The sequence below is a fragment of the Candidatus Rickettsia mendelii genome (genome assembly GCF_057543435.1).
Genome location: NZ_BTGX01000014.1, coordinates 1 through 57,671 on the forward strand (window position 1 = coordinate 1; position 57,671 = coordinate 57,671).

Below are 57,671 nucleotides of genomic sequence, written 5' to 3' on the forward strand. Positions count from 1 at the left end.
GTAATACCAAATGCTATTAATATTGCTTTAAGTTGCTTTCGTGAATCTTCAGCTTTTAGCCTTTTTTCTTCTTCATATTCGTCAATTTTAAATTCAGATATTGTTATTTGTTTTTCTTGTGTATTTTCCATGTTGTAACTCATAATATCATTAGTTTTTAGTAACATAGAAATCAATTTTATTATCAACTAAAAAGCACTTCTTGATTACTAAGTTGCTGCTATAACCTACATATTTTAAAAGTTTATAAGATTAGCTCTATTTTAATGATGGAGTTTAGCATCATTCTTGAGTGGAAATAGGATATATAGGATATATAAGTAATAACAGCGAGTCAATAACTTTGAATATTAGTTGTAAATTAGAGTCTTATATAACTGGTGATTTTATTTGTACTGCGAGCTTAAACTCAACATACATACATTATGTATGCTGCGGTTCAGTTCACAGTTAAGTGTTAATGAAAGGATCCATCTTTATTAGCTGGTTGTTTGCAAGAGGTCTATTATATCATAAGTTTGTTGAAGCAAAATATGCAGAATCATCTCCTAATACTAGGCTTTCTTAAGATAGCACAATTCAAGGAAATAAAAAAATTCTTGCCTATATTATTTTTAATAATTGTTTTATCTTGACTGTAATCTTTTACTGTTGGTACCTTCTACAATAATCCGCTTTATTTTTATATAGTTTAAAACTAGTAATTTAAACAATAAGGAATTATAAATAGCTTTCAAAAATATGTTAAGCCTTTTGACAAGTTTTACAATAAAAAGTACTTCGTCCTGAATGCCTTGTCTTAAGGATAGTATTAGGGCAGCTTAAACATTTTTGTCCTTCTCTGCCGTAAACCATAAGTTGTTGAGTAAAATAACCTGGCCTACTATCGCTGCTTACAAAATCTTTAAGAGTAGTACCACCAGCGATTATTGCTTTAGATAAAACATTCTGAATAGCTATAATTAAGCGTCTTATTTCATGATCATTTAAATCGCTACCTAATTTATCAGGATAAATTTTAGCTAAATGAAGGCTTTCAGAAGCATAAATATTGCCAACTCCTACTACAATTTTATTATCAATAAGTAAGTTTTTTATCGGTACTTTTCTAATAATTAATTTGCTTTTTAAATATTCAGGTGTTAATAAATCTGATAAAGGCTCTGGTGCTAGATTATAAAAAAGTTCTTTTTCTAAGTTATTAGTCTTGAAGCTATAAATCATACCAAATCGTCTTGTGTCATTAAAAACTAATTTTTCACCAGTACTTAAATTAAAAACCACATGATCATGTTTTTGAGTGTTATAATTAGCAAGTTGTAAAGTAAATCTACCACTCATGCCTAAATGAATGACTAAAGAATGATCATTACTAAAATCGATAATTAAATATTTTGCACGACGCCTAACGTTCAGTATATTTACATTTAAGATGTCTATAGCTAAATACGGAGATAATTTATAACGTAAATTATCTCTTTTTAATTCTACATTTTCTATAATAAGCCCAATTAGTTTATCTTTAAGAGAGTTTTTAAGTGTTTCTATTTCAGGAAGTTCTGGCATTTTATAGTTTTTACTATTATTTTAAGACATATTATACTTTAATAAACTTATGAAACAAACAAATTTTGGCTTTAAAAAAGTACACTATACTGAAAAACAATGGTTAGTAAATAATGTTTTTTCTCGAGTAGCAGATAAGTATGATTTAATGAACGACTTAATGAGTTTTGGAATACATCGTTTATGGAAAGAAGAATTTATACGGCAAATTCCAAATCTTAGTTCAAATATATTAGATGTTGCAAGTGGTAGCGGTGATATTGCTTTACGACTTGCTAAAAAAGCACGAGAGAGAAATAATAATATTTCTTTAACTTTATGTGATGTTAATGAAGCAATGCTAAAGCAAGCTAAGAAGAAAGCAATTAATCTTAATTTATTTCAGAATTTTCAATTTACCATAGCAAATGCTGAAGAATTACCGTTTTTAGATAATAGTTTTAATTATTATACTATAGCTTTTGGTATTAGAAATGTACCTAATATTAATAAAGCATTAAAAGAAGCTTACCGAGTTCTAAAACCGATGGGTAAGTTTATATGTCTTGAGTTCTCAAAAGTAAAAGAAAATTGCTTAAAAGATTTTTATAAATTTTATTCATTTAATGTTATCCCTAAAATCGGTCAAGTAATTACTAATAATAAAGAAGCATATGAGTATTTAGCGCAAAGTATTGAGCTATTTCCTTCACAAGATGATTTTAGAATAATGATCAAAGATGTTGGTTTTGAAGAAGTTAGTTATAAAAATTTAAGTAGCGGAATTGTTGCTATTCATAGTGCATATAAGTTATGATGAATAATTTTTTAAATTTAATACGTATTTTCCGTATTATTAGTAAAAAACGAATTTTAATTGATGTTAGAGTCCCAAAATATTTTAGGTTTATTGGTTATGTATTAGCGTTATTTTTTGCTCCATTGTCGTTAATAAAAAAATCACCTGAAGAGTATGGCAGACGCTTAATAGCTTGTTTAACAAGACTTGGACCTATTTATATAAAATTTGGACAAACACTTTCTACAAGACCAGATTTAGTAGGAACAAAAATAACAGATCATCTAAAATTATTACAAGATAAACTACCACCATTTGATAGTAAAATAGCTAAGGAAATAATAGAGAAAGAATTTAACAAAGAATGTCGTTCTTGCATTTTATGTCATTCCCATGAACATAAGAAGCCAGAACAAAAATTATTGGATTCTTGCTTACACAGTAATGACATAGGAGAAAGTGAGAATAATATAGAAAGTAGAAATGCAAATACTCTCTTCTCATATTTTGAAGCTACTCCTATAGCAGCTGCTTCGATTTCACAAGTGCATAAAGCACGCCTAATAACAGGTGAATATGTAGCAGTAAAAATTCTACGTCCAGATATTCATAAAAAATATAATCGAGATATTAAACTACTATATTTTATTGCAAAAATCGTCTCAAACTTTTCTAAAGTGAAGAGATTAAAGCCTATAAGTATAGTTGATAAGTTTCATGAAACTATGAAGTTTGAACTTGATTTGCGATTAGAAGCAGCAGCAGCTTCTGAGCTTACAGATAATATGCATCATGATCACAATGTAATAATTCCTAAAATATATTGGTGTTTAACCTCTGAAAATATATTAACTACAGAGTGGCTAGATGGAGTCTCTATATATAATACTTTATTATTAAGGAAAATGGGGTTAGATTTCTCAAAAATAGCTCAAAATTTTGCTGTAGTGTTCTTTAACCAAGCTTATAGAGATGGCTTTTTTCATGCTGATCTACATGCAGGAAATATTTTGGTAAATAAGCAAGGTAAAATAATTCTGCTTGATTTCGGTATTATGGGAAGGTTGAAAGAAAAAGATCGACTAGCAGTTGCTGAAAGCTTATTTGGCTTTTTAAAACGTGATTATAAATTAGTTGCAAAAATACATTTAAAAGCAGGTTATATTCCATCAAACACTGATTTAGATTTGTTTGCTCAGAGCTGTAGAGCATTTACTGAACCTGTTGTAGGTATACCGACTAAAAATATTTCAATAGGCAAGTTACTTGCACATTTATTTAAAATAACTAAAGATTTTGGTATGGAAGTACAACCTGAATTATTGTTATTACAAAAAACTTTAATAATGGTTGAAGGAATAGGTAGACAATTAGACGAGAACATTAACATGTGGCAGCTTGCTGAACCATGGATTAAAAAATGGGCAGTAAAAAATCTAAGCCCAGAAGCTAAATTATTACGATTAATAAAACATTATTTAAATAAATTAGATCAAAAATTTGATATATAGAAATAAATTTAGTAATTTATACATATTTATACATATGGATTTTTAGTTCTTGCATAAATAAATCTTATAGGAACACCTGGCATATCAAAAGCTTCACGCAAGTTGTTTACTAAATATCTTGTATAATTATGAGTAATTTTTTCTGGATTATTAGAAAATAGCTTAAAAGTAGGTGGGCGAGTTTTAGTCTGAGTCATATATTTTATACGTACCCTCTTACCGCCTTTTTGTAGCGGTAGAGGATGTGCTTCTGTAGTAAATCTAAGCCATTCATTTAATTTACTTGTTGTTATTTTCTTATTCCAAATTTTATAAATTTTAAGACTAGCATCTACTACATTTTTTATTTGTTGTTTATTTAATGCCGAAATAAATATTACTGGTGCGTTCTTAATTTGAGGTAAGTGAGTATTGATTTGATAATAAAACTCTTCTTGGAATGCTTCTTTTTCTGATTCTTGAACTAAATCCCATTTATTAACTACTATAACAATACTTCTGCCTTCATTTGCTACATGGCTTGCAATATTTAAATCCTGCTGTTTTAAAGGAGATAAAGCATCGATCATTAAAATTACGGTGTTAGCAAATTTGATACTATTAATAGCGTCTAATGCTGATAATTTTTCGAGTGATTCAGTAATAGTAGATTTCTTACGAAGTCCTGCTGTATCTATTAATTTAATATGATTACCTTTATATTGCCAATCAATTTCAATTGATTCACGAGTAATGCCAGCTTCAGGCCCAGTTAATAACCTTTCATCATTAATAAGAGCATTTATAAAGGTAGATTTTCCAGCATTAGGTCTACCACTAACTACTATTTGTAGACAATTTCCTTTAATTGGATCACTTATGTTTGCTTCTGTAGAATCTTCCTCAGGTAACTTAGCAATAATCTCATTATATAAATCAATTAGTCCTGTGCCATGTTCAGCAGAAATAGCCACCATACTATCAAACCCTAATTGGTAGTATTCTTTTGCAAAATCAAAAGCTTTTTCACATTTATTAATTACCAATATGGTAGGTTTATTATATTTTCTAACAAAGCTACTGAGTAATTTATCATCAGATAATATTCCGCTTCTGCTATCAACTATGAGGCAAATGCAATCTGCCTCAATAATTGCTTTAGTAGTTTGCTCCATCAAACGCTGTCCCATGCTATCATGGTTTTCTTCAAGTCCTGGGGTGTCAATCAGCAAAAATTCAAAAGAACCAATCCTTCCATCAGTATACTTTCTATCTCTAGTAACACCTGGTAGGTCATGAACGATAGCTTTTTTACGTATGCTTAAGCGATTAAAAAGTGTTGATTTACCAACATTTGGGCGCCCTACCAAGGCAATGATTTTTTTAGTCATTATATGTTATTTTAATATATTGTAATAGTTATAAGGACAAGTAATGCACTGATAAAACCTACTATATTTGCTATTATGATAGGTATATTTTTTAGCAAAATACTATATAATAGCCAACTACAAAGAGCAATAGCACTTATAGTAAAAGCAAGCAATGAAACGGATGTGGAAGATTTATAGGTGAAAATATTATAGACTTGTACATAAAACATGAAATTACCGATTACGCCAACAACTGCCATATATTTTTCGTAAAACTTTATGAATTTTGAGGACATATTTTTATTTTTTGAATAAGATTCTGTATTATAGCTTTTGTGCAAAAAATTTCTATATTGTTGCTTGTGGGATAACAAAAAAGAGCCACTAAAAAAAATGCAGGTTGTGTTTAGCTATTCTCTAAAACTAGCAATTACAGGTATATGATCTGAAGGTTTTTCCTTGCTTCTCAAATTATAATCCATATAGCATTTTTCTAAATAGTCAATACTGTTATTACAACCCATTATCATATCAATACGCATACCCTTATTTTGTTCAAAACATCCTGCTCTATAATCCCACCATGAAAATTCTTGCTTGTCAGGATGCATCAATCTGTATAAATCCTCAAAGCCAGAATTTAAAATAGTTCGTAATTTCTTTTGTTCAACATCTGAAAAACAAATAGTGTTAGCAAGTTCTTTAGGTGAATATACATCAATATCAAACGGTGCAATATTAAAATCACCGCCAACAATAGTTTTTTCATCAAAAGATTTTTTAGTTGCTAAGTAATTAATAAGACTATCATAAAATGCTAATTTTGCTGCAAATTTATCACTACCGACAGATGAACCATTAGGAGCATAGAGAGAGATTACATTACAGAACCCAATAGGTAACGATACTTTTATTTCTAAGAATCTAGCTTGGGCAGAACAATGATTATTAGGAAAGTCTTTAATTATTTCATCTGCAGGAAATTTTGAAATAACAGCAATACCATTATATGATTTTTGTCCATGAACATAAAAATTATATGGTAAATCAGATAACTCATTGAAAGGAAACTTATCGGTTTCACACTTTATTTCTTGTAATAATAAAATATCAGGATTTTCATTAGATAAAAAATCACGCAGTAAATTAAGTCGCATTTTTATAGAGTTTATATTCCAAGTAGCTATCTTCATTTTTATTGTGCCATTTCATTTATTACTTTATTATAACGAAATAACCACTCAAGAAAACCAAAATAATCAGTTAAGAGATTAGTAATAAATATTATGAAAATTATTATATACAAATTGCACAATCTGACAAAACACCTGCTTAATTACGAACTACTTTAATTTCTCCATCAAAAAATTTAATATTGAAAATTTTTTCATTTGTAGCAGTAATTTTAGAAGATAAAAAATTGCCTGCTTCTCCTTTAACTATAGCAAAACCACGTTTTAATACATTATGATAATCAAGACTTGTGAGTAAAGTACTACTTAATTCTAGTTTATACTCAAAATTTTTTAAAGTGTTATTTGTCAATTTTGCTAGGTAAGCAGTTTTGTGTGTTAACTCCAATGTTTTATAGATAATTATTTTATTAGGGTTAATTCTTTCTTTAGAAAAAGATTTAAGTTTTGTTTCTTGTAGGTTAATAAAACATGGTAAAGCATCTAGTAGATTAAATCCTATTTCATCAAGTAATTGCTGTTTATGATTTATATAATGAGTAAGATATTTATGTATTTTATCATAGTTTGTAATATTTTGTTCATAACTCTTAATTGATTGTCTTATGTTATTTAATAATACTTTTTCATAAGATTGCAAAGTATCATTTAAAATAGATCTCAGTGGTACAGCGAATTCAGCAGCAGCGGTTGGAGTTGGTGCCCTTTTATCAGCTGCTAAATCTATTAAAGTATAATCTACTTCGTGACCTACTGCTGAAATAATAGGAATTTTTGAATTATAAGTAGCACGTACTAATATTTCATCATTAAATGACCAAAGATCCTCTATCGAGCCGCCGCCTCTAGCAACAATTATAACATTTGGCCTGCTTGCTTCTTCTAAGTTATTAAAACCTTCAATTGCTTCTGCAATTTCATTACCAGAATTTTCTCCTTGTACACTCACAGGCCATACTATTATATGGGTCGGAAAACGTTCACGGATTCGGTGTATAATGTCTTTTATAACAGCACCAGTTATTGAAGTTATAACGCCTATTTTATTAGGTAGAAAAGGTATAGGGATACGTTGCTTATTAAATAAACCTTCTTTTTCTAAATAAGCTTTACGTTCATTTAGAATTTGTAGCATAGCACCAAGCCCAGCTGGCTGAATATTATCTACTGATAATTGATAACGTGAATTACCCGCATAGCTTGAGAGCTTGCCACTAATTACTACTTCCATACCATCATTTAGCGGAAATTTAATTTTAGTAAGGATAGGGCGCCAACAAGTACAAGCTAAAATAGTAGTATTTTCTTTTAAGTTAAAATAAGCATGTCCTGAGCTTGCTATTTTAAAACCTGAAATTTCTCCTTTTACATTAATATAACCAAAATTATTTTCTAATAATTCTTTAATTTTATTAGAAATCTCAATAACAGAAAATTCTTTAGTTGCGTGACTCATAATATAAGGTGTCTAACATTTTTATAACATGTGTTTAATTATACTTCATTTCTGGCGCCATGCAATAAAGCTTCATGCAGGTGCAAGTGATATAAGAGTTATATAGTTATTTTTATGTAAGACTATTAATGCTTCTAAGTAGAAGACATTGTGTAGCTTTCTTAAAGAGCAAGCATAATTTTTATTATTTGCTATATTAATAATAGCTTGTTATTATTTTGTAATATAAATTACTTATATCATATAAATGCTGCTGCGAATAATATATTTTTTTATTATCGTAATCTCTTCTTTCGTAAGTTCTGCAAGTGTACTTAAGTATAATAAAAGCGTGAAAATAAATAATCTAATTGCTGATTTTGTAGAATATAATGCAAGTCAGAAATTCATATATGCTAAAGGTAATCTAAAGATTATTACGGATGATTATTTATTAACGGCAGATAACTTACTTTATGATGTAGAAAATGATATTTTGTGGGCAGAAGGTAATGTTAGAATTAAAGATAAACAAAATAGAATTATTATAGGTAATAAAGTAATTTTAAAAGAAGAACTTAAAAAAGGTGTAATATCTGAATTTATTTTATTTTTTGGTGATAATAATCTTTTCATTGCTAAGCTGGCAGAAAGGATAGATGAAAATCATACTAGGCTTTATCATGCTGAATTTACCCCTTGTGATGTGAATTGTAATAAAAAACCTTTGTGGCAAGTCGCTGCTAAGGAGACATATGTTCATTTTGATGAGCATAAAATAGTATATAGAAATGTATTTTTTGAAGTATATGGATTACCGGTTTTTTTCTTACCATATTTTTTCCATCCAACGCCTAAAGCGCCTGCAGCTTCAGGGTTATTAGTACCTGACATCAAAAATAAAGGACTTGGAATTCCTATATATTTACGTGTAAAACCTAATATTGATTTTACTTTAACACCAAGAATTTTTAATAAATATCAAACTTTTGAATTAGAAGCACATTATCGCCCAAATGATACAGATCATATAAATTTTGTAGGTAGTTATGGTAAATTACCTTATTTTTTAGAAAGAGATGGAGTACTTGTAAAAGATAAAAAATTCTCTTCTTATCACTATATTGCAAGTGGTAATTTTATCAATAGTAGTGAAGTTTATGATTATGGTTTTAAAGTAGAACATACATCTGATAAAGCATATTTAAAAAATTATTATAATAACTATGCTTCATATTTAACTTCTAAGATATTCTTAAATAAAATTCATAATGCTGATTATTTTTCAGCTGAAGGATTAAGTTTTCAAGGGCTTGGGGTTAATGATAGTAAATATACTGATCCATTAGTATTACCTAAAATCAATATGAAAAATGTGATAAACTTAAATGACAGTAATGATAGTCTTATTATTATTGAAAATAATACGTTAATGTATAAAGAAAGAATAGGAAAACAAGTTACTAGGACTTCTTTACAATTATCTATTTTTCATAAGTTTATAAATTCCTCAGGACAAATTTTTGATTTTGCTGCTAAAGATAGAAGTGATTTTTATCTTACTCGTCATGTTTATTTAGATAAGCCAAGAGAAAGTAAATCATTTCAAAGAAATATACCGGAATTACAGACTGTATGGCATTATCCATTAGTAGGTAATATAACAAAAACGATAAATTTATTTATTGAACCAGTAGTTTCTTTTACTATAGGACGTAACTTATCTATTAAAGATAAAAAATTTATTATAATTGATCCTGCTAAATATGAATTATCAGAAAAAAACATCTTTTTATCCAATCGCTATAGCGGTATTGACTGCCATGATTTTGGTAATAGGTTAGATTATGGTTTCAATATTAGTTTTGCCAAAGAAAGAAATTATTTAAGGTTATTTTTAGGACAATCGCGTAACACAAAATATAGTATTAATCTGCCTGATAATACTGAAAATATTGGTAAAATTTTAGGAAATTTCGCTAATAACCTAGAACTATTTTATAGTTTTCGAAAAGATAGGTATTTTAGACCTATTCGTGATGAGGTAGGAGGAAATTTAAACTATAATAAAATTAATTTTGCTGGAAGTTTTATTCAGCTTGCAAATCTTAGGAAATATTATAGTTTAGAAAGTATAAAGGTTTCAAATAATAGAGTAAGACAATTTTATGGAGATTTAAATTATCAGTTAGCAGAAAATTGGTCAGTTGGTCTTGGTGGACGTATTGATTTTTCAAAACGATCACCAAATTTACTTACTAGAACTATTAGAGTGACATATGTTAAAGATTGTGCTAGAATCACTGCAAGGGTTTATTCTGATTATTTAGTTGATAAGAGTAGGGGAATTAAAAAAACTACGTCTTCACCAACGATTTCTATCGGTTTAAAAGTGTTAAATATGTGAGTCTAAAAAATATGAAAAGATTATTACTTATAGTTGGTGTTGTTTTTATTTTTAATATAGTAGCGCAAGCACAGCAAGCAAATATAATAGCGTCTGTAAATGATGAGCCTATTACTCTTAATGAGTTTCGTGCTAGAAAAAAAATGATTATGGTATTAAATAATATTGAAACTATAACACCAGTTCAGGATAAGCGGCTAAGTGATTTAGCAATCAAGAGCTTGATTGATGATTCTTTACTTTTTCAATATGCTGGCGATAAAGAAATTTCACAAGAAGAGATAGATAATGCTATTAAGTCTATTGAGAAACGTAATAAAATGCCTACAGCCTCGCTTCTACAGTATCTAAGAAGCAGATCAGTTGATGTGAAGAGTTTTATTTCTCAAATTAAATCTGAACTGATTAAAATAAATATTTTATCAGGTTTATCAAGGTCAGTACAATTAAGTATTAAAGAAATAGATACAGCGATTTTATCTAGTGATCAAAAAAATGTCAAAATTTCAATGCAAGTGTTTACTTCTAAAGATAAAAATAGTAAAACATTTACCAAGATGAATAGTTTAAAAAATCGATTAAAAAAATGTGCAGATGTAAAAAGATCCCTTTACGATCATTTTGCTACTATGCGTTTTGTTAATGATAAGCTTAGTAATATAGAAGGTGTAAAGCAAACCATTATAAAAGATTTAAATCCTGGTAAAGTAAGTAATGTTTTCGAAGTAAATAATAAATTTGAAATAGTATTAGTCTGTACTAAAGAGATCTTAAATTTTAATGAAGATGAAAATAATTATATAGTAAACTTTCTAACAAATAAAAAGGTTTCACAAAAAGCGCAAAAATTGTTAGAAAATATGCGTAAAAAAGCATCCATAAAAATAATGCTACCGTCTTATTAAAGAGCCATGTTACCTATTATCAGCGTCTCTAGGTATCTCAGAAAATAACCTGTGGTGTAATGTATCGTATAGATTATATGCTACAGGTTTGGCATTATTATATCATTCTCAAGAAAGTTAGAATCTAGTAAATAAGTACAAGAAATTTATTTTTTATGCTTTTGTTCTATTTATAGTTTTTATACTGCATTTAAGCATGTTTATTCTAGATTTCTGCTTACACAGGAATGACATGAACGTTTCTTTCAATATCATGTGATAATATTACATATTTATGTTACCTTCAATTGCAAAACATGCTGCATCTTATCAAATTAACCCTCTTAAAAAACATGGACAGAATTTCATTTTTGACAGCAGTTTATGTGATAAAATTGTACGTGCAAGTAACCTTGAAGAAAACAGCAAAGTGTTAGAAGTAGGACCAGGTGCCGGAGGACTAACTAGGTCAATATTGCATAAAAATCCTAAATCCTTAACTGTTATAGAAACAGATGAAAGATGTATCCCATTGCTTAATGAGATTAAAAAATATTATCCTAATCTAAGTATTATTAAGCAGGATGCTCTTAAAATAAAATTAGGCGATTTAGGTTATGATAAAGTAACTATAATTTCTAATTTACCATATCATATAGGTACTGAGTTAGTAATTAGATGGCTAAAGGAATCTCAGTTAATTACTAGCATGACTTTGATGTTACAAAAAGAAGTAGTAGAAAGAATTTGTGCTACATCTTCAACTAAAGCATATGGCAGGTTATCAGTAATATGCAGGTTAATAGCAAAAGTAGAAAAATGCTTTGATGTAGCACCAACAGCTTTTTATCCATCTCCTAAAATATATTCAGCAATAGTTAAATTAACACCTTTAGAAAATTCACCATCTATTACCTTAATAAATAAAGTTGAGCAAATAACTAAGTTAGCATTTGCAGGGCGACGCAAAATGATTAAATCATCATTAAAAAATCTTGTACCTAATATAAATGAAGTCCTAACTCAACTAAAAATCAATGATAATTATCGTGCTGAAAATCTTACCCCTCAAGATTATTTAGGATTAGCTACTTTATATATTATGAACTGATCTTAACCATAGTTGTTTATTACTATATGAATATTATTTTCTACTGTGATATATTATAATTATATCAGTGTTGTAAGATTGTAATTCACCATTAGGATAGAAATTTAGGATAAGGAAGAAAGTGAGAAGAGAAACAATAAGAGATTTATAAAGATAGTAGGTTAAGTTATATAGTGTTTTGATTTTAGAATATGTACTCAATAATGAAGAAAAGTATAAAATATATTTTATACTTTCTGTAAAGTACATAAAGAATGAGAACAACAAAACCAACATATAGAAAGTCTTAGAGAACAGGAAATTAAAAGCTTTGAGTGTTATTAATTAAGGATATATCTAAAGATTTATTTAATGACTTATATTCTTATGGATTACGTTTATTTACGGGGGATATGGCAAAAGATGAAAATCATTTGTTATATAAGTTTTATTATGGAATATTATGAAAAAGATCTTTAATTGGATCTACAATGTTCTAAAAAGTCTATGGATTTTTTAGAGCACTCGATTACCTAAGAACTTTTAAATCCTTCTTGCGTTAATGCTTATAATATTTTAACTAATATTTAAAACTCTTGCTGAACTTCTATCTATGTTTATCCTTGATTTATGTTTTAAGGCTAAGTAATGATCAAATGTATTGTAGACTATAAACTTTAGATTGACTTTATAGGTTTTTGGCTAATAGTACTTAGCTGTGTTAGTCCAAACATCTTTTTCTGCATTCTCTTTATAAATACTACTTCCTCACATCATTATAAATGATAAAAAGTAAACTAGTTTTTATTAAAGCAGAAATTTAATTTATAGAAAATAATAGAATCATTAAGAAGTAATTGTATTATTATGTAACAAGGTTAGGGCTCTGGTTTAAGAAAATATTATTGCGAGTAGGTCACACAGCTAGTTATCTATAAAATAATCAATTTTGTAATATTTTTTTCTAGATTGTTTCATCGAAACTTAAAATTTCTCCTCACAATGATGTTTTCAAGTAAACTATGCAATAATGCTTCGTTTTCATGAGAATAAAAAATTATATCTATTTAAATTTATTTGAATCTATCAATTGATCAAGAGTAAAATTTTTGTTAATTCTTTCTTAATTTATACACTTTTTTGTCTTTAATAAATCAAAAGCTGCTAGTATAGGACTCTTTTTCTAAATAACTCCTACGTATAGGTTGATAGGTTGATACGTCCTCTGATCGCATTTATACTATAAAAACCATTTACATCTGTACGACTATAATTTGACTCTCTATACTAGAGTTTATATACTATACATTAAATTTTAGGATTAGTTATTTTCTTAATACAAGACAGCAAATAATGAGAATGAGCTTAAAGTTTGTTAAAATTTTTTAATAAACTCTTGAGGCTATCCTTATAAATTGTATTCTTAAACATATATCTTTTATTATTTGTAGGCAATATTCTTTTAATAAAACTTAAAAATCAATTCTTTTTAATAAAGAGCTAGGCTTAAAAGTATACCAACATAATTATTGGCTCTGAACCTTATCAAACAATTGGTAGGATTTTGAATATCAAGAGTTGCTATTTGTAATATTAATAAAATTAGTGCAGATAAAATTGGTAGATAGTCAATATTATAGTTAGCTATCTTTGTAGATAAAATAAATAATAATATAAATCCTATATAAAATATATAAAGCCAAAACTTATAAGATTTATTTTCTAAATAAATACTCAAAGATTTGACTCCTATTTTTTTATCATCTTTTATATCCATATATCCATATATTGTATCATATCCGATTGCCCAAGAGCAGCATGCTAAATACATAGTAATTACCACTATATCAAGTTTATCTTGAATTGCCGCATAAGCTATTAATGCCCCTAGCTTAAATGTAAAACCCATAAATATTTGTGGGAAGTAAGTAATACGTTTCATTAGTGGGTATATACTAATCATGATTACAGCAAAAAAACCTATATATATGGCTGTTTGACTCAAAGATAGTAAGATAAGAAGCGAGATAATGCCAAGAATGAATACTATTATAATAGCATAAGAAACAGGCAAAGAACCACTCGCTAATGGACGTTCTTTTGTTCTTGTTACATGCTTATCAAATTTGCTGTCAAATAGATCATTAATAATACACCCGCCACTTCTAGTTGTTATAGCGCCTAGAATAAATAATGGTAGTAGATGAATTAATTCTGCTTTAGATGGATTTGCAAGAAGTAACCCAAACAAAGCGGGGAAAAAAACTAGCAAATAAGCTACAGGTTTATCTGCACGCATTAATTTTAAAGTTAATAAGAATTTATTAAGCATTTTTATATAAAATTTAAATATAATTATCATCGCAAGTATACAGAATATTTTATATCAATTAAGATAAAATTACATCAGCAGAATAAAAGTGCTAGATTCTTATAGTCAAAAAATTAAAACACAACTTGTTGTAAAAATAATAAAATGACTAATCCAATAGCGGTTCAATTTCTAGAACATTATTTACCTAATAATTTTAAAGAGTTTAGTAGATTTATCAAAAATAACAGACGAAAGTTACATATGGGCATCTTTAAAGAAGAAATATAGCGATATATCATATGTAATTGTAATAAAAATCACAGTAAAGTGTACTAATAGAGTCTCAATCAACTATTGATGATTGAACAGCTTTATGATTATAGAAATATACATTACTATTACATGAAAGATATAAAAAGAGTAAAAATAAACTACTATTAGTTTATAACTTAATTACTATATAATAGTAAGAATGAAACTGTAAAGAAAAAACATAATAAGAATGTTTAAGTATATGCTTAAACATATATTAGCATGATATAATTACACTTTAGGAGAAATTTCTAACAGAGTTTAAACATGTTATAATATTAGAAGAGAAAGAGGTTATTTTATCTTAAGTTATTTTTATAATGATATATAAATTACCAGAACAACGGTAGTATTGGCTAAGCATTTATCACTGCAATAAAAGGAGAATATTATAAAGATTGTAGCAGAAAAATATATAAATTAAGATTTAACAAGGTATTCAAATAGAAAAAACTGAAGGTATAGGAATTGGATAATATAACGAAGTGATAATTATAGCAAAAAAGTTTACTCAGGACTTTAATGTTCCTATCATTCATTGTCAAACTCACTGGTCTTTAAAAAAATTTTTATTTGCTCGCTTTTAAAGATGATGGCCTTATAGTAAAAAGCAGCAAGGTGGTATATTAAATTAAATAAATTTGAAAGGTTTTATAATAGCTTAAACTTTTATCAGCTTTATTAGATAAGAAAATTTTTAATCACATTACAGAGTTTGCTAAAATTAATAATGAATCATTATCCAAGACAGCTATAGACCAGCGTATAAGTAACATCAAACTAGAAAAAGATAACACATTCGCCAAACCTTACTGATAAAAGAGTAAACAATACTAAAAAGTTGGTTAGCCATCTAGATCTAGAAGCTTGGCAATAACGATATTGTAACTAAGATCAAGTCATATCTAAAGATATTTCTAAGTTTTTCTTATTTAGTAAGCTTTAAATAAAACTTAATATTAAAAAAAGTTGCTGCCCAATTGCTATAGTCTTAGGATTAGAGATTATAAATGAGTATTAAAGGTGCAGTAACATTACACCTGGAATACAAAAATTTATATGTTTTATTTTGGTTTAAGACTACTATTCTTCATTTACTTAGGAGTATAAATTCAGTAATTTAGCATCATAAAGATTGTTATAATCAAATATGACATTTATAATGATATTTTTAATAATTAAAAAACTTATGAAAGAGTTTCCGAAAAATTATAATTTTACTGAAAATGAAAAGAAATGGCAAAAAATTTGGCAAGAAAAACAGATTTATGTCTATGAACAAAATATAGCTAAAGAAGAAACTTTTGTAGTAGATACGCCACCACCTACTGTTTCAGGGAAACTACATATCGGGCATGTCTACAGCTATACACAAACTGACTTTATCGTACGCTTTCAGCGCATGATAGGTAAAAATATCTTCTACCCTATGGGGTTTGATGATAATGGTCTGCCAACTGAGCGTCTTGTTGAGAAGCAAAGACAGATCAAAGCCTATAATATGAGTAGAGAAGAATTTATTAAGATTTGTAAGGAAGTGGTGGCTAGCGAAGAAGAGAAATTTAGAAGTTTGTTTAACAAAATAGCCTTATCAGTTGATTGGAATTTAGAGTATCAAACCATCAGCTCTCTATCTCGTAAAATATCACAAATGTCTTTTCTTGATTTAGTTAGAAAAGGAGAGGTTTATCGTGATAATCAGCCAATTTTGTGGGATTCGGTAGATGCTACTGCCCTTGCACACGCTGATGTTGAGGATATAGAGCAAACCTCTTTTATGAATTACATAACTTTTAGAACTGAAAATAATGCTAATCTTACTATAGCAACCACAAGACCAGAACTACTACCTGCTTGTGTTGCTGTGTTTTATCATCCAGATGATCAACGCTATAAGCATTTAGTAGGGAAATTTGCTATTACGCCACTTTTAAATACTAAAGTTCCATTAATTGCTGATTCTTTAGTGCAACAAGATAAGGGTACAGGACTTGTAATGTGTTGTACATTTGGTGACCAAACAGATATTACTTGGTGGAAGATACATAATTTACCTTTAAAAGTAATTCTTACTAAGAAAGGTACAATAAATTTCCCTCATGATATTGCTATAGATGGTTTAAAAATTAAGGAAGCTAGAGAGAAAATCACCAATATATTAAAAGAGCAGAAATTGCTTATTAAGCAAGAAGAAATTACTCATACTGTTAAATGTGCTGAGCGATCAGGTGCACCACTTGAGGTATTAACTGTACCACAATGGTTTGTAAAAACGATAGATCATAAAGAAGCATTGCTAAAAAGAACAAACGAATTAATTTGGCATCCTAAAAATATGAAAATCAGGCTAAAGAATTGGATTAATTCTATAAGCTGGGATTGGTGCATAAGCCGCCAGCGTTATTTTGGTGTACCATTCCCTGTTTGGTACTCTAAGCGAGCTGGTGAAGAAGGTAAAATTTTATATGCTGATATTTCTCAGTTACCAGTTGATCCATTAAAAGATTTACCATTTGGCTATAGCAGTGATGAAGTGGAGCCAGATTTAGATGTTATGGATACTTGGGCGACAAGCTCTGTTTCACCACAGCTTTCAACTCATAGCATTTCTGATAATTTTGCAGCTAATAAAGATAGGCATAGCAAATTATTCCCGATGGATTTAAGACCACAGGCACATGAAATCATTAGAACTTGGGCATTTTATACTATTCTTAAAGCTCATTTACACCAAAATACTTTGCCATGGAAAAATATCATGATCAGTGGTTGGTGTCTTGCTGAAGACCGCAGTAAAATGTCAAAATCTAAGGGCAATATTTTAGTGCCTGAAAAATTACTTGAGCAATATGGCTCTGATATAATTCGTTATTGGTCGGCAAATTCAAAGCTAGGCAGCGATACAGCTTACTCAGAAGACATAATGAAAAATGGCAAAAGACTTGTAAATAAATTATGGAATGCTGCTAAGTTTATCTTTATCCATTTTGATAAGTTATCAAGTGAAGATAAAAAAGCGAATCTTTTAGATGTTAAAGAAAAAATCACTAATGATTTTGATAAATGGATGATTAATAAGTTAGTATGGTTAGTGAAAGGCGTTACATCTGAACTACAAAATTATGAATATGCAAATGCTATGCATCTAACAGAAAAATTTTTTTGGTCAATATTTTGTGATAATTATTTAGAGATTAGCAAGGCTAGGGTTTATGATGAAGAATACAAAAATCCAAGAGGGCAATATAGTGCAATATTAACTTTATATCATGTTATGCAGACATTACTGAAACTATTTGCACCGTTTATGCCGCATATTACTGAAGAGATATATCAAATATTATATAGTAATAAGGATTCTATCCATATAAAAGGTTCTTGGGTTGATTATGGTGATTTATATTATAATATAGATACAAAACAAGCGGAAGGATTGCTTAAAGTTCTAGATGAGGTACGAAAATTTAAAGCCGAGAAAACACTATCAGTAAAAGCTCCGATAAAACTAATTGAAATCACAGGGCTCAAATTATCTGAAGAATTAACGATTGATTTAAAGAACGTCACTTCAGCTAAAGAAATACAATGTAAGTTTCAAGGTGATAAAATACAAGTTCATATTATTCTTTAAAAAAAATTTTAGATTTAATTATTATCATTGCTAGCACATTTTTTATTCTTATATATTTGAGCATAGTCGCAATATAAAGATGTTAACCGATGAACAAGTTTAAAAATATAGAATTAAATAAGAAAATAGCCTTTATGAGCAATAAGATTCTTAGTAAGAATAATATAACTTATTAGATATATGGCAGCACACTACTTAGAACCATTAAGCATTAAGGAATTGCTTTTAACAATGATTTAGATATCAGTATTTATGCGTGTACAAAAATATATTTACAACAAAATAATACACACCAGAAAGTGTGTTTAGATATTTTTATTTTCTATAAAGAGCAAAATAATTTTACAACCTAACTACCAGCACAAATATTCAAATGATTTTTTTATGATGATCAATTGTATCTTGAATAGTTTTTGCAGGGCTAATATGATTAGGATCATGAATATTTCTAGTAAATAAACCACATTAGTAATTAAGAATAAAGGTTATTTACTTTTTTGTAGGAAGGTACTTTCTAACCAGGCTAAATATAACCATTGTTATCTTCATGTAGTATTGTTTGCCTTAAATAAATCATAGTTCATAAACAAACCCAGTAGTAGCTCTATTATAAAAGAGAGTAACTCATATGTAGTATTAAACCGGAAATATTACTTTAGCTTAAATCAGACATATTAATCTTATTAACATTTATTTTGTATTTTCCTTTCAAAAGCTTAACATAAATAATAAATAGTTTTTGTTAATAACTACTTATGATGCATTTTGGTTGAAGTCTACTATATACTGTTTTTTTAATAAAAACCATATTTCATAATATTTTTAAAATATCAATTCCTTAAATTACTCTTTAATAAATATGATTCACTATTCATTTCATTTAGTCTTGATATAGTGCGCTTAAATTCTTTGCTCCGAGTAGGCCCTTGATATATTTTCTCAGGGCTATTTTGCAGACTCATAAATAGTAGAATTTTATAGAAATAAGCATTATCGATGAAATTAATAAATCTAACTACCGTGTTTATATCATCAGGTGAGATAACAAGAACATCTTGAACTATAATAATGTTAAAATTTTGACAAATATTGACATAGTCAATATAGCTAAGCTCTCTTTTAAATAATTCATTGTAGTCAGTTATTAATATTTTTTTATGAACTTTCTGAAATGATATTTCTCTACCTAAAACTTTAATATTTTGAGGAGAAAGATTATTATTGCTAATATCTGTAATAATTTTTTTAAGTTTGTTTTGATTTACAAGTGTTAAAGGAAAAATAATCCGTTCTTCTTTAACACTTAAGGTTTTATCAAATCGATAATCATAATGATTATCAAGATATTTAATATAAAATTTACTATTGATTTTATTTATAAAAGGTAAAAAAGATGCACGCTGTAGTCCATCTTTATAAAGATTATCAGGTCTTGTATTAGATGTGATAAAAATAAAAATATTTTGTTTTATTAATTCACTAAATAATCTACCAATTATCATTGCATCAGTAATATCTTTTATTTCAAATTCATCTATTCCAACTACTTTAACTTTTTTAGCATAATTTTTAGCAATCTTAGGGATAATATTACTTTGATTTTTGTTCTGTAGCTTATACATCAATTTATGTATTTCCTGCATAAAATTTTGATAATGAATAATTGCATTATCTATATTTAGCGCCTCAAAGAATGCTTGCATGAACATGGTTTTACCTGTACCTACCGGACCATATAAATAAATCCCATTTTTTAGATTATTCTTGCTAAATACCTGCAGTAATTTTCTAGGCCTATTAAGTTCTAAAACGATGTCATTTAGCTCTTGTGATAAAGCTACTTGTTTTATGTCTAATGTTAATGAAGTAGGTAGTTTTAAAATCATCCAAAAATCTAGTTTATTATATTTTTTTCTAAAATCAGTAAATATAGTTTAACTCTTTATAAAGACTTTTTTGCATACTCATAGTTGTATGATATGTAAGGTATCATTACAATAATCAAAGATTTTACACTATGTTTTTTCATTATCAATAATACTAAATTGAAACGCTTTATTTATAACATTTTTGGAGTAGTAATATCAATTTTCATAGCTAAATATTTTCTTGATTACCTTCCAAAAAAGTTCTATGACAAATTCAAATTGTTGAGTAGATGCATCTAAAAGATATATTCACTTTATCTACTTTAGATCATTTTTTTTGTTGATTATAATTTGTGTTATTCATCTTTTGTTGTATTTGGACATAAAATAGTCATATTAATATCAGCACATTCATTATTATCTCCTAATGTATAGCCAAAAAGCCCAATTTCCTTTATAAAAAGCAATTTAGTTAGGTTTGTTAAAAAAGAATATGGAATGGGATTATTTATATCTTTCTATATAAAAGTGTTGCGTCCCCGTAGCTAAAAAAGCGTATTTTCTCCTTTATAGCATATTTATATAGTTCATGCATCTCTTTAAAACCGGCGAAAGCGCATACAAGCATAAATAAGGTGGATTTTGGAAAATGAAAGTTAGTAAGTAACATATCGACTACTTGAAATTTAAAGCCTGGAGTAATAAAAATATCAGTTTCAAATTCACCTGGTTTTATTGTACCACCTATACAAAAACTCTCAAGTGTTCTAAGTGTTGTAGTACCGACTGCTATAATATATCGGCCTTCTTGTCTTGCTTTATTTATGATAACAGCATTTTCTTGATTAATAGAGCAATATTCCTTATGCATTTTATGTTCATTAATATTTTCAGTTTTGACTGGTATAAAAGTTCCTGCACCGACATGCAGAGTTAAAAATGCAATTTGTACTCCTTTTGCACTAAGTTTATCAATTATCTCATTTGTAAAATGTAGACCAGCAGTTGGTGCTGCAACTGATCCTTCAACACTACTATAAATAGTTTGGTAACGCTCGTTGTCGTTTCTTTGTGCTTCAGAGCGTTTTATATAAAGCGGCAGTGGGATTTCACCATATTTATCTAAGAACTCAAATATAGAAATATTATCAAGCTCAAATTTTATTATAATCTTACCCATTGCGAATTTTTCAGTAATAATTACTTTGTGATTATCAAAATAAAACTCATCTCCTAAGTAAAGCTTGCGAGCAGGTTTTGCAAAAGCTGACCAATAATTATCTGATATTTTTTTATTTAAATTTATGGTAACTTTTTCTCCTAAATTTAATTTAGCTTTTACCACTTTACTGTTATTAAAAACTAACAAGTCACCTTCATGTAAGTAATCTATTATATTGTAAAATTTAGTTTTAATAACATTTTCTTTCTGTGCTATTAATAGATTTGAATTATCTCTCTTATCTTCAGGTTTTTGTGCAATTAATTCAGGTGGTAGCTCAAAGTCAAAATTGGATAATTTCATAAAATTCATATTATTAATCCTTTTATTTGCGAGTTCCATAATTTTTGATATAGCTTACTATTTTGTAATAATTCTGTGTGGCTACCATCATCAATTATACTTCCTTTTTCAAAAACTAAAATTCTGTCCATATTTAGTAAAGTAGATAATCTATGAGCAATAACTATTACAGTTTTATTGTTCATTAGATAATTCATTGAGTCTTGAATTAGTTTTTCTGTTTCACTATCCAAACTACTCGTTGCTTCATCAAGAATTAAAATAGGAGCATTTTTCAAGATAGCTCTTGCTATGATAATTCTTTGACGCTGGCCACCTGATAAGTTATTCCCACGTTCCCCACATATAGTATCATACCCTTCTGGTAAATTATCAATAACATCATGAATATGTGCAGATTTTGCTGCTTCTATAACTTCTTCAAGAGAAGCTTCTTTTTTCCCATATCTGATATTTTCTAAAATAGTACGATGAAAAAGTATAGGTTCTTGTGGTATAAGACTAATAGCTTTTCTAAGAGAATCTTGAGTAACATTTTTAATATTTTGATTATCTATTAAAATCATTCCTTCTTCTATATCATGCAATCTAGTAAGCAAACTAATAAAGGTTGTTTTTCCTGAGCCCGAAAATCCAACTAACCCTACCTTTTGTTTACTTGGTATTAATACTGATTTATTCCGGAATAGTTTGTTATTGTGATGGTAATTAAATGTAACATTTCTAAATTCAATAATACCGTCTTTTATATCTAAAGGAGTAGCATTGTCAATATCTGTTATAATATGCGGCGCCATTAGAGATAAACCTTGATTAAATGCACCAACTTGCTCAAACATATCACCGATTTCTTGTGTTAAATCCCAAATAGCATCTGCTACATTTATACATAATGTTAGCACTAATACACAATCACCTATACTTATAGATAGCTCACTACGAAGTATTGATAAGTAATAAATCATTACAAAAATCATTATTGAACAAGATGTGCCAAGAGCATAGCGCAATTTAAACATAAAAAATTGCATAGTTTGTTCGTCAGCTACAGCATTTGCTACTCTTATTTCTAAGTGCTGACGTTCAAATTTATGTGCAGTAAACATTCTAACCGCATTAATATTGCTAATTGCATCTACGATACTACCAGCAACAAAAGATTGGCTTCTAGCATAGTTTAATGAATATATATTGATTTTACCTGAGAAAAGGACGCTAAGACCTACAAAAATGGTAATCCACAAAATAAATATTGTGGCAAATACATAATGCACTGAATATAAAGCAACTAATGCAAAAGTAATAATAGCTAGTTTGCGAATAATTTTTTCTCCAAATATTGAGATAATCATCTCAAATGATCTTGCAGTTTCAGTGATACGATTACTAATGTGACCAGCTAGATTATCTTGAAAGAATTTATGACTATGGTATTGTGTATAATTATAAAGTTCATTTAATATTTTTCCTTTTATTATGGGCATAGTCTTTAGATATAAATAATCATATGAGCGATATGCTATGTTAAGTCCTTCCCACCAAAGGGTATAAAATATTGCCCAATAAATCATTAAAGATAAAAGGTTATGTGCGTTCTCATCGCTGAAAGATTCAATTAAATCGATGATTTTCTGAAGTAATATACTATCAACTGCCGGAATCATACCAAATAGAATACAGCTTGCAGTTAACAAAATAATTTTAATTTTATCAAATTTTAAAAAATAGATACCTAAGCTAAGTGTTGATTTGGATAAAGTAGGGTATTTTACCACAATAATGTACCTCGATATGTTTCTAAAAAAGCAGTATATTGAACTTAATTATTCTATAAAAATATATCTAAAAATATTAAATTTATTTAAAAATAATAAACAAGCCTTGCTTCTTACCCTAAATAATGTTACAAAATTCAGAGAATAAATTCAAAATCATTAGAAATGCAAGAGAAAGAGTTATCTAATAATTTTTTAGAAGAACAAGAAAAATCCAAGGAGGATGATTCTCCATTCTTTGATGTAAAATATATTTGCCAAGCAAGCTTGTTAATTACGGACTCTATCCGTAAAGGTTATGATGTAACACAATTGTCTAATGGTGATATTAATGTTACAGAGGTAAGAATAGTAAATGTTCATTATAATTGGAACTCAGAAAAAGGAAAATTTGTTAAAACTAATCAAATAGAGTTTAATAATAGCAAAAGTTGCTAATTAAATCAAATACTGAAATTAATTTATTATTTTTTAACTTCTGTCAATTAATGTAGTTGATATTGTCATACATAGTATGATATGATTTATGTATCTGTTATCATATGTAAAAGTGAATGATATAACAGAAATAATACGTAACTTTAGAAATTACTTTTTAAATATTTAAGTACAAATGGAATTTGATCAAGTATTCTTATCAAGAATTCAGTTTGCCTTTACCATAAGCTTTCATATAATATTTCCTACTTTTACTATAGGACTTGCAAGCTTTTTAGCAGTAATTGAAGGGTTATGGTTAAAAACAAAAAGACAAATCTATCAAGAAATATACAAATTCTGGGTGAAGATTTTTTCTGTTACTTTTAGTATGGGAGTAGTTTCAGGTGTAGTGATGTCTTATCAATTCGGTACTAATTGGTCACATTTTTCAGATAAGGTTGGAAACGTACTTGGACCGCTGCTTGGCTTTGAAGTGTTTACAGCTTTTTTTCTTGAGTCTTCTTTTTTAGGTATAATGTTATTTGGCTTTAATAAAGTCAGTAAAAGAGCACATTTTATTTCTACTTTAATAGTCGCTATTGGTACTATAATCTCAGCTTTTTGGATACTTGCAGCTAATAGCTGGATGCACACACCAGCTGGTTTCGAATTGCAAGATGACGGATTTTTCTATCCATTAAATTGGCTTCAAATTATCTTTAATCCTTCTTTTCCATATCGTTTCTTTCATATGATTACAGCAGCTTATTTAACTACTTCTTTTGTTATTGGTGGTGTAGGAAGTTTCTATTTGTTGCATAACCGCTATAAAGAGCATGCTAAGATTATGCTTTTTATGGCAGTGTTGATGGCGCTAATCGTTGCACCTATTCAGATATTTATCGGTGATCAGCACGGTTTGAACACTCTTAAATATCAGCCGATTAAGGTTTCAGCTATGGAAGGTGTTTGGAATACTGAAAGGGGTGCAGCATTTAATCTTATTGGTTTTCCTGATCAGGAAGATGAAATAACAAAATATGCTATAGCAATACCGTATGCTAGTAGTTTAATCTTAACTCACAGTATTAACGGTGAAGTAAAAGGGCTAAAAGAATGGTCAAAAGATGAGCGTCCGCCTGTTGCAATTGTATTTTTTAGTTTCCATATTATGGTAGGAATTGGTTTCTTAATGGTATTTACAGGTATTGCTGGGTTATATCTTTATTTGAAGAAAAGATTATATACTACTCGTTGGTTTCAATATTGGTATATATTAATGTCACCTTCCGGTTTTATAGCAGTACTTGCTGGTTGGTTTGTGACTGAGGTCGGTAGACAGCCTTACATAGTGTATAATATTTTAAAAACAATAGATATGGTATCACCAGTACTTGGCAAACATGTATTTATTTCTCTAGTTGCTTTTGTAGTAGTGTATGCACTAATTTTTGGGGCAGGCATATATTACATAATGCACTTAATCAAGAAAGGAATAGAGATAATAGATTATAAAGAAACATATAGTAAATTTGGCTTAAATAGTCCATTACTAGAAAGATAATAATAATAAGCTTATGATAAATTTTGCTTCTTATATAGATTTGCCGTTTGTTTGGGGAGGTTTAATTGCTACTGCTATTTGTTTATATGTTTTATTAGATGGATTTGATTTAGGAGTAGGAATCTTATTTCCATTTGCACCTACTGATGATTGTCGTCATAAAATGATCAATTCTATTGCTCCTTTTTGGGATGGTAACGAAACTTGGTTAGTACTTGGCGGTGGAGGCTTATTTGCAGCTTTTCCACTTGCATATTCGCTGTTAATGCCAGCTTTATACGTTCCTATCACATTAATGTTATTTGGTCTAATATTTCGTGGTGTAGCTTTTGAATTCCGGTTTAAATCTCCTATAGGTCATCGTTATGTTTGGGATTATGCTTTTCATTTTGGTTCAATAGTTGCTGCTTTTTGTCAAGGCTTGATGCTTGGTACATTTGTACAAGGAATAGAAGTAAATGGGCGTGAGTTTGTAGGTAATACTTTTGATTTTCTTACTCCTTTTTCTATAATGACAGGTATAGCATTAATATTTGGTTATGCGCTCTTGGGTACTACTTGGCTTATTATGAAAACAGAAAAAGAAACACAAGATTGGGCTTATAAATCCACTCTTTATATTTTATTTTATGTCGCACTTTTTATGGGGCTTGTTAGCTTATGTGTTCCTTTCTTAAACAACCAAATACGTCATCGTTGGTTTAGTATACCAAATATTTATTATTTATCGATTATTCCTATTTTAATAGCTGTAATATTTATTAAATTAATTAAAGCTGTTATGCATAAAAAAGAAGTAAAGCCCTTTATTTGTACAATTTTATTGTTTCTATTAGGATATTTAGGACTTGCTATAAGTATATGGCCATATATTGTTCCTTATAAAGTTACGCTTGCAGAAGCAGCAGCTGCTGAGCCATCACAATCTTTACTATTAATAGGTGCAGGAATATTTTTGCCTGTAATATTTAGCTATACTTTTTATTGTTATTATATATTCCGTGGCAAATCATCTCATCATCCTCTATATTAGACTATATCGTAAGTTGATTAAAATAATATCTTGCTTAAATGGTAGGCAATGGTTTATTATTTTGTGGTTTAGCGGATTATTATCTACATTACTTTTAACCTATGTAGTTAAATTAGTGTTTTCGATGATAGGGGGCATAGGAATGTAGAATTTAAATGTAATCGCGGTTTAATCCACTACTATATAAACATTTTATGACATAGCTTTATGTCATTTCTTCATATGCTGGGTTCTATTGCATAGTTTGGAACATTCCTTTGTTATACTGTGGTGTCTAAAAAATAACTTAATAAAATTAAGTTATTTTTTATCTTAATAAGTCATGTGATTAAATCATTGGATGATATAGAACTAAAGCCAGGCTATAAGAAAAATCTATGAAAAAACTCTCAACATTTATTATTACTAAAAATGAAGCTGCAAGAATAGGGCGTGCTATAAATAGTGTAAAAAATGTTGCCGATGAAGTGATAATAGTGGATAGTGAAAGTACTGATGAGACAGTACAGATAGCTAAAAGTTTAGGTGCTAAGGTAGTGATAGAACCATGGCTTGGTTATGTAGGACAAAAATCTTTTGCTGAAACTATCTGTAGCAATGACTGGATACTTAATATTGATGCTGATGAAGAATTATCTCAAGAATTACAAGAAGAAATAAAGTATATTTTCGCTTCCGGAAGTCTAAATCATTATTTAGCTTATCAAATAAAGCTACTGATAATGCATCGTAATGATACAAAGCCTAGGATTTTTGCTCCTTATAATAGATGTATTAGACTTTATAATAGAAAATTTGCGAGTTTTGCTAATACTGTAAATAGTACTACACATGACTCAGTAGTGTTTAATAAAGATGTTGATTACACTGATAAAATCTATGGGTTAAATGAGGTTGCTTATCATTATTCTGGTACTTCAATTGAGCAGTTAATAGCTAAAGCAAATTTTTATTCTAGTGAGCAAGCAAAAGATTTATTTATGCAAGGTAAAAATTTTTCAAGCTTCAGGATAACTATAGAAATGCTAGTATGCTTTCTTAAAGCATTTTTTATTAGGCGGTATTTTATATTTGGCTTTGATGGTTTTGTAGATTCAATGATTTTTGCTTTTGCAAGATTTTTACGCCTTGCAAAATTAAGAGAGAAAATAAGAAATTATGAAAGAAAATTTTAATGTTAGTAAATTAAAAAACGGTTTAACAATCTTAACATATAATATGCCTTATGTTAATTCGGTAGCAATAAATTTAATTGCTAAAGTTGGAAGTCGTTATGAAAATATTGAAGAAGAAGGTATTTCTCATTTTCTTGAGCATATGGCTTTTAAGGGTACTAAAACTAGAAATGCAAAACAAATAGCTGAAGAGTTTGATTCGATAGGAGGACACTTTAATGCTTATACTGGTCATGAACATACGATATATTGCGCACGAGTATTATCTGAGAATTGTGATAAAGCACTTGCATTGCTCGCCGATATAATTCAAAATTCTATTTTTGCTGAGGAAGAAATAGCTAAGGAATATCAGATAATTATGCAGGAAATTGCTTATCATCAGGATAATCCAGATGATTTAGTATATGAAATATTTTATAATAGTGTTTATAAAGATCAGCCCTTAGGTAAACCAATTCTCGGTACAATTAAAACACTTGCAACTTTTACAAAAGAGCATTTTTTATCTTTTATAGATAAATATTATAATGCTCAAAATCTTTATTTATCAATCGCTGGTAGTGTTGATCATGCTAAAATAGTTAGTATAGCAGAGCACTTATTTTCTTCTTTAAAACAAGGCGCAAGAAGTAATTTTTCGCCAGCAAAATATATAGGTGGTCATAGCTTTATAAATAAAGATTTAGAGCAAACTACCTTGATATTAGGATTTGAAGGTACATCTTATATTAATTTAGAGAGATTTTATCAAACACAGTTACTTGCTATAATATTTGGTGGCGGTATATCATCACGTTTATTTCAGCATATTCGTGAAAAATTAGGTCTAGCATATGTAGTAGGTAGTTATAATAGTGCTTATTTTGATAGTGGGGTGTTTACCATTTATGCAGGAACAGCACATGATAAATTGGAACTACTATATACAGAGCTTAAAAATGAAATAACAAAAATGATGGAAAGAGTGAAGCATGAAGAGATTATTAGAGCTAAAACACAAATCCGAAGTAATTTGCAGATGGTGCAGGAAAAAGTAACTTATAAATCAGAAGAAATAGGTAAAAATTATGCTATTTTTGGTAAATATATTTCGCCTGAGGAGATTATAGAGATTATTATGGATATAAAAGATGATGATATTATTAAAACAGCAAATAAAATATTTAGTAGTGCTACCACTTTAGCTGCTATAGGTCCAGATCCAGATATACCTTTGATATTTTAAAATTTGCTATGTCAAATTTTAAGATTCTTATGTGCTAACGTATTATAAATATACGCATGCATGTTAGTTACATATTTTCCTTGCAAATTTTAAAATATCTGCAGTATCGCTTTTTATGAATTTTGAGAAAATAAAAAAATGAAGAAAAAACTTTATGAAGGCTCAAGTAAAATTTTATATTCTGCTGAAGAAGATTTTTTGCTTGTAATGGCTTTTTCTGATAAAGCTACTTTGGAAAATGGTGAGATCATTGATATATCAGGTAAAGGAGTACTTAATAATAATATTTCTTCTTTTTTGATGAATAAGCTGGAAATGATTGGTATTGAAAATCATTTTATCGAAAAGATAAATATGAGGGAGCAATTAATTCAATATGTAGATGTATTTCCAGTGCAGGTAATCATATCATCAGTAGCCTGCGGTAGGTTTGTAAAAGAATTTGGCATGGATGAGGGGTATGTATTTGATAAACCTATCATTGATTTTAGAGTGAGAAGCCGTGAATTTAAATATCCGGTAGTTAATGAACATCAAATATTAAATTTTGGTTGGTTAGCTAATGATGAAATTAAAACAATAAAAAAACAAGTTATGCGTATATATGATTTTCTTAGTGGTTTATTTATTGGTGTTGGTATTAGGCTTGTAGAATGTAAGCTTGAATTTGGACGTGTGTCTAATGGTGAGGAATCAATAGTAATGCTAACTGATGAGATTAGTCCGGATAATTGTAGGTTATGGCAAGTTAACAGTAATGAAAAATTAGGTTTTGAACTGCTTGAGAAAGAGCCAAATAAAGCTTTTGAGGCATATCATCTAATAGCTGATCGTTTAAAAGAACAATAAAAAATATCTTTTTAAGACATCTATCCTAAGACTTTTAATAATTTTTATAATAAAAAAGGTGAGAATAAGCTTTATGTTTTAATTTTAGTTGGTATGATACACCATTTATCAAAGTAAAAATGATATTATTTCTATTCTTAATTAATTATAACTATACATATTATATTAATAAATATAGATTTAGTCTTAATTTAAAGTAAAGTAATCTTAGAACCTTTAGATTTTTATTGTGATGAAATAGTTATTAGGCATATTTTTTTTAATGTTACAAAAATTGATTTTTATGGAAGTAATATAAAAATTACTCCTATTAAGGATGAAGAAAATATTTTATACTCACCTGATCGTAAGGTAATAATTTAGTTTAGGAAGTATTTATTTAATAGATTACCTGATTATGAGGTTTTAATGAAATTAAACCAATTATTTATAGTGCTTAGTATGCAGAAAAATTAATAGAGTTTTGAATTGAGTCTAAAAGGAGAATGTTCTGGAAGAAAAAAGATTATATGGTAAGACTGTACTAATACTGCTATTATATAGCAGTACTTAATAAAAATAGAAGATACTAGAGAGTTTTTTTTAAAACTAAAAAAGTAAACATCACTTATAAAGCAGCAGAAGCTTTTAGTAAAAATGCTGAATTATAAAGACGAAGAATCTTTAATAATTAACGTGAAAAGCAAAGATTATAAATTCACTTGATAAGATTATTGATCAGATTTTAATTATACAAAAGTAATAGTTATAATTATATGATTAAGCATGTTGTATTGTTTAAGTTTGTAGCCACTCCTTCTAGGAAACAAATAGGAGATGCTTTAGCAAAATTAGGAGATTTAAAAAATACTTCTATTTTGTAGATTAAATCTTTGTATTTAAAAAAATTGTAGTCGTTAAAAAATTTATAAATAAGGGTTTCAAATATGCTTTTATTATAGAATTTTTTAATGAAAAAGATAGAAAATACTATTAAAATCATCATAATCATGTTGGAATATCCTATGAGTACATTATGCCTTATAACTGAGGAAGGTGTAAATTACTAGTGGTGTTTAGATTATAAAATTTAAAGAAAAAATAAGTTAAAAAATGATAAATATTTCCTTTCCTGATGGTAGTTCTAGACAGTTTAAAAAAAATATTACTGTCTATGAAGTGGCGAATGCAATTTCGATGTCACTTGCTACACAAGCAATGGTTGCTGAAGTAAATAATGAGCTCAAAGATTTGAGTACTGTAATAACAGTAGATTGTAAGCTTCGTATTTTAACTGCAAAAGATCCTGAGTGCCTTGAGATAATAAGGCATGATGCAGCACATTTAACAGCTGAAGCAGTGAAAGAATTATTCCCTGAAACTCAAGTAACAATTGGTCCTGCAATTGAAAATGGTTATTATTACGATTTTGCTCGTGATAAGCCTTTTACCACAGATGATTTAGCTGCTATAGAAGCTAAAATGCAAGAGCTTTCAAACAAAAATGAGAAAGTAACAAGAGAATTATGGGATAGAGATAAGGCAGTAGAATTTTTTAAATCTATAGGAGAACACTATAAAGCGGAGATAATTGCTTCAATTCCAGCAAGTGAGTTGATAAGTCTATATAGACAAGGTAATTTTATTGATTTATGCCGAGGCCCACATGCTCCATCTACAGGTTTTGTTAAGCATTTTAAGTTGATGAAAGTTGCTGGTGCTTATTGGCGAGGTGATAGCCGTAATCCTATGTTACAGCGTATATATGGTACTGCATGGGCTACTAAAGAGCAATTAAGTAATTACCTCTATATGCTAGAGGAAGCTGAAAAGCGTGATCATAGAAAACTTGGACGAGAACTTAATTTGTTTCACTTCCAAGAAGAAGCACAAGGGATGGTGTTTTGGCATGATAAGGGCTGGAGTATATATAATACTATCGAGCAATATATTAGAAGAAAGATTCGTAAGAATGGTTATATTGAAGTTAAAACTCCTGTTTTAGTTGATAAAAGCATTTGGGAAGCATCAGGACACTGGGAGAAGTTTCGTGAAGATATGTTTACTTTAGAAGCATATGATAAGACTCTTGTTTTAAAGCCAATGAATTGTCCTTGTCATGTACAGATTTTTAAACAAGGTGTAAAGAGTTATCGTGATTTACCGCTACGTATGTCAGAGTTTGGTTTATGTCACCGTAATGAAGCATCAGGTGCATTGCATGGTTTAATGAGAGTACGAAGCTTGGTACAAGATGATGCACATATATTTTGTGCTGAAGAGCAAATTACTAGCGAAACTGTTAGCTTTTGTAAATTACTAACTGAAATTTATAAAGATTTTGGTTTTACCAAAATAAAAGTGAAATTTTCTGATCGTCCTAGAATTAGGGCAGGGAGTGATGAAGTTTGGAATAAAGCTGAAAATGCCTTGAAAGAAGCAGTAGAAAAGGTTGGTTATACTTATACGCTAAACCCAGGTGAAGGTGCATTTTATGGTCCAAAACTTGAATTTGTGCTAACCGATGCGATAGGGCGGCAGTGGCAGTGCGGTACATTACAGATGGATTTCGTATTACCGGAGAGGCTTGGTGCTAATTATGTTAGTGCAAGTGGTGAGAAAAAGAGACCTGTAATGCTGCATAGAGCAATACTCGGCTCTCTTGAGCGTTTTATTGGTATATTAATTGAAGAATATGCAGGTTGCTTTCCACTTTGGCTTGCACCTATTCAAGCTGCTATTGCAACTATTACTAGTGACTTAAATGATTATGCTTTAGAAGTACAAAAGGCCCTAATTGATAGTGGTATAAGAACAGATATTAACATCTCACCGGATAAAATTAACTATAAGATTCGAGAATTTTCTAATCAAAAAATACCAATAATTGCTATAATAGGTAAGCGGGAAAAAGAAAATAGACAAGTAACTATCAGAAGATTTGGTGCTACTGAGCAAGAAGTATTATTCATAGAGCAGTTAATAGCATTAATAAAAAAAGAGAATACCAAATATCTTTAAATCAGTAATCAGTATGAAAGCAAAAACAATAGTGGTAATAATTTTTTCAGCCATTATAAATATGGCTTCTATTTCTATAATATTGCATAAGATAGTCAAAATCATGAAACTTAGAATCGTGATTTAATTCTTTGTAAGAAATCTTTTTATGGGTATGAAGTTCCTAAATTTTATAAAAAAACATATTAATTATTTAATTTAGTAGGAGGAAAAGAGCTCTTAGGTGTTTGTATATGGGTTATATTAAACTGGAATAGATATAGAATATAGCACAAAAAGCAAATTATTATTATGAATTAGCAGTGTAGTAGAAGGAGATTATAGATTCGCTTGTAATAAAATCTTTGCTTATATTTAGCTAATTTAATATTAGAAAGTGAATAAAAAAGATTATTCTCAAACTGTAGTTTTATTTTTAGATAAGTTGGTAAATGGCATATTTATGTATACAAATTTGTATATGATTCAAGCTATAAAATAAAATTTAAAGAGATAGATATGCAGTTTTAGGAGCTTAATAGAGTGTACTGGTAACTTCTCATGATGCATCAATAAAATATTTGAAATTTATTATTGATAAAGTTTCTGTAAGTGTTGCTATCATTTTAGTTCAATATATGAAAACAGTAGTACCTAAAAATATTAACTAAGATGTAAAATATAAGGTATTAGTAATACAAAATGATACTGATTAAAAAGATTTAGAAGAAAATGCTAGAATATAGTTGTGATCATCTTTTTAAAGATAATATGAGAGTATTAGGTTATTCTACTAAAAATGCTGTTAACGATTACTTTAATAAATTACTACAATGGTTAGTATTTTATACTCCTAAAGCTTTTTTACCTTTAGATTGCTCTTGTTCAACTGATTGAGTATGAGACTTAACTTGATGGATTGCAAGGTCAACTACATGTTCATACCTAACTCCATTATCAAGTAGGACCTGGCCACATTTATTTACTAGAATAACATCTTCTTTAGAGAACTTATTGATAATAATGTCTGTGATATCATAAAGGAATTTCCAAGATAATTCTATTTTTTCTTGCAATGTCAGTTTTTTATTATCTTGTTTTTTATTGTTAACAGCAAAATTTTGTGAATCACCAAGATCAGTTCTTTCGGTAGGTAAGATATTTTTTCTTCGCGTTGCTAATTTCCTACGTATTAAAAATATTAATAATAATGCTAAACAGCCTATGGCAATTAAAATATGAGTATTAGAATTAGACATTATTTTGCTCTTTCTTGTTTTTGATTTAAGTTTTGTGTTGTAGTAAGTAAAGTAACTACCGCTTTACCTATCTTTAATAAATTAGCTACTTCGGGAGCTAGCTTAGTAAGTGCCACAATAGGTGGAGGTAAAATAAGATTTAGATTAGCTTTTACTGCTAAGTATAATGCATTTACTAACTTTTGACCTCCAGGTATTATGCTTACTACTTTCGTTACATCACTTATAATTTCCTTAGCTTTTTTTGCTGCTTTACATAGAGAGCTTATCTTTTCAGCAAAAGAAGCTTCTGGGTTTAGCACTTTTAACAATTCTGTTTTAGTTTTACTTAGATTACTAGAAATAGTATTCTTTACAGAATCTAATTTGTCAATATTTATATCTTTTGGAATTGCACTTTCAATATTGCTTTTTAGTTTCGATATTTTTTCTTCTACTTCTTCTTTACTTTTTGGTATTGCAGCAGCAGCTTTTAAAACTTTTTCTAAAGAATCTATATTACTATGTTTTTTTTCTACTTCGATAACTTTAAGAGGTGCTTCTTTTGATATTTCTGAAATTTCAGCAATTTTTTTGGTTCTTTGATAGATATCCTTAAGTGTTTCATTAGAATTAATTTCTTGTCTAATTTTTTTTATATCATTATACAATTTTGTTACTTTTAGTAATAATTTCTCATGACCTATAAGGTTATTTACTTTTTCTAATATGCCATTCATTTGTATAAAAGTCCCAAGAACTGGCATTTGAGTTGCTATCAATCCAGCCAATATATTTTCTAGTGACTTTATAATTTTTTTAGAAGCTCCTATGTATAGTTTATCTAGCTCTTGTTGAAACTTTAAAATTTGTTCTAAAACATGTATCGATTTCTCTATAATAGCACTATCAAATAAAAAGATATCTTTTGTTTTTAATTGTTCTTGATACACTTTCTCAAGTGTTTCCGATAAGGTATTTACAGATTTTTTTATTGTTTTATTGAAAAATATCTCTGCTTTTTCTATATTTAGGTTTTCAGTTTTAGATAATTCACTTAAAGAATTTTTAAAAATATTAAATAAACTACTGTCTAAATCTATTAGATTTTTTTTTAAAGATTTTGTAAAACCGTTTAGCTTTATTAGAAGCCTGTATAATTCAGCTTTTTGTTCTTTATTTAAATTTTTAAAATGAGAAAAATTAATTATAGACATACTAAAAAATCTTGCAATTTTATGTTAATATTTAATTTTAAAGCTTAAAGCCTATGCAACAAAATGAAAAATAGTTATCATTGCCCTTGAGATTAATTTTTGTTATATTATGTGCTAGCATTGCTACAATAGTTTTGTATTATTTTATTGAGAAATAGCTATATTCTTTAAAGGTTAAATGAATCTCACTAATATATTATCAATAAATTTAACAATTTATGCGTAAATTAACTACATTTATCATCACATTATTACTGACTTGTTCAGCTATTGCTGTTGATTTGCAAGGAGCTTTAACTGCAGGGTACAAGAATAATGATGAGCTGAAATCTATTAGAACTAAGTTCTTGAACTCGATTGAGCAATTTCCACAAGCTTTTTCAGGATTTATGCCTAGTGTAGGAGTGCACGTTAGTAAAAATAATACTAAAAATAAATATAATAAAAAATATGCTAATAGGCTTGGTCTTACTCCGAGAGAGACAGATAGTGATCAAGGGTCATTAACAATTCAGCAATCATTATTTAGTGGTGGTTCTAGTGTTGCAGCACTTAAATCTGCTCAAGCAGGATTTAGAGTAGCACGTGGTGAATATTATGCTCAGGAACAAAGAATATTATTAAATTTAATAACTGCATATCTTGATTATTTTGAGAGTAAAGAGAAATATGATATTTCAGAAAGTAGGGTTCGCACTAACGTACAGCAGGTTAATACTGTTAAAGAGAAATTAAGGCTTGGAGAGGCAACCGAAATAGATATAGCAACTGCAAAAGCAGGCCTTGCAGCATCGGAAACAAATAAGCTAAGTGCTTATGCTAATTTTCAAGCAAAAAAAGCAAATTTTATTAGAGTGTTTGGTATAGAGCCAATAGATATAGCCATGCCTGCTTTACCTAGTAGTTTACCTGCTTCATTAGATGAATTAAGAAGAAGGGCTGCTAAATTAAGTCCTGAAATTGATTCAGCAAGGCATAATGTAACTTTAGCAAAAGCACTAGAAATGGTGGAAAGAGGAAAATTATTGCCGCAAGTAAGTGTAAGTTTGCAATCAGGTAGAACTCACTACAATCCACAAGATGAAATAATTCAAAATATAAATAATAAAAGCATTACTACTACTCTTTCAGTAAGTATTCCTATTTATTCTGAGGGAGGAGCACAATATTCAAGAATTAGAACAGCTAAGAACCAAACAAGAAGTAGTGCAATACAGTTTGATCATGCAATAAAGCAGACGCAAGCAAGTGTTATAAGTATATGGGAAGGGTTTGAAGCAGCAAAATCACGTATTATTGCAGCTAATCAAGGAGTGGATGCTGCTCAAATATCGTATAACGGTATAATGCAAGAAGAAATCCTCGGTTCTAAAACTATACTCGATGTTTTAAGTGCAGAAGAAAAATTATATGAAGCAAAAATAGCTTGTGTGGATGCTTATAAGGCTTCAGTGCTTGCGGCATATCAAATGAAATTATTAACTGGTGAGTTAACAGCCCAAAGTTTAAAACTTAAAGTAAAATATTTTAGTCCTGAAGAAGAATTTAAAAATCTTAAAAAGAAAATGTTTATAGGTTTCTAATGAGTAAGGAAAAGAATCAAGATATGTCAATAGAAGATATATTAAAGTCGGTCAAAGGAGTAATTGACGAACGTAGAAAATTTAGTCATGAGAATGAAGATGAAGATATACTCGAACTAACAGAGATAGTAAACCAAGATGAAGAAAAGCAGGCAGAAGCGCAGGATGAAGAAGAAAAATTAATATCGACTAAATCTGCTGAGGCAATAAGTGATATTTTTAAAAGTTTTACTAATACTATTAAGGATAAGAATCTAGATAATAATAGTTCATCTAGAAATACACTAGAAGAATTAGTTATTGATATATTAAAACCAGAACTTAAAAAATGGTTAGATAAAAACCTACCTTTACTTGTTAAAGAGCTCGTAGAATATGAAATAAAAAAATTAGTGCAGAATAGTAAGAAGTTGTAATACGGTTCTTGTATCATTCCTGCAAAAGAAAAAATCCAGTAAGAATTATATAAAACACAAGTTTTTATATTTTTATTTTATAAAATTTGTAATTTTTGATTACCAAATAAGGTTATTTACTCTGGATTTTTACTTTATCGAGAATAACCAATCTTTGAGGTTTTGTAAGGTATGCAGTAAGAACATTATAGTGTGGTTATTTTGCTACAAGATAAATTATTTAATAAGGGATTTATGTTAAATAGATTATGTAAGATATTATTTTTTATAAGTATGTTGTTAGTGATAGTGCAAAGTTATGCTGTGCCACCGCCATTACCTATTGCTGAGGTAAACACTGAAGACAAGGATGTTGGCTCTAATTCTTTTATTTTTGATAAATTTAAGCAATTTTTTTATAAATCAAAAAAGAAAAATGCGCTATCTCAATCAAAAGATAAACAAACTAAACTATCTGACAAAGAAGAATCTAAATTAGCTTTACAAGAACCTAATGAAAACGATAAAATAGAGCCATTTATAGATATTGGTAGTACAACATTACCTAGTGCTACAAGCAATAATGTACATGCTGATGAAATTGTTCCTAATATACATTATGATACAAATTTAGCTTCTAATAATATTGCTCCTGTGATAACTCCTAAAGTACTAAAGCCAATGGCCTCTATATCTTTGGATCGTCCAGAAAATAATGTAGTGTCACCATCGCAACTGGTGTATAATAAACCACCTAATTTACCTCATACACGTAAGCCTATTCTTCTTAATTCTCCTTCTGATGCTGATAAAGATGAAGAAGGTGTAAAACTTGCACGGCCAGCACCATATATACCTAATATACCAGTTTCTTCTCCATCTGTAGTGCCAAATAATGTATCTGTAGTAGCAGCACAGCCTATAACACTAACTAATCAACCAGCTGCTCAACCTAAGGCTACTACAACTACGGTCATGCTGAATAAGGTAGATGTGCCAGTGAGTACCCTGCCTGTTGTAGAGTCAGCAATTAATTCTTCAGTAGAAATTAGTAATTTAAAAGAGGCATTTGTTTCGAGTTCAAATATACCTAAAAAACAGGATTGGTATACTCCTCTTACGCCTGTTGTTGTAGTTCAAGCGAATCAAAACCAACATATAGATAGTCATATGAACCTACAGACTGTAAGTACTTCTAGTGTTACAGTTCAAAAACAAGGTAATAACGTAAATAATAAAATATCAGAATTGGCAGCAAAATTTGTTAAGAATGAAACGCAAATGTTGTTTTTGCCTGATGATGATATAGTTCTCGGTAAACTAACAGAACAAGCAACTTTAGAACAGATGGATATACATGCATACATACAATTATTTCAGAAGAAAGAAGAGTGGATAGCAAATGCTGAAAGAAGAAAAGTTGTAGAGAGTTTTATTAAATATAATAATGATTTAAATAAAAAGAAAGATATTTATGCTAATCTATCTTATTGTAGTGCGGTAGATAATATTTTTAGAGCAGTTGATAAGAATAACCTTTTTGCTTTGCGTGCATTACTTGATAATTATCCTATATTACAAGAAAAAAGCAGAACTGGTGAAACGTTACTAACTGCTGCTACCTATAATAATAATTATTATTTGGCAAAATTTTTAGTGATACGTGGTATTAAAATTTCTTCTTTAAATGATGAATGTAAATATCCTTTAGATATTGCTATAGCAAGAGGAAATAACAATATAGCTTGTATGTTAATTAAAGCTAAAGGCTATAATTAGTTCTACTAATTTCTTTAAAGCATAATTGCTTTTCTATGCTAAATGTTTTAACTTAGGGAAACGCCATAAGCTTATTTCTTTTTGGTAAATTTAACAGAAATTCTTTATTTAAATGAGTGATTTATTTAGCTTGAACAAAGAAAGGAAAAATAAACTAGTTGATAGTAACTATAGTGCAAAAGATATTGAAGTATTAGAGGGACTTGAGCCTGTCCGTAAAAGACCAGGCATGTATATTGGCGGTACCGATTCACATGCCATGCATCATTTAGTGTCAGAAGTGCTTGATAATGCTATGGATGAAGCGGTCGCTGGTTTTGCAAGTATTATTACAATAAAAATGTACGCAGATCATAGTATTACTATATCAGATAATGGTCGTGGTATACCTGTTGATAATCACCCTAAATTTCCTAATAAATCTGCATTAGAAGTAGTCTTAACTACGCTTCATTCTGGTGGTAAGTTCTCAAATAATATTTATCATACTGCTGGTGGATTGCATGGTGTTGGAATATCAGTAGTTAATGCTTTAGCAAAGCATCTGGAAGTTAAAGTTTATAAACAAGGTAGATTATATAGGCAAAGTTACTCTAAAGGAAAAAAGTTAACTAATTTAATGTATACAGAAGCTCCTAAGAAACTAAGAGGTACATCAATAAATTTTATTCCTGATCCAGAAATTTTTGGTGAAAAATTATACTTTAATCCTAAGAAAATTTATGAGCTAGCAAGATCAAAGGCTTATTTATATCGTGGTGTTACTATAGAATGGGAGTGTGAATTTGAGGTATCATCAGATGTACCTAAAAAAGCGTTAATCAATTTTCCAAATGGTTTAAAGGATTATTTAAGTTCAAAAATAACGTTAGATAATTTAATTATGCCAGAAATTTTTTCTGGTAATATGGAAGGAAAACAAGATGGAGTAAAACTTGAATGGGCAATTTGTTGGCAAATTAATGATAGTTCAGCATTTATTCAATCTTATTGTAATACTGTTCCAACGCCATTAGGAGGAACGCATGAACAAGGTCTTAAAGCTGCAATATTACGAGGGCTTAAGACATATGGTGAAATGGTAGGGAATAAGAAAGCTGCTAATTTAACTATTGAGGATATTTTAGAAACAGCAAGTGTAGTCCTTTCTATTTTTATAGCTGAACCGTCTTTTCAAGGGCAGACTAAGGAAAAATTAGTATCACATGGAGTAAGCAAACCTGTGGAAAATATAATAAAAGACCATTTTGACCATTGGCTTAGTAGTGATAAGGCTTTAGCTAATAAGTTGCTCGAACATGTAATTAGTATTGCTGAGTTTAGAATAAATAAGAGGAATGAAAAAAATATTTCTCGTAAGAATGCTACTCAAAAATTACGTTTACCTGGTAAGCTTGCTGATTGTACAAGAACTTCTTCTTTAGGAACAGAACTATTTATTGTAGAAGGAGATTCGGCAGGAGGATCTGCAAAACAAGCACGTAATAGGGAAACACAAGCAGTGTTACCATTATGGGGAAAATTATTAAATGTTGCGAGTTCAACTCTTGAAAAAATTATTAATAATCAAGCAATACAAGATTTAGAAATAGCTCTTGCTTGCGGTAGTTTAAAAAATTATAAAAGGGAAAATTTGCGTTATGAAAAAATAATTATTATGACTGATGCAGATGTTGACGGTGCCCATATAGCTTCATTATTAATGACTTTCTTTTTCTTACGAATGCCGGAATTAATAAAAGATGGACATTTATACTTAGCTAAGCCTCCGCTTTATCGCTTAACACAATCTAATAAAACTTATTATGCAGCTGATGAAGATGAGAAAGCAAAATTAATAGATAAATTAACAAAAGTTAACAAAGCTAAAATTGAAGTAGGTAGATTTAAAGGGCTTGGTGAAATGATGCCGGCACAATTAAAGGAAACTACTATGCATCCGGAGAAAAGAGCACTTTTAAAGGTTACTTTAGAGGATTTTCAAAATGTTGATAAAATAGTATATGATTTAATGGGTAAGAAACCGGAAAAAAGATTTCAATTTATTTATGAACAAGCTTTAGTTAAAATAGATAAAATTATCAATGATCTAGATATTTAAGAACATAAGATTAGAACATATTTGGAGTATTATGTATTTGCATTTAATCATAGCACTATTTCTTAGTATAAATTCTGTTTTTGTATTTGCTGATGCTAAAGAAAGAATAAAGGAACCTAGAAATAAGATATCAAACGAAGAGGCTTATAAGCAATTTCAAGAAGTATTTGAACGCATCGAAAAGGATTACGTACAAGTTCCAAATAAACAAAAAATGGTGGATGAAGCAATTAATGGTATGTTAAATTCGCTAGATCCACACTCAAGTTATTATACTGATGAAGATTTAGAAGATATTTTTACCTTTACAAAAGGTGAGTTTGGCGGGATTGGTGTTGAGATAATGTATGATAGCGGAGTAATTAAGATAATATCACCTATTGATGATTTACCTGCTTTCAAAGCTGGTCTTAAAGGAGGAGATTACATAGTAGGTGTCAATGATTCATTGGTTTCAACAATTGGTCCTAATAAAGCTATAAAGGAGATGCGTGGTGTACCTGGTACTAAAGTTAAATTATTGGTAATCAAGCAAGAGGAATCAAGACCACAAGAGATAGAGCTTACTCGTGAAATAGTAAAAATAAAACCAATAAAGGCGCATTTAGAAAAAAATAATATTGCATATATACGTATAACTACTTTTAATGAATCAACAATTTCTGAGTTAAAAGCAGCAGTAAAGAAGCTAAAAGATGAAAGTAAGGATGATATAAAAGGTGTAATTCTTGATTTACGCAATAATGCTGGAGGTATACTCGACCAGGCTATTGCTGTTAGCGATTATTTTATTGATTCCGGTGTAATTGTAACAACAAAAGGTAGAACTGCATCAAGTAATAGTGAAACTAGAGCAAATGAGTTTTCATTAAAAGCTCCCAAAGTACCTATGATAGTTTTAATAAATGGTAATTCTGCTTCTGCATCAGAAATAGTTGCTGGGGCTCTGCAGGATCATAAAAGAGCAATAATAGTTGGAACTAAGTCTTTTGGTAAAGGTTCAGTGCAGGCTTTAACACAAATTAATTCTAGAGCTGCCGTAAAACTAACTATATCTAAGTATTATACTCCTAGCGGTCGTTCTATTCAAGCAGAAGGAATTGAACCGGATATTATAATTGAGCCAGCAAAAGTTGAATATCCTGAGATAAAAAAAATAGATAAGCGCTTTTCTGAGAGTTCTTTAAAAAATTATTTAAAGAACGATAATGAAAAAGATAGCTTAATTAAAAATAAAGATAGTAAAAAAGAAACAGAACCTAAAAATAATAAATATGAAGATAAAGAATTATCTGAATTATACAAAAAAGATTATCAATTTGCTCGTGCTTATGATGTAATTACAGGGTTAATTATTAATCAAAAGATTAGAAATAAAGAATGATGTTAAGCAGAAAGATAAAAAATAAGATAAAAGAATTGGTGGTTATGTATCTTAAGTAAAATAAATATTGTTATATATCTTTAATGTTATTTCTGCTTCTACAGGAAGTTAGGGCAAAGCGTATTTTGGGCATAATTTTATTGGATTCACACTTCTGCAGGCATGATATAAAATAATACAAAAGTAAAATCGTTAGCTTTAATCTTTGCTACAATCCACAAAAAACATAACTACTAGTAGTTAGGTGATAATGAACCATAATAAATATATTGTAAGATTATCATTTATAATATTATTTCTTAATATTATAATCAATATGATGTTTTATCGTTATTTTATGATAAAAGAAATGATAGTAAAACAGGTAGCTTTAGAAAATACTAAAATTGTAGATCTTTACACTAGTAATATTTGGAATGCTCATCAGAATGTAATCAGTAAATTACATAAATTCGGTTATTTAAAGTTATTACAAGACCAAGAGTTTATTGATTTTGTAAAGATTACTGCTCAATGGTTTACTAATCTCAATATTAATATTTCTCTATACGACCTTAAAGGTAATAAATTCATCACTAGTAATATGTCAAATATGTATAGTGTAGAAAACTATAAAGATGATAGTTTGTTTGAGATAATTACTACAAAAATCGATAAATTTTTCTTAAAGTCCTTTACTTCGAAAACACCACTCCTAGATGCGTTTGAAGGTATTACAAGTCATCTATTATTACCAAAAGTAATAATAGAAAATGAAAGTGATTTAACAGAGGAAAAAGCTTCTTTTATCACTAGCTATATACCTATTATAGATAATAATTTAGATTTTCCTGTAGATGCAGTATTTGAAATTAATACTAATATCACTAACCAGTGGCAAAACATAATATCCCTTGAACAAAAAGTTTTTATAACTTTTATTATTATTTTTATAATATTTTGTACTATAATTATTAGCAATACTAATTATGCTAGACAAATTATTGAAGAACAGCTTGCAACAAATAGAAATTTAAAAGCTGAGATAGTAAAGATAGAAAAAACTAGCTCTTCAAATACAAAGTTTTTTACCAATATTAGTCATGAGTTACGTACGCCTCTTAATGCTATAATAGGTTTTTCAGAGATCCTTATGTCAGAAAAAGATGCAGAAAAAAGCAAAAATTATATTAAAGATATAAATGATGCCGGTAAACATTTACTTAGCATGATTAATGATATTTTAGATCTTTCTAAAGCTTTTGCTGATAAATTAAAAGTAGATAGTATAGATCTTGACTTAAATAAATTAATTAGTTCTTCGCTTATACTTATTAAAACTCGTGCTGATCAAGCCGGAGTAACTTTAATTAATAAATTACCGAAAAAGCATATTGTTATAAAAGCTGATCCAAAAAGACTAAAACAAGTATTTTTAAATCTTTTATCAAATGCTGTAAAATTTACAAATTCTGGAGGAAGTGTTACAATTACTATTGAAAAAGATGAATTAGCAAAATTAGTATATATAAAAGTTATAGATACAGGTATCGGTATTGAGGAAAAAGATATCCCTAAAACTTTATCAACATTTGGTCAAATTGATAGTGAGCTTAGTCGGAAATATGAGGGTACAGGGCTTGGTTTACCACTGACTAAAAAGTTGGTTGAACTTATGAACGGTAAATTTGATTTGCAAAGCAAAATAAATGAAGGTACGACCGTAACAATAACTTTTGCATATGATGGTAGTATTGAAATATAAAAAATAAAAACGCCAATCTTTATTCAAGTTGCTAATTATAAAATAATTAAAAACTCATGTTAAAAAATATATGGAATATTAAAAATTTTTCTGTATTATAAAGCACATATTATACTAATAAAAAATATATGAGATTAATTATTATATTTTTTACTGTTTTTTTACTTCCTTTACTAATATTAGGGGAAAGTGATTTTATAAAAGAGAAGCATTTACAATATGTAGCAAATGATGATTTTGAAAGTAGGCTAGATGAGCAGGAGCAGGAAATCAGAAGATTAATAGGTAAGATTGAAGTTTTACAGCATAAAATTGATATGTTAACGCAAAACTCAAACATTCTGCAGCAAGAAGAATATACTAAAGTTTCAGAAGATAATATTTCGGAAAGCCAAGACATTTTTGATATAGCTTTATTAAAAGATATGTTTGATACTGTTCCGCAAAAAACTACCACGATTAATAAGGACATGGCTCCGGATAAACAAGCTTATGATTTAGCTCTTGCTACTTATAAAGATAATAATCTTACTGAAGCAAAAGATAAATTTAAGAATTTCATCCAAAAATATCCTAATAGTGCACTAATTAGTAATGCTTATTTTTGGTATGGTGAATGCTTTTTTAAGCAAAAAAATTATAATCAGGCAGCAATTAACTATTTAAAAGGTTATAAAAAATCGCCAAAAGGAGCAAAATCTTCTGATGGGTTATTAAAGTTAACACTTTCGCTAGGTGAATTAAAAAAAACTCAAGAAGCATGTAATATGCTTGCTAAGTTTGATAAAGAGTTTCCTAATAATAGCACAGCTGCATCTAAGAAAATGGCTGAGGATGCCAAAATTAAGTTTGGCTGTAAAAATAAATAAAAATAATAAGCATGACTGATATTTTAGATGAAGTACTGAATGATCAAAATGAAGAGAAAAGGTTAATTTTTTTTAAAAAGCTTTTACCTATAGTAATAATTATTTCTATAATAGCTATTACTATAATGGTTGTTATTAATAATAATAAAGATAAAGAAATTAAAAATAATCAAAAAAATGGAGATATTTTTGTTAAAGCTATTAGTTTAGAAACAACCAAAGGTAATAAAGCATTACCTTTTAATACTTTAGAGAATTTAGTTAACACTAGTGATACTAGAATAAAGGAAATTGCTGCATTAGAGCAAGTAGCTATAAAAATTTCAGAAAAAAAATATTCAGAGGCTAAAAATTTGCTCAGCAAAATTATTGAAAATAAAGAATATTCTGAAATTGCTACTTCTTATGCCCGTATTTCATGGTGTGCCATTGTCATTGATGATCAAGACCTAGATGTTCAAGATAGAGAAAGATTAACAAAATATTTAAACTATTTTGGTGAGCAGACAAAACCTTTTTGGGCTACGGCAACTATTATAAAAGGTATTTGGGATATTAAGAATAATATGCATGCCCAAGCAGAGAAAAATCTAAGAAATTTATTAATTTCAAATCATGTATCAGATTTATTAAAAGATCAAGCTAAAGCATTGCTTGTAAATTTAAATAAATCTAATTTATAATATAAATTTAGGGTAAGTGCAAAGGACAAATATGACAAAAAAAATAGCAATTCTGTTATTACCATTCGTTTTAATTTCATGTAGTGAGCTTGGACCTAAAAGGATCAAAAGTATTGTTGAATTGACTTCTAAATTATCAATACAAACTAATGAGCCGATGTATTTAGATTCTAGTGCAAATATATATGCATTTAATCCAAATATGCTCAAAAATAAACAATATAGCTTTACTAAAAATAAAATAATTACTGAACCGGTTTTTGTAGATAATATAATTTATACATTAGATATTAGATCAAATATTTCAGCCTTTTCCATAGAGAAAAATAAGATTATTTGGTCTTATAATTTAAGTAGATACGAAAAAGATAATTATATAGGTGGCGGAGTTTTATATTATAACGGAAAGTTATACGTAACATATGGTTCAAGATTATTAGTAGTGCTAGATGCAAAATCAGGTTATGAAATAATTAGAAAAAAGCTTCCTGATATTATTAGAATTAAGCCTGTTATACTAAATAATAGTACTGTCTTAGTACAAACTATTAGTAATCAAACAATTGCTTTAAGTGCAGAAACTTTAAAAACTGTGTGGGAGCATGAAGGTCTTGCAGAGGTTTTATCATCTAGTTATTTTATGACGCCGATAGTACATCATGATAATGTAATAGTAGCTTATAATTCTGGACAAGTACTTGCCTTAAATATAAAAAACGGTGAGGTGAAATGGAGTTTTGAGTTTGCAAATCTTAGTGATCACATAGCTATACCCAATTTTGACGAATCAAGTATTTTATGTGCACCTGTTTATGATAATATGAATTTATATATAGCGACTGGTCTTGGTAAGCTTATTAAGCTCAATGCATCAACTGGTAGTATTATTTGGCAAGTAAATGCTGAGGATATTCAATCAATGTCCTTAATAGGTAATAGTCTATTCGTGACAAATAACGCAAGGCAAATTGCAGCATTTAATCTTGAAACAGGGCAAGTAAAATTTGTAGCTGATTTAAATAATAGTAAAGATCCCAAAAAATTTAAGGCTACTACTTTCCTAACACCTTTTATTGGAGAAGATAATAATGGTAATCGAAGTTTAAATGTTATTTCTGTAAATGGTGTTTTATATAGTTTTGATATAGCTAATAATAGCAATGATCTAAGTATGGTGCCGCATATTGTCAAAATTATTAATAATATTCGTTATTATGGCTTAAACATAAATAATTATCTATATTTTTCTACGGATAGAAAAATAATATTTGGAAATAAATCAGTTAAATAAATTGTGTAATGATTATATTTAACTTGACAGGTAGCAGGTACTAATGCTATTAAGTATACTTCTTAAGTCTTTAATTTTAAATTCTAATTAAAAAGATAATATTGTGAAAACTTACTCGGCAAGGCCATCAGAAATTAAAAAAAAATGGTGGGTTATAGATGCAAAAAATGTTGTACTTGGAAGGTTAGCTAGCAGGGTTGCTAGTATGCTACGCGGTAAGCATAAGCCTAGCTTTACTCCTAATTTAGATTGTGGTGATAATGTAATTATAATAAATGCAGAGCATATAAAATTAACAGGTAGGAAAGCTAATCCTAAAGACGGAAAGATATATTACAAACACACAGGATTTCCTGGTGGTATTAAAGATACTACTGCAGGTAAAATATTAAGAGGTAAGCATCCTGAGAGAGTTATTAAAATGGCTGTAAAAAGAATGATTACAAGAAATACTTTAGGTGCTAAGCAAATTAGTAATTTATATGTTTATGCACGAAGTGAACATCCACATGCAGCACAACAACCTGTAGTTTATGATTTTGTAAGTCAAAATCCCAAAAATAAAAGGTAGTTATTTATGACAAAGTTAAAAATTAAAACAGAAAAGTTAGGAAAATCATTAACTAAAGAAGTGTTAAATTCTGAAGGACTGGTAGTTAAAACTGCTAAAGCAAAAATCAATACTTTAGGTAAGTTTTATGCTACTGGTAAGAGAAAAAATGCTATAGCCCGAGTATGGCTTAAAGCAGGAAAAGGAAAAATAGTTGTTAATAAAAAGAATGTAGAACAATATTTTCCTTCTGAAACTTATGTTAAAACCATTTTACAACCTTTTGTTTTAACAAAAACTATTGATCAGTATGATGTAGTTTGTACTGTTAAAGGTGGAGGAATTTCAGGGCAAAAAGGTGCTGTCTTACATGGAATTTCTAAAGCACTTAATAAATCTACCCCAGATTTTCGTACTATTTTGCGTAAAGGTGGTCTTTTAACGCGTGATTCTAGAGTAGTAGAACGTAAGAAATATGGACAACGTAAAGCACGTAAGAAGACACAATTTTCTAAACGTTAAGATGAAACTTAGTAATTTATTCTAATCTGGTAGTTGCAAAGATGAAATGTTTGTGATGTAATAATTTTTGCATAAAATGTTGTAGTGTGAGTAGGTTCCATAATTGAATTACAGGTAATATCAAGGTTTTACAAGTTATACAACAGCACTCTACTTTTGTGGGGTGACATAGAATACTCCTTAAAAGTTACATAATAATATTAGTATTTGTGGCATTGCATGGTTTTAAGCTATTGTATAATTATAATTCTCATATGCATGAGTGTATTTAGATTAATTTCTTTGGGCGGGGTAGCTCAGTTGGTTAGAGCGACGGAATCATAATCCGTATGTCGTGGGTTCAAGTCCCTCCCTCGCTACCGTCTATTATTCTTTCCAAGTAATTTGCTTCAAGCCATCTAGAATTTATTTGTATATCTCAAATAATAAATGAAGAATAGTTAAAAATGATGAGCCGAAAAAAGTATTTAAGGTTGATTATAGCAAGAATATGCTCATTAAGCAAAAAAAATGTATATCAGTAAATAGGAATATATCTACTTGGAAAAAAGAGATTACTAACTGCATTAGGACATCTTTATAAAAATATAAATTTTCTATTTTTAAAGAGCTATAGAAGTTTGCAAGCAAATAGGATAGCTGGTATCGCAAGCAAGAAGCTTATCATCTTGGTTTTACTATACTTGAGGGGCCACACAGTGTAGAGATATAAACTCATAAAATTAATATTTAATATTCTTAACAGAACGTAAAAATAGAAAATATACTTGTTTAATTAAAAAATTGGCAGCAAACGCTCTAATAAATAAGAGGTAAGAAAAAAGATTATAAATAAATTAGGTTTATATCAAAAGAATAATAAAAAATTAGAATCTATAACAAGTTACTGAATTAATAATTTAAATTCTTTTACTACAGCTTGATAGAGTTTCCGTTTGAAAGGAATTATAATAGATAAGAGCTCATCCAATGATGCCCATCGCCATTGATCAAACTCCGGATTAGATGTATTTATATTAATATCTTCGTTATTTCCAGTAAATCTAATTAGGAACCAGCGTTGTTTTTGCCCACGGAAATTACCATCCCACAATTTAGGTATTAAAAAGCTTGGTACATCATAACTGTACCAGCATTTGCTTTCAGCAATAATATATCCCTTATCGCTTCCTATTTCTTCTAGCATTTCACGCATTGCTGCAATACTTGGAGTTTCGCCTGGGACTATTCCTCCTTGTGGCATTTGCCATGCAGATATTTTTGTATCTATTCTTTTACCGACAAATATCTTATTATCAGCATTTAATATCATCATACCAACACCTGGTCTATATGGTAAATCAAGATGTTTTTTAGAAAAATCCTGCATTATGTTTTTACTTTTAAAATCAACATTGTTTTACAACTTTATTTTTACCGGTTGTTTTAGCCTCATACATAGCTTTGTCAGCACGTTCAATGAAAGACTCTATTGATTCTTCTTTTTTATATTCTGTAACTCCAATTGAAATAGTTTTTTTTAAAGGTTGGATTTGATCTTCAATGTGAAAATCCATACATTCTATTTTAATTCTAATTCTCTCTGCAGTTTCAATTGCTTTAGAAATATCTATATCGGTTAAGAGTATAGTAAACTCTTCACCACCAAATCTTGCTATTAAATCTGTTACTCTAAAGGAGTTTTTCAAAATACGAGCTACAGCTGTTAAAATTTTATCGCCTGCTTGATGACCGTAAGTATCATTTACATGTTTAAAATTATCGATATCACACATAAGTAAGTATAATTTAATACCTTCTTTATTAGCTTTTGAAATCATTTGTTTGATATGTATATCGAAATAGCGACGATTAAATAAACCAGTTAAGCCATCTTTAGCTGCTAAGTTAACACTTTGCTCAAGATCATTGCGTAAATTATCTTGATATTGCTTACGTCTTAATTGTGTTCTAATTCTAGCAAGTAATTCGCTTTCTTCTATAGGATAAACAAAATAATCGTTAATACCAAGCTCGATACCTTTTACAATAAGAGGCATTCCATCTTCATCAATTTGTAAAATTAGTACTACACCGCTTATTTCTGCTTTACCTCTTAGGATAACACTAATTCTTAAAGGATCTTCATTTTCGAGTGTACTACTGACAATTACTAGATCTGGTGGATATTTATTTATAATATCTAATTCTTCAGAACTATTAATCACCTTTACGCTTGAGGTGATCTTAAGCAACATTTGCTTTATGTTTTTAGCTTGTACTACATCATCATTAATTAGTAATATTTTTTTATCTTCAAAAGTGTCATGCATTTCAATATTTGTTCCGCCTAGTAATGCATTAGTGCTATTACGAAGCTTTAATTCATCAATTAAGCTTTTCATTCTAGATAGTGATTTAAGCCTTACAAAAAGGGCAGTATCGTTAATTGGCTTTGTTAAAAATTCATCAGCTCCTGCTTCAAGTCCTTTGACTCGGTCATCAATATCAGAAAGTGCAGTTACCATTACAACTGGTATATGCATAGTCTTAGGATCAGTTTTAATTGTTTTACATACTTCAAACCCATCCATTTCCGGCATCATAACATCAAGTAGTATAGTATCAATTTTTTCATTTTTAAGAATTGCTAATGCTTCTTTGCCGTTACTTGCAGTAAAAACTGTATAATATTCTTTTGAAAGTTTTGCTGTTAATAACTTAACATTTGTTTCTATATCATCTACTACTAATATTGTGGTCATAAGATTAAATTCTTGTTTTTAAAGGAAATAATTTGTATACTTGTGCTTTATTTAAAGTTTAAGACGTATAATATATGAAAATTTTAGCAAATTCAATTAGAACAGGTAATATATTGTTTTATAATAATGATTTATGGGTTGTAAATAAAACACCGGAGCATACACAGCCAGGGAAAGGTGGCGCTTATGTACAAGTAGAGATGAAAAATTTAAAAACCGGTATAAAACGCAATGAAAGATTTAGTTCTTCAGATAACCTAGAAAAGGCAGAACTTGAACAAAAAGATTATCAATTTCTATATTTTGAGGATAATAATTTGGTGTTAATGGATACTAAGAATTATGATCAGATAACTATTGATAAAGAAATTTTAGGAGAAAAGCTACCTTTTTTAACTGATAATATGTTAGTTAAAGTAGAATTTTACAATGAAACTCCTTTAAATATTGAGCTTCCTACAACTGTTATACTTGAAATTAATGAAACAGATCCGGTAATAAAAGGAGCAACTGCCACTGCTTCTTATAAGCCAGCAATTCTAACAAATGGTATTAAAGTTATGGTACCACAGTATTTAGTAGTCGGAGAAAAAATTGTTGTTAAAACAGATGATTCTACATATGTCGAAAGAGCAAGATAAGTTAATTATTAACATCAAAATCAAATGCAGCCTATAACTAACTTGTTAATTACTTCACTACGTAAATCTGTTAGATTTTTACATAGAGATTTTTTAGAACTTGAAATGATACAAAAAAATCCTATCAGAAATGAAGAGTTTTGTAGAAAATCTTATATAAAATTAAGAACCTTATTGCTCGATGAATTGCAGAAACATAGAGAATATTTATTTTTCCCTGAAGATCAATTTGATTTAAATAATAATTACGAAAGTATTTTTTTAGTTAATCCTATAGATAGTCCAAATAATTTTGCAAGAACCATACCTTTTTTTGCGATATCCGTGACTTATTTAAAGAGAAATCAAGGAGTTTTAACGTCTACTTCTACAGTAATATACTTTCCTGCTCTTAATGAAATTTATTATGCTGAAAAAGGTAAGGGAGCTTGGGTAGAAAAAAATAATTTAAACTATAATCATCAAGGATTAAGACTTAGAGTTTCTGATAATTCTAATTTAAAACACTATTTAGCAATTATTGAAGATTTAAATCATAATAATTTTCACGAGGTAAATAATATTAGATCTTTTGGCTCGCCTTGTTATGCAGTTACGCTTGTAGCTTCAGGTAAAGCAGATTTAATATGTTTATCATTATTAAATTTTACATTATATTATGCATTTGAACTTCTTATTCAGGAGGCAGGAGGTATAATTATAGATTCTAGAGATAAATTTATATGTTCAAATCGCTATATTGCTAAGCAACTTAAAAAATATTAAACAAGAAATTATTTTAGATTTGCTTTTTATTGTTAGAATATAATATTATTAATATAATTATTATTTATAAGGCTATGACATATTATAAAGAGTTCGAATTTGATTGTGATTTTGGAGGGCAAAGAGCTAAGTTTAAGTTTTATATAGGTACACCTCAGGAAGGGCACCATCCATTGCAATTTCAAGCAAAATGGTTAGCTGATGAAAGAGGCGGTACTATTCCTGATGAAGTTATGAAAGCAATAGGAGAGCTAAGTAGCCTTGCAAAAAAAAATGGTGTTCAACTTGCGGATTTATGTGTATATGCTCTTGGTTCTGCTCAAGAAGCTCAAGCTATGCCTCAGGAAGAGGATGAGAAGCAAGATAATAAATCACAGTAAGCATAGATATAATACTTTAAAATATAATGAGGAATTATAGAGATTAAAATGAAACAATATAACGATTTATTTAAAATTATTCACCGTGAAGGGTATATATTTATTGCTAGTTTTACTTTAGTAAGTTTTTTATTAGCATCATTTAACGAAAAACTTGGCTGTATTGGGTTTATTGTTACTGCCTGGTGTATTTATTTTTTTCGTAATCCAGATCGATATGTTCCTATAGATAATGATTTAGTAATAAGTCCTGCAGATGGAGTAATCCAGGAAATTAAGGAAGCATTTCCGCCGTCAGAGTTAGGGCTTAGTGATACAGAAATGATTAGAGTTAGTATTTTTCTAAATATTTTTAATGTGCATGTTAATAGAATTCCTGCAAACGGAAAAATTTTAGCACTCCACTATAATCCTGGAAAGTTTTTTAATGCTTCACTTGATAAAGCTAGTATTTATAATGAGCGTCAATCGGTGTTAATGGAAACTAATCAAGGAAAAAAAATTGTTTTTGTTCAAATAGCTGGATTAATAGCAAGGCGTATAGTTTGTGATTTAGAAGAAGGTAATGAAGTTAAAGCAGGTGAGCGGTATGGTATAATTCGTTTTGGCAGTAGGGTAGATATTTATCTACCGTTGAAAACAGCTTTATTAGTGAGTAAAGGACAGACTGCTATAGGTGGCGAAACTATCATTGCCGATTTTGGACGTAAAAAAGTGGCAGAATTTAAGTTTGCAAGGAAGTAGTTGTATGCCATTCTCACATCATATTGTGCAGATGGTAATGGTACTATGGCCTACAAGCTTGTATTGTATAGCTTTTGTGTTATTTCTGCGAAAGCATAAATTTAGTAGTGGTTATATAAAATTTATAATTTCTAAATTAAGATTATTGATTTAGGATTATTGCTTCTGTAAGAATAACATGGGAGTCATAAGGACAATGTTCTATTAAATATATATTATGAGTATTAAGATTGTTAAAAATTCATAAATCTATAATAACTAAGCCTGTACCAGTAATAAAATTAATTCCCAACTTTATTACGTTGCTTGGTCTCGTAACTGGTATGAGCTCCATAAAATTTGCTTTAGATAGCAGATGGGAGCTTGCCGTATACTGCATTATAGTAGCGGCAATTATTGATGGTATTGACGGTAGGATAGCAAGGATGCTAAATGCAACTAGCCCATTTGGTGCAGAGCTTGATTCATTATGTGATTTTGCTAATTTTGGTATAGCTCCTGCGTATTTGATATATTTATGGTCTTTCCAACAGTATGAGTATAAGGTATTTTCATCAGCAGTAATGCTATTATTTATAGTATGCATGGCACTCCGTCTTGCTCGCTTTAACGTTGGTATTTGTCAGCAAAAGCAAGATAAAAAACCAGAGTATTTTTTTACTGGTGTGCCTGCTCCTTGTGGGGCTTTAGTTGCTTTAACTCCAGTAATGATAGATTTTGAGATTAGTACTCTATTAAATATAAATATTCGTGCTCATACTCTAACAATTAACATATACTTGGCTATTATAGCTTTTCTACTTGCTAGTAGACTTCCTACAATCTCAACAAAAAATTTAAGTATTAAACCTGAATATTTATCATTAGCAATGATTTTATTCGCGATTGTTATTATAAATCTTATCATATATCCATGGTATTCGCTGCCATTAATTACGATTATATATGTTATTTCTATACCGTGTTGTTATTTTCTTAAACGCAAACTTAATGCCAATTAGTCATGCTAAGTGTATTACAACAAACTATTGAGAAATATAAACATCATCCATTTGCTAAATATATAATTATTGTAGTTACAATAATGTTTATTTATTGGGGATATAGGATATATGTTTGGGTAAATACGCAATCCACGGATAATGCATATATAGATGCAGATATTTCAAATGTTAGTGCTGAGGTTAGCGGTATTTTAACTAAATTGCTTGTTACTAATAATACTAGAGTTAATAAAGGTGATCTAATAGGTGAGATCGATGATAGAGATTATAAGGCAAAGCTTGCAGCACTCGAAGCATCTATTAATGGCTGTACAAAAAATATAGAAATTATAGATCAAAAAATCTTAATAGGACAAATTAGCTTAGAGCAAGCAACTGAAAAACTAGAACTTACTAAAACAAGCTTTGATATTATTTCAACAGATTTTACTAGGGTACAACAATTAAATAAGGCAAAATTTGCTAGTTCTAAAATATTAGATAATGCTAAAAATGCTTATCAAAAAGCAAAAACAGCTTATAAACAAGCACAATTAGATCTCAATATATCTAAACAAAATCTAGCTCTTTTAGAGCTAGAGAAATCTGCAGGAAAAGAAAAGCTTAAAGAACTAATGGAGAATAAAAAGATTATATTAAGAAGCTTACAAAGTACTAAACTCACTACTATGGTATCTGGCATACTCAGTAATAGTAGTTTAGAAGTTGGAAATTATATATTACCTGGAAGAACATTGTTCTCTGTAGTTCAAGATAATACTATGTATATTCAAGCTAATTTTAAGGAAACACAAATTAAGAAATTTAAGCCAGGTATGAAAGTAAAAATTGAATTTGATGCTTTGCCAAGAAAAGTAATTTACGGTAAAATTCGTAATATTGCTCCTGCTACAGGCTCTAAATTTAGCTTGATTCCGCCTGATAATGCTACTGGTAATTTTACTAAAATCATACAGCGTGTACCTGTTTTAATAGATTTTGAATATCCAGCTACCAATTTAGTTCCAGGCATGTCGGCGATCGTATCAATTAGAATAGATCAAAAGGTATAGCAATTATGCTATATTGTCAATGGTAGTGGTGCATTTACTTCTTTAGAATAGAATGCTTAAAATATGTTATCTTCACAATCAAAGAATATATTGTATTAAGGAATTGTGATGATTTGTTAATAGATAAATTATTAGATGTTGTTAATTATTCTACTAGAAGAGTCTTTCAAAAAAGTTATTACTAAATTTTTATTATCATGGTAATAAGGCAGAGACTAAATTATTAAAATATTTTTAATAATTTAAACAGCTAGTAGGTACCTCTAATATGCTATATGATTAGTAATATTTCAAACTGTATACATATTTGCAAAATAATAAGATTAGTATATCATATTTTTTATATAGGAAATAATTGGCTTACGTGGAGGTTAAAGATGCTTGATAAATATTATGCTAAGTTAGCAATACAAGGATTGCTCTCTAATTTACAAGCTATATAGACATCTTTTAACTTTTTATATACACAAATTATATTATTTATTTTTACTACTTTACTTGAGCTCTGATTTAGTTCTTTATTATAACTTTAGTACTAAATTTTGTAATTTTTTGAATTCTATACAAGTAATGTAATATTCTTTAAGTGTTTTATTTCTGATTATATTACAGCTCTTTGTACAACGATTTTACCTACCATATTAGAATATAATTTTGTTTTTATAGTACCTCTATCGATAATGCATGTAGCCCATTCTTAAATTCATTGACAAGTAAATTATTAATAGTACGGTGGTTTTCAATTAAGCTTTTACCTTGTAATAATTCTGCAGAAATCTTTATTTTAATATGACTTTCTATACCATCATAATGATTAACATGTTTATGACTTTCATCTATTATTTCATAAAAATGTGGTTTTAACACACTTAATTTTTTCTTTATCCTTTCTATACGACTCATATTTTTATTTTATTTATAGTAAAAATGTCTTAATATCCTTAAGTATATAATTTTATAATAAAAATGTTAATGTCAGAATTAATAATGTATTACAAAGATTTGCAAGATGAGATAGATAAGCTGAAAAAAGGTGTATGTTTAGCTTGTAGGTTAGTTAATTATGATGAAATTGAATTTATAGAACAAGATCAACACTTTATAATTAAAGATTTAGAGCAAATTATTGAAAATGTAAGTAAAGAGCTCAATTTTTTTTTGAAATTTAAAAAAATACAGAAAGATAGAATATTGTTTATCTTAAATACTACTGATTCTGATTTAATTAAAAATTTTGTTAGGAAATTATATTTATTTTCACAACTTTATATTAATGAACAGAAGCCAGCAGTTTATATGAATTGTTATATTGCTAGTATTAAATTTCCAAAAATAAGTAATAATGCTAGGCAAATTGAAAAAATACTAAATATGTTACTTTCACAGAATAATAATAATAATTATTATTGTGAATATAATCATGATGAACATGATTTAGAAAATATAAGAAAATTTAATCTTCAACTTAATTTGCTAAGACGTGCTTTAGCAAAAAAGACTATACGATTTGCTTATCAGCCTATAATAGATCGCAGTACCATGAAAATTCATTATTATGAATGTCTACTTCGTATTCCTGATGAAAGCGGCGTTTATATTTCAGTAGGTCCAATAATTCCTATTGCTGAAAATAAAGGATTGATTTTTATAATTGATCAGATCATTTTAGAAATGACTATTAATGAGCTTGCACAAAACCCTAATTTAACATTAGCTGTTAACATTTCAAATATAGGAACAACTGATGAAGCATTATGGGAAATAGCAGAAAATTTATTAAAAACTCATGATATTCAGGATCGTTTAATTATTGAAATTACAGAAACTTCTTTTAATGAGAATTATGATAAAATAACTTTATTTATTAATAAGCTACGTAAATACAGATGTAAATTTGCATTAGATGATTTTGGTTCAGGTTTTACTTCTTTTAAACAACTTCAAGGCTTACCTATTGATATCATTAAAATTGATGGTAAATATGTACGTAGTATTACAAGTAATGTGCAAAGCAGATATTTTATAGAAAGACTCATTAAAATTTCAGAAGATTTAGGTATTGAAACAGTAGCCGAATTTGTAGAAAATGGAGAAAT

Annotated in this window: 45 protein-coding genes, 1 tRNA gene and 1 pseudogene (1 of these 47 running past the window's edge); 33 read left to right on the plus strand and 14 right to left on the minus strand. The window is 28.7% G+C overall.

Features of this window, described 5'->3' with window-relative positions:
* Positions 1-744 precede the first annotated feature (744 nt).
* The gene (gene mutM / locus AC27F4_RS02370; protein WP_487061726.1) at positions 745-1,566 is read right to left on the minus strand and encodes a bifunctional DNA-formamidopyrimidine glycosylase/DNA-(apurinic or apyrimidinic site) lyase; all 822 of its coding nucleotides are present in this window, start codon (positions 1,564-1,566) and stop codon (positions 745-747) included.
* Positions 1,567-1,615: 49 nt separating this feature from the next.
* Between mutM and ubiE the strand changes: the two genes are divergently transcribed.
* Entirely contained in the window at positions 1,616-2,362 is a 747-nt protein-coding gene (ubiE, locus tag AC27F4_RS02375) for a bifunctional demethylmenaquinone methyltransferase/2-methoxy-6-polyprenyl-1,4-benzoquinol methylase UbiE (RefSeq protein WP_487061728.1), read from the plus strand.
* Positions 2,362-3,855: a 2-polyprenylphenol 6-hydroxylase gene (gene ubiB / locus AC27F4_RS02380; protein ID WP_487061730.1), complete on the plus strand. Its 1,494-nt coding sequence runs from the start codon at positions 2,362-2,364 to the stop codon at positions 3,853-3,855. The genes ubiE and ubiB overlap by 1 nt, the downstream gene beginning before the upstream one ends.
* 26 nt (positions 3,856-3,881) lie before the next feature.
* Here ubiB and der read toward each other — a convergent pair whose 3' ends face one another.
* The 4 genes from der to xseA form a co-directional block, all read right to left on the minus strand.
* Positions 3,882-5,225: a ribosome biogenesis GTPase Der gene (der, locus tag AC27F4_RS02385; protein ID WP_487061732.1), complete on the minus strand. Its 1,344-nt coding sequence runs from the start codon at positions 5,223-5,225 to the stop codon at positions 3,882-3,884.
* 11 nt (positions 5,226-5,236) lie between these two features.
* Positions 5,237-5,503: a hypothetical protein gene (locus AC27F4_RS02390; RefSeq protein WP_487061734.1), complete on the minus strand. Its 267-nt coding sequence runs from the start codon at positions 5,501-5,503 to the stop codon at positions 5,237-5,239.
* Between the two features lie 114 nt (positions 5,504-5,617).
* Positions 5,618-6,400 carry an exodeoxyribonuclease III gene (gene xth, locus AC27F4_RS02395; protein WP_487061736.1) on the minus strand — a complete coding sequence of 261 codons (783 nt, stop codon included), beginning with the start codon at positions 6,398-6,400 and terminating at the stop codon, positions 5,618-5,620.
* Positions 6,401-6,539: 139 nt separating this feature from the next.
* The gene (gene xseA / locus AC27F4_RS02400) at positions 6,540-7,856 is read right to left on the minus strand and encodes an exodeoxyribonuclease VII large subunit (RefSeq protein ID WP_487061738.1); all 1,317 of its coding nucleotides are present in this window, start codon (positions 7,854-7,856) and stop codon (positions 6,540-6,542) included.
* Positions 7,857-8,103: 247 nt separating this feature from the next.
* On the opposite strand from xseA, the gene AC27F4_RS02405 reads away from it, so the two are divergent.
* From AC27F4_RS02405 to rsmA, 3 genes are all read left to right on the plus strand, one after another.
* On the plus strand, positions 8,104-10,242 hold the full coding sequence (locus AC27F4_RS02405; protein ID WP_487061740.1) for an LPS-assembly protein LptD: 2,139 nt from the start codon (positions 8,104-8,106) through the stop codon (positions 10,240-10,242).
* An 11-nt stretch (positions 10,243-10,253) separates the two neighbouring features.
* Positions 10,254-11,147 (plus strand): SurA N-terminal domain-containing protein, encoded by an 894-nt coding sequence (locus AC27F4_RS02410; RefSeq protein ID WP_487061742.1) that lies wholly within the window; start codon positions 10,254-10,256, stop codon positions 11,145-11,147.
* 274 nt (positions 11,148-11,421) lie between these two features.
* Complete coding sequence (gene rsmA / locus AC27F4_RS02415; protein ID WP_487061744.1) at positions 11,422-12,237, plus strand: 16S rRNA (adenine(1518)-N(6)/adenine(1519)-N(6))-dimethyltransferase RsmA; 816 nt, start codon at positions 11,422-11,424, stop codon at positions 12,235-12,237.
* A 1,468-nt stretch (positions 12,238-13,705) separates the two neighbouring features.
* Here rsmA and ubiA read toward each other — a convergent pair.
* A complete protein-coding gene (gene ubiA / locus AC27F4_RS02420; RefSeq protein ID WP_487061857.1) occupies positions 13,706-14,548 on the minus strand; it encodes a 4-hydroxybenzoate octaprenyltransferase in 843 nt (280 codons plus the stop codon).
* A gap of 144 nt (positions 14,549-14,692) precedes the next feature.
* Between ubiA and AC27F4_RS02425 the strand changes: the two genes are divergently transcribed.
* Both AC27F4_RS02425 and AC27F4_RS02430 read left to right on the plus strand, forming a co-directional pair.
* Entirely contained in the window at positions 14,693-14,818 is a 126-nt protein-coding gene (locus AC27F4_RS02425) for a hypothetical protein (protein WP_487061746.1), read from the plus strand.
* A 1,213-nt stretch (positions 14,819-16,031) separates the two neighbouring features.
* Complete coding sequence (locus tag AC27F4_RS02430; RefSeq protein WP_487061748.1) at positions 16,032-18,473, plus strand: valine--tRNA ligase; 2,442 nt, start codon at positions 16,032-16,034, stop codon at positions 18,471-18,473.
* An 830-nt stretch (positions 18,474-19,303) separates the two neighbouring features.
* Here AC27F4_RS02430 and zapE read toward each other — a convergent pair.
* The 3 genes from zapE to AC27F4_RS02445 form a co-directional block, all read right to left on the minus strand.
* A complete protein-coding gene (zapE, locus tag AC27F4_RS02435; protein ID WP_487061859.1) occupies positions 19,304-20,356 on the minus strand; it encodes a cell division protein ZapE in 1,053 nt (350 codons plus the stop codon).
* A 493-nt stretch (positions 20,357-20,849) separates the two neighbouring features.
* Complete coding sequence (queA, locus tag AC27F4_RS02440; RefSeq protein ID WP_487061861.1) at positions 20,850-21,866, minus strand: tRNA preQ1(34) S-adenosylmethionine ribosyltransferase-isomerase QueA; 1,017 nt, start codon at positions 21,864-21,866, stop codon at positions 20,850-20,852.
* Between the two features lie 5 nt (positions 21,867-21,871).
* Positions 21,872-23,641: an ABC transporter ATP-binding protein gene (locus AC27F4_RS02445; protein WP_487061750.1), complete on the minus strand. Its 1,770-nt coding sequence runs from the start codon at positions 23,639-23,641 to the stop codon at positions 21,872-21,874.
* Positions 23,642-23,806: 165 nt separating this feature from the next.
* On the opposite strand from AC27F4_RS02445, the gene AC27F4_RS02450 reads away from it, so the two are divergent.
* From AC27F4_RS02450 to thrS, 7 genes are all read left to right on the plus strand, one after another.
* On the plus strand, positions 23,807-24,079 hold the full coding sequence (locus tag AC27F4_RS02450; protein WP_487061752.1) for a DUF2671 domain-containing protein: 273 nt from the start codon (positions 23,807-23,809) through the stop codon (positions 24,077-24,079).
* A 175-nt stretch (positions 24,080-24,254) separates the two neighbouring features.
* A complete protein-coding gene (locus AC27F4_RS02455) occupies positions 24,255-25,625 on the plus strand; it encodes a cytochrome ubiquinol oxidase subunit I (RefSeq protein WP_487061754.1) in 1,371 nt (456 codons plus the stop codon).
* Positions 25,626-25,638: 13 nt separating this feature from the next.
* Positions 25,639-26,658, plus strand: coding sequence for a cytochrome d ubiquinol oxidase subunit II (gene cydB, locus AC27F4_RS02460; protein ID WP_487061756.1), 1,020 nt, complete (start codon positions 25,639-25,641; stop codon positions 26,656-26,658).
* Between the two features lie 377 nt (positions 26,659-27,035).
* Positions 27,036-27,833 carry a glycosyltransferase family 2 protein gene (locus tag AC27F4_RS02465; protein WP_487061758.1) on the plus strand — a complete coding sequence of 266 codons (798 nt, stop codon included), beginning with the start codon at positions 27,036-27,038 and terminating at the stop codon, positions 27,831-27,833.
* Positions 27,817-29,061: a M16 family metallopeptidase gene (locus AC27F4_RS02470; RefSeq protein ID WP_487061760.1), complete on the plus strand. Its 1,245-nt coding sequence runs from the start codon at positions 27,817-27,819 to the stop codon at positions 29,059-29,061. Before AC27F4_RS02465 ends, AC27F4_RS02470 begins: the two co-directional genes overlap by 17 nt.
* Positions 29,062-29,199: 138 nt before the next feature.
* Entirely contained in the window at positions 29,200-29,910 is a 711-nt protein-coding gene (locus AC27F4_RS02475; protein WP_487061762.1) for a phosphoribosylaminoimidazolesuccinocarboxamide synthase, read from the plus strand.
* 1,092 nt (positions 29,911-31,002) lie between these two features.
* The gene (thrS, locus tag AC27F4_RS02480; protein ID WP_487061764.1) at positions 31,003-32,910 is read left to right on the plus strand and encodes a threonine--tRNA ligase; all 1,908 of its coding nucleotides are present in this window, start codon (positions 31,003-31,005) and stop codon (positions 32,908-32,910) included.
* 824 nt (positions 32,911-33,734) lie between these two features.
* Here the strand turns inward: thrS and AC27F4_RS02485 are convergent.
* Together AC27F4_RS02485 and AC27F4_RS02490 are read right to left on the minus strand one after the other, a co-directional pair.
* Entirely contained in the window at positions 33,735-34,148 is a 414-nt protein-coding gene (locus AC27F4_RS02485) for a DUF2660 domain-containing protein (protein ID WP_487061766.1), read from the minus strand.
* Positions 34,148-35,344: a hypothetical protein gene (locus AC27F4_RS02490; protein ID WP_487061768.1), complete on the minus strand. Its 1,197-nt coding sequence runs from the start codon at positions 35,342-35,344 to the stop codon at positions 34,148-34,150. Before AC27F4_RS02490 ends, AC27F4_RS02485 begins: the two co-directional genes overlap by 1 nt.
* Positions 35,345-35,562: 218 nt before the next feature.
* On the opposite strand from AC27F4_RS02490, the gene AC27F4_RS02495 reads away from it, so the two are divergent.
* From AC27F4_RS02495 to AC27F4_RS02550, 12 genes and pseudogenes are all read left to right on the plus strand, one after another.
* Positions 35,563-36,927, plus strand: a complete 1,365-nt coding sequence (locus AC27F4_RS02495; protein WP_487061770.1) for a TolC family protein — start codon at positions 35,563-35,565, stop codon at positions 36,925-36,927.
* Positions 36,927-37,343 carry a DUF2497 domain-containing protein gene (locus tag AC27F4_RS02500; RefSeq protein WP_487061772.1) on the plus strand — a complete coding sequence of 139 codons (417 nt, stop codon included), beginning with the start codon at positions 36,927-36,929 and terminating at the stop codon, positions 37,341-37,343. The genes AC27F4_RS02495 and AC27F4_RS02500 overlap by 1 nt, the downstream gene beginning before the upstream one ends.
* A gap of 234 nt (positions 37,344-37,577) precedes the next feature.
* Positions 37,578-39,101 carry an ankyrin repeat domain-containing protein gene (locus AC27F4_RS02505; RefSeq protein WP_487061774.1) on the plus strand — a complete coding sequence of 508 codons (1,524 nt, stop codon included), beginning with the start codon at positions 37,578-37,580 and terminating at the stop codon, positions 39,099-39,101.
* A gap of 112 nt (positions 39,102-39,213) precedes the next feature.
* Entirely contained in the window at positions 39,214-41,202 is a 1,989-nt protein-coding gene (parE, locus tag AC27F4_RS02510; RefSeq protein ID WP_487061776.1) for a DNA topoisomerase IV subunit B, read from the plus strand.
* Positions 41,203-41,233: 31 nt separating this feature from the next.
* Positions 41,234-42,611 (plus strand): annotated as a pseudogene (locus AC27F4_RS02515) (S41 family peptidase).
* A gap of 225 nt (positions 42,612-42,836) precedes the next feature.
* Positions 42,837-44,330: a sensor histidine kinase gene (locus AC27F4_RS02520; RefSeq protein WP_487061778.1), complete on the plus strand. Its 1,494-nt coding sequence runs from the start codon at positions 42,837-42,839 to the stop codon at positions 44,328-44,330.
* Between the two features lie 128 nt (positions 44,331-44,458).
* Positions 44,459-45,199: a tol-pal system protein YbgF gene (gene ybgF / locus AC27F4_RS02525; RefSeq protein WP_487061780.1), complete on the plus strand. Its 741-nt coding sequence runs from the start codon at positions 44,459-44,461 to the stop codon at positions 45,197-45,199.
* An 11-nt stretch (positions 45,200-45,210) separates the two neighbouring features.
* Positions 45,211-45,882, plus strand: a complete 672-nt coding sequence (locus AC27F4_RS02530; protein WP_487061782.1) for a DUF2659 family protein — start codon at positions 45,211-45,213, stop codon at positions 45,880-45,882.
* A 31-nt stretch (positions 45,883-45,913) separates the two neighbouring features.
* A complete protein-coding gene (locus AC27F4_RS02535; RefSeq protein ID WP_487061784.1) occupies positions 45,914-47,173 on the plus strand; it encodes an outer membrane protein assembly factor BamB family protein in 1,260 nt (419 codons plus the stop codon).
* Between the two features lie 103 nt (positions 47,174-47,276).
* A complete protein-coding gene (gene rplM, locus AC27F4_RS02540; RefSeq protein ID WP_487061786.1) occupies positions 47,277-47,744 on the plus strand; it encodes a 50S ribosomal protein L13 in 468 nt (155 codons plus the stop codon).
* A 6-nt stretch (positions 47,745-47,750) separates the two neighbouring features.
* A complete protein-coding gene (gene rpsI, locus AC27F4_RS02545) occupies positions 47,751-48,245 on the plus strand; it encodes a 30S ribosomal protein S9 (protein ID WP_487061788.1) in 495 nt (164 codons plus the stop codon).
* A gap of 285 nt (positions 48,246-48,530) precedes the next feature.
* Positions 48,531-48,604 (plus strand) — tRNA-Met (locus tag AC27F4_RS02550).
* Positions 48,605-49,128: 524 nt separating this feature from the next.
* On the opposite strand, the gene AC27F4_RS02555 is transcribed toward AC27F4_RS02550, so the two are convergent.
* Positions 49,129-49,614 (minus strand): RNA pyrophosphohydrolase, encoded by a 486-nt coding sequence (locus tag AC27F4_RS02555; RefSeq protein ID WP_487061790.1) that lies wholly within the window; start codon positions 49,612-49,614, stop codon positions 49,129-49,131.
* A gap of 19 nt (positions 49,615-49,633) precedes the next feature.
* Complete coding sequence (locus tag AC27F4_RS02560) at positions 49,634-50,989, minus strand: PleD family two-component system response regulator (RefSeq protein WP_487061792.1); 1,356 nt, start codon at positions 50,987-50,989, stop codon at positions 49,634-49,636.
* 74 nt (positions 50,990-51,063) lie between these two features.
* On the opposite strand from AC27F4_RS02560, the gene efp reads away from it, so the two are divergent.
* The 6 genes from efp to AC27F4_RS02590 all read left to right on the plus strand — a co-directional run bounded on the left by efp (position 51,064) and on the right by AC27F4_RS02590 (position 55,575).
* Positions 51,064-51,630: an elongation factor P gene (efp, locus tag AC27F4_RS02565; RefSeq protein ID WP_487061794.1), complete on the plus strand. Its 567-nt coding sequence runs from the start codon at positions 51,064-51,066 to the stop codon at positions 51,628-51,630.
* 24 nt (positions 51,631-51,654) lie between these two features.
* Positions 51,655-52,395 (plus strand): inositol monophosphatase family protein, encoded by a 741-nt coding sequence (locus AC27F4_RS02570; protein WP_487061796.1) that lies wholly within the window; start codon positions 51,655-51,657, stop codon positions 52,393-52,395.
* A gap of 74 nt (positions 52,396-52,469) precedes the next feature.
* The gene (locus AC27F4_RS02575) at positions 52,470-52,775 is read left to right on the plus strand and encodes a DUF2610 domain-containing protein (RefSeq protein ID WP_487061798.1); all 306 of its coding nucleotides are present in this window, start codon (positions 52,470-52,472) and stop codon (positions 52,773-52,775) included.
* A 48-nt stretch (positions 52,776-52,823) separates the two neighbouring features.
* A complete protein-coding gene (locus tag AC27F4_RS02580) occupies positions 52,824-53,519 on the plus strand; it encodes a phosphatidylserine decarboxylase (RefSeq protein WP_487061800.1) in 696 nt (231 codons plus the stop codon).
* A 230-nt stretch (positions 53,520-53,749) separates the two neighbouring features.
* Entirely contained in the window at positions 53,750-54,520 is a 771-nt protein-coding gene (pssA, locus tag AC27F4_RS02585; RefSeq protein WP_487061802.1) for a CDP-diacylglycerol--serine O-phosphatidyltransferase, read from the plus strand.
* Between the two features lie 2 nt (positions 54,521-54,522).
* Complete coding sequence (locus AC27F4_RS02590; protein WP_487061804.1) at positions 54,523-55,575, plus strand: HlyD family secretion protein; 1,053 nt, start codon at positions 54,523-54,525, stop codon at positions 55,573-55,575.
* A gap of 660 nt (positions 55,576-56,235) precedes the next feature.
* Here the strand turns inward: AC27F4_RS02590 and AC27F4_RS02595 are convergent.
* Positions 56,236-56,478, minus strand: a complete 243-nt coding sequence (locus AC27F4_RS02595; RefSeq protein ID WP_487061806.1) for a BolA family protein — start codon at positions 56,476-56,478, stop codon at positions 56,236-56,238.
* A 54-nt stretch (positions 56,479-56,532) separates the two neighbouring features.
* Here AC27F4_RS02595 and AC27F4_RS02600 point away from each other — a divergent pair, with 54 nt between their 5' ends.
* A protein-coding gene (locus AC27F4_RS02600; RefSeq protein ID WP_487061863.1) for an EAL domain-containing protein crosses the window boundary here: on the plus strand, positions 56,533-57,671 show its 5' portion. Its footprint extends 88 nt past the window's final position; the window shows 1,139 of its 1,227 coding nt (coding positions 1-1,139); the start codon lies at positions 56,533-56,535; its stop codon lies off the right edge, out of view.

What these genes read in the sequence shown, in the direction of transcription:
- AC27F4_RS02425 (WP_487061746.1), top strand. Translation starts at nt 14,693, where the DNA reads ATGACTAATCCAATAGCGGTTCAATTTCTAGAACATTATTTACCTAAT.
- AC27F4_RS02475 (WP_487061762.1), top strand. Translation starts at nt 29,200, where the DNA reads ATGAAGAAAAAACTTTATGAAGGCTCAAGTAAAATTTTATATTCTGCT.
- AC27F4_RS02470 (WP_487061760.1), top strand. Translation starts at nt 27,817, where the DNA reads ATGAAAGAAAATTTTAATGTTAGTAAATTAAAAAACGGTTTAACAATC.
- AC27F4_RS02580 (WP_487061800.1), top strand. Translation starts at nt 52,824, where the DNA reads ATGAAACAATATAACGATTTATTTAAAATTATTCACCGTGAAGGGTAT.
- AC27F4_RS02500 (WP_487061772.1), top strand. Translation starts at nt 36,927, where the DNA reads ATGAGTAAGGAAAAGAATCAAGATATGTCAATAGAAGATATATTAAAG.
- parE (WP_487061776.1), top strand. Translation starts at nt 39,214, where the DNA reads ATGAGTGATTTATTTAGCTTGAACAAAGAAAGGAAAAATAAACTAGTT.
- AC27F4_RS02570 (WP_487061796.1), top strand. Translation starts at nt 51,655, where the DNA reads ATGCAGCCTATAACTAACTTGTTAATTACTTCACTACGTAAATCTGTT.
- AC27F4_RS02430 (WP_487061748.1), top strand. Translation starts at nt 16,032, where the DNA reads ATGAAAGAGTTTCCGAAAAATTATAATTTTACTGAAAATGAAAAGAAA.
- AC27F4_RS02520 (WP_487061778.1), top strand. Translation starts at nt 42,837, where the DNA reads ATGAACCATAATAAATATATTGTAAGATTATCATTTATAATATTATTT.
- AC27F4_RS02505 (WP_487061774.1), top strand. Translation starts at nt 37,578, where the DNA reads ATGTTAAATAGATTATGTAAGATATTATTTTTTATAAGTATGTTGTTA.
- AC27F4_RS02530 (WP_487061782.1), top strand. Translation starts at nt 45,211, where the DNA reads ATGACTGATATTTTAGATGAAGTACTGAATGATCAAAATGAAGAGAAA.
- ubiA (WP_487061857.1), bottom strand. Translation starts at nt 14,548, where the DNA reads ATGCTTAATAAATTCTTATTAACTTTAAAATTAATGCGTGCAGATAAA.
- ubiE (WP_487061728.1), top strand. Translation starts at nt 1,616, where the DNA reads ATGAAACAAACAAATTTTGGCTTTAAAAAAGTACACTATACTGAAAAA.
- rpsI (WP_487061788.1), top strand. Translation starts at nt 47,751, where the DNA reads ATGACAAAGTTAAAAATTAAAACAGAAAAGTTAGGAAAATCATTAACT.
- AC27F4_RS02390 (WP_487061734.1), bottom strand. Translation starts at nt 5,503, where the DNA reads ATGTCCTCAAAATTCATAAAGTTTTACGAAAAATATATGGCAGTTGTT.
- AC27F4_RS02590 (WP_487061804.1), top strand. Translation starts at nt 54,523, where the DNA reads ATGCTAAGTGTATTACAACAAACTATTGAGAAATATAAACATCATCCA.
- AC27F4_RS02535 (WP_487061784.1), top strand. Translation starts at nt 45,914, where the DNA reads ATGACAAAAAAAATAGCAATTCTGTTATTACCATTCGTTTTAATTTCA.
- AC27F4_RS02575 (WP_487061798.1), top strand. Translation starts at nt 52,470, where the DNA reads ATGACATATTATAAAGAGTTCGAATTTGATTGTGATTTTGGAGGGCAA.
- ubiB (WP_487061730.1), top strand. Translation starts at nt 2,362, where the DNA reads ATGAATAATTTTTTAAATTTAATACGTATTTTCCGTATTATTAGTAAA.
- cydB (WP_487061756.1), top strand. Translation starts at nt 25,639, where the DNA reads ATGATAAATTTTGCTTCTTATATAGATTTGCCGTTTGTTTGGGGAGGT.
- AC27F4_RS02495 (WP_487061770.1), top strand. Translation starts at nt 35,563, where the DNA reads ATGCGTAAATTAACTACATTTATCATCACATTATTACTGACTTGTTCA.
- xseA (WP_487061738.1), bottom strand. Translation starts at nt 7,856, where the DNA reads ATGAGTCACGCAACTAAAGAATTTTCTGTTATTGAGATTTCTAATAAA.
- AC27F4_RS02490 (WP_487061768.1), bottom strand. Translation starts at nt 35,344, where the DNA reads ATGTCTATAATTAATTTTTCTCATTTTAAAAATTTAAATAAAGAACAA.
- AC27F4_RS02450 (WP_487061752.1), top strand. Translation starts at nt 23,807, where the DNA reads ATGCAAGAGAAAGAGTTATCTAATAATTTTTTAGAAGAACAAGAAAAA.
- queA (WP_487061861.1), bottom strand. Translation starts at nt 21,866, where the DNA reads ATGAAATTATCCAATTTTGACTTTGAGCTACCACCTGAATTAATTGCA.
- AC27F4_RS02485 (WP_487061766.1), bottom strand. Translation starts at nt 34,148, where the DNA reads ATGTCTAATTCTAATACTCATATTTTAATTGCCATAGGCTGTTTAGCA.
- AC27F4_RS02455 (WP_487061754.1), top strand. Translation starts at nt 24,255, where the DNA reads ATGGAATTTGATCAAGTATTCTTATCAAGAATTCAGTTTGCCTTTACC.
- der (WP_487061732.1), bottom strand. Translation starts at nt 5,225, where the DNA reads ATGACTAAAAAAATCATTGCCTTGGTAGGGCGCCCAAATGTTGGTAAA.
- efp (WP_487061794.1), top strand. Translation starts at nt 51,064, where the DNA reads ATGAAAATTTTAGCAAATTCAATTAGAACAGGTAATATATTGTTTTAT.
- ybgF (WP_487061780.1), top strand. Translation starts at nt 44,459, where the DNA reads ATGAGATTAATTATTATATTTTTTACTGTTTTTTTACTTCCTTTACTA.
- AC27F4_RS02405 (WP_487061740.1), top strand. Translation starts at nt 8,104, where the DNA reads ATGCTGCTGCGAATAATATATTTTTTTATTATCGTAATCTCTTCTTTC.
- AC27F4_RS02465 (WP_487061758.1), top strand. Translation starts at nt 27,036, where the DNA reads ATGAAAAAACTCTCAACATTTATTATTACTAAAAATGAAGCTGCAAGA.
- AC27F4_RS02595 (WP_487061806.1), bottom strand. Translation starts at nt 56,478, where the DNA reads ATGAGTCGTATAGAAAGGATAAAGAAAAAATTAAGTGTGTTAAAACCA.
- AC27F4_RS02555 (WP_487061790.1), bottom strand. Translation starts at nt 49,614, where the DNA reads ATGCAGGATTTTTCTAAAAAACATCTTGATTTACCATATAGACCAGGT.
- AC27F4_RS02560 (WP_487061792.1), bottom strand. Translation starts at nt 50,989, where the DNA reads ATGACCACAATATTAGTAGTAGATGATATAGAAACAAATGTTAAGTTA.
- xth (WP_487061736.1), bottom strand. Translation starts at nt 6,400, where the DNA reads ATGAAGATAGCTACTTGGAATATAAACTCTATAAAAATGCGACTTAAT.
- mutM (WP_487061726.1), bottom strand. Translation starts at nt 1,566, where the DNA reads ATGCCAGAACTTCCTGAAATAGAAACACTTAAAAACTCTCTTAAAGAT.
- thrS (WP_487061764.1), top strand. Translation starts at nt 31,003, where the DNA reads ATGATAAATATTTCCTTTCCTGATGGTAGTTCTAGACAGTTTAAAAAA.
- rsmA (WP_487061744.1), top strand. Translation starts at nt 11,422, where the DNA reads ATGTTACCTTCAATTGCAAAACATGCTGCATCTTATCAAATTAACCCT.
- AC27F4_RS02410 (WP_487061742.1), top strand. Translation starts at nt 10,254, where the DNA reads ATGAAAAGATTATTACTTATAGTTGGTGTTGTTTTTATTTTTAATATA.